The organism is Mesorhizobium sp. A556, from assembly GCF_054489545.1.
Map to the genome: position 1 here is coordinate 1 of NZ_JBTMXA010000001.1, position 57,671 is coordinate 57,671.

At 62.1% G+C, this 57,671-nt stretch carries 42 protein-coding genes, 1 tRNA gene and 2 pseudogenes (1 of these 45 running past the window's edge); 28 read left to right on the forward strand and 17 right to left on the reverse strand.

Annotation, left to right across the window (positions count from 1 at the left end; translation table 11 throughout):
• Positions 1 to 362: 362 nt before the first annotated feature.
• Positions 363 to 866, reverse strand: coding sequence for a LysR family transcriptional regulator (locus ACX3P0_RS00005; protein WP_459085805.1), 504 nt, complete (start codon positions 864 to 866; stop codon positions 363 to 365).
• 195 nt (positions 867 to 1,061) lie between these two features.
• On the opposite strand from ACX3P0_RS00005, the gene ACX3P0_RS00010 reads away from it, so the two are divergent.
• Positions 1,062 to 2,018, forward strand: coding sequence for a Rossmann-fold NAD(P)-binding domain-containing protein (locus tag ACX3P0_RS00010; RefSeq protein WP_459085806.1), 957 nt, complete (start codon positions 1,062 to 1,064; stop codon positions 2,016 to 2,018).
• Positions 2,019 to 2,259: 241 nt separating this feature from the next.
• Positions 2,260 to 2,892, forward strand: a complete 633-nt coding sequence (locus ACX3P0_RS00015) for a tyrosine-type recombinase/integrase (protein WP_459085807.1) — start codon at positions 2,260 to 2,262, stop codon at positions 2,890 to 2,892.
• A gap of 64 nt (positions 2,893 to 2,956) precedes the next feature.
• Here the strand turns inward: ACX3P0_RS00015 and ACX3P0_RS00020 are convergent, their stop codons facing one another.
• On the reverse strand, positions 2,957 to 3,964 hold the full coding sequence (locus ACX3P0_RS00020) for an AraC family transcriptional regulator (protein WP_459086831.1): 1,008 nt from the start codon (positions 3,962 to 3,964) through the stop codon (positions 2,957 to 2,959).
• Between the two features lie 51 nt (positions 3,965 to 4,015).
• Here ACX3P0_RS00020 and ACX3P0_RS00025 point away from each other — a divergent pair, with 51 nt between their 5' ends.
• The 7 genes from ACX3P0_RS00025 to ACX3P0_RS00055 all read left to right on the forward strand — a co-directional run bounded on the left by ACX3P0_RS00025 (position 4,016) and on the right by ACX3P0_RS00055 (position 9,890).
• Positions 4,016 to 4,750 (forward strand): SDR family oxidoreductase, encoded by a 735-nt coding sequence (locus tag ACX3P0_RS00025; RefSeq protein WP_459085808.1) that lies wholly within the window; start codon positions 4,016 to 4,018, stop codon positions 4,748 to 4,750.
• 1,004 nt (positions 4,751 to 5,754) lie between these two features.
• Complete coding sequence (locus ACX3P0_RS00030) at positions 5,755 to 6,087, forward strand: ArsR/SmtB family transcription factor (protein ID WP_459085809.1); 333 nt, start codon at positions 5,755 to 5,757, stop codon at positions 6,085 to 6,087.
• 13 nt (positions 6,088 to 6,100) lie between these two features.
• Complete coding sequence (locus tag ACX3P0_RS00035) at positions 6,101 to 6,610, forward strand: arsenate reductase ArsC (RefSeq protein ID WP_459085810.1); 510 nt, start codon at positions 6,101 to 6,103, stop codon at positions 6,608 to 6,610.
• Between the two features lie 13 nt (positions 6,611 to 6,623).
• Positions 6,624 to 7,733, forward strand: coding sequence for an ACR3 family arsenite efflux transporter (arsB, locus tag ACX3P0_RS00040; RefSeq protein WP_459085811.1), 1,110 nt, complete (start codon positions 6,624 to 6,626; stop codon positions 7,731 to 7,733).
• Positions 7,730 to 8,152: an arsenate reductase (glutaredoxin) gene (gene arsC / locus ACX3P0_RS00045; RefSeq protein WP_459085812.1), complete on the forward strand. Its 423-nt coding sequence runs from the start codon at positions 7,730 to 7,732 to the stop codon at positions 8,150 to 8,152. The genes arsB and arsC overlap by 4 nt, the downstream gene beginning before the upstream one ends.
• Entirely contained in the window at positions 8,145 to 8,879 is a 735-nt protein-coding gene (arsH, locus tag ACX3P0_RS00050) for an arsenical resistance protein ArsH (protein ID WP_459085813.1), read from the forward strand. The genes arsC and arsH overlap by 8 nt, the downstream gene beginning before the upstream one ends.
• Before the next feature lie 144 nt (positions 8,880 to 9,023).
• A complete protein-coding gene (locus ACX3P0_RS00055) occupies positions 9,024 to 9,890 on the forward strand; it encodes a DMT family transporter (RefSeq protein WP_459085814.1) in 867 nt (288 codons plus the stop codon).
• A 137-nt stretch (positions 9,891 to 10,027) separates the two neighbouring features.
• On the opposite strand, the pseudogene ACX3P0_RS00060 reads toward ACX3P0_RS00055, so the two are convergent.
• Positions 10,028 to 10,282, reverse strand: a pseudogene (locus ACX3P0_RS00060) (IS3 family transposase); the annotation flags it as partial.
• Positions 10,283 to 10,375: 93 nt separating this feature from the next.
• Here ACX3P0_RS00060 and ACX3P0_RS00065 point away from each other — a divergent pair.
• A complete protein-coding gene (locus ACX3P0_RS00065; protein ID WP_459085815.1) occupies positions 10,376 to 10,807 on the forward strand; it encodes a DUF4189 domain-containing protein in 432 nt (143 codons plus the stop codon).
• 391 nt (positions 10,808 to 11,198) lie between these two features.
• Here ACX3P0_RS00065 and cas2 read toward each other — a convergent pair whose 3' ends face one another.
• From cas2 to cas9, 4 genes are all read right to left on the reverse strand, one after another.
• Positions 11,199 to 11,540, reverse strand: coding sequence for a CRISPR-associated endonuclease Cas2 (gene cas2 / locus ACX3P0_RS00070; protein ID WP_459085816.1), 342 nt, complete (start codon positions 11,538 to 11,540; stop codon positions 11,199 to 11,201).
• A complete protein-coding gene (cas1, locus tag ACX3P0_RS00075) occupies positions 11,537 to 12,208 on the reverse strand; it encodes a type II CRISPR-associated endonuclease Cas1 (protein WP_459085817.1) in 672 nt (223 codons plus the stop codon). Before cas1 ends, cas2 begins: the two co-directional genes overlap by 4 nt.
• A 483-nt stretch (positions 12,209 to 12,691) precedes the next feature.
• Positions 12,692 to 12,800 (reverse strand) — tRNA-OTHER (locus tag ACX3P0_RS00080).
• A gap of 68 nt (positions 12,801 to 12,868) precedes the next feature.
• Entirely contained in the window at positions 12,869 to 16,213 is a 3,345-nt protein-coding gene (gene cas9, locus ACX3P0_RS00085; protein ID WP_459085818.1) for a type II CRISPR RNA-guided endonuclease Cas9, read from the reverse strand.
• Positions 16,214 to 16,769: 556 nt separating this feature from the next.
• Here cas9 and ACX3P0_RS00090 point away from each other — a divergent pair.
• From ACX3P0_RS00090 to ACX3P0_RS00100, 3 genes are all read left to right on the forward strand, one after another.
• Positions 16,770 to 17,999: an aromatic ring-hydroxylating oxygenase subunit alpha gene (locus ACX3P0_RS00090; RefSeq protein ID WP_459085819.1), complete on the forward strand. Its 1,230-nt coding sequence runs from the start codon at positions 16,770 to 16,772 to the stop codon at positions 17,997 to 17,999.
• Positions 18,000 to 18,231: 232 nt separating this feature from the next.
• Positions 18,232 to 18,957, forward strand: a complete 726-nt coding sequence (locus ACX3P0_RS00095) for a FadR/GntR family transcriptional regulator (RefSeq protein ID WP_459082327.1) — start codon at positions 18,232 to 18,234, stop codon at positions 18,955 to 18,957.
• A gap of 188 nt (positions 18,958 to 19,145) precedes the next feature.
• Complete coding sequence (locus ACX3P0_RS00100) at positions 19,146 to 20,324, forward strand: MFS transporter (RefSeq protein ID WP_459086833.1); 1,179 nt, start codon at positions 19,146 to 19,148, stop codon at positions 20,322 to 20,324.
• A gap of 10 nt (positions 20,325 to 20,334) precedes the next feature.
• Here ACX3P0_RS00100 and ACX3P0_RS00105 read toward each other — a convergent pair whose 3' ends face one another.
• From ACX3P0_RS00105 to ACX3P0_RS00135, 7 genes are all read right to left on the reverse strand, one after another.
• The gene (locus ACX3P0_RS00105) at positions 20,335 to 20,784 is read right to left on the reverse strand and encodes an RrF2 family transcriptional regulator (RefSeq protein ID WP_459085820.1); all 450 of its coding nucleotides are present in this window, start codon (positions 20,782 to 20,784) and stop codon (positions 20,335 to 20,337) included.
• A complete protein-coding gene (locus ACX3P0_RS00110; RefSeq protein WP_459085821.1) occupies positions 20,774 to 21,832 on the reverse strand; it encodes a sulfate/molybdate ABC transporter ATP-binding protein in 1,059 nt (352 codons plus the stop codon). Before ACX3P0_RS00110 ends, ACX3P0_RS00105 begins: the two co-directional genes overlap by 11 nt.
• Positions 21,833 to 21,844: 12 nt before the next feature.
• Positions 21,845 to 22,726 (reverse strand): sulfate ABC transporter permease subunit CysW, encoded by an 882-nt coding sequence (gene cysW, locus ACX3P0_RS00115; RefSeq protein ID WP_459085822.1) that lies wholly within the window; start codon positions 22,724 to 22,726, stop codon positions 21,845 to 21,847.
• Positions 22,719 to 23,570: a sulfate ABC transporter permease subunit CysT gene (gene cysT, locus ACX3P0_RS00120; protein ID WP_459085823.1), complete on the reverse strand. Its 852-nt coding sequence runs from the start codon at positions 23,568 to 23,570 to the stop codon at positions 22,719 to 22,721. Before cysT ends, cysW begins: the two co-directional genes overlap by 8 nt.
• A 38-nt stretch (positions 23,571 to 23,608) precedes the next feature.
• Positions 23,609 to 24,673 carry a sulfate ABC transporter substrate-binding protein gene (locus ACX3P0_RS00125; protein WP_459085824.1) on the reverse strand — a complete coding sequence of 355 codons (1,065 nt, stop codon included), beginning with the start codon at positions 24,671 to 24,673 and terminating at the stop codon, positions 23,609 to 23,611.
• A 275-nt stretch (positions 24,674 to 24,948) separates the two neighbouring features.
• Positions 24,949 to 27,024, reverse strand: a complete 2,076-nt coding sequence (pbpC, locus tag ACX3P0_RS00130; protein WP_459085825.1) for a penicillin-binding protein 1C — start codon at positions 27,022 to 27,024, stop codon at positions 24,949 to 24,951.
• Between the two features lie 67 nt (positions 27,025 to 27,091).
• Entirely contained in the window at positions 27,092 to 32,569 is a 5,478-nt protein-coding gene (locus ACX3P0_RS00135; protein ID WP_459085826.1) for an alpha-2-macroglobulin family protein, read from the reverse strand.
• Positions 32,570 to 32,858: 289 nt separating this feature from the next.
• Here ACX3P0_RS00135 and ACX3P0_RS00140 point away from each other — a divergent pair, with 289 nt between their 5' ends.
• The 6 genes and pseudogenes from ACX3P0_RS00140 to ACX3P0_RS00165 all read left to right on the forward strand — a co-directional run.
• Complete coding sequence (locus tag ACX3P0_RS00140; RefSeq protein WP_459085827.1) at positions 32,859 to 34,802, forward strand: autotransporter assembly complex protein TamA; 1,944 nt, start codon at positions 32,859 to 32,861, stop codon at positions 34,800 to 34,802.
• A 3-nt stretch (positions 34,803 to 34,805) separates the two neighbouring features.
• Entirely contained in the window at positions 34,806 to 38,984 is a 4,179-nt protein-coding gene (locus tag ACX3P0_RS00145) for a translocation/assembly module TamB domain-containing protein (protein ID WP_459085828.1), read from the forward strand.
• A gap of 246 nt (positions 38,985 to 39,230) precedes the next feature.
• Positions 39,231 to 40,889 (forward strand): ABC transporter substrate-binding protein, encoded by a 1,659-nt coding sequence (locus ACX3P0_RS00150; RefSeq protein WP_459082337.1) that lies wholly within the window; start codon positions 39,231 to 39,233, stop codon positions 40,887 to 40,889.
• Between the two features lie 189 nt (positions 40,890 to 41,078).
• Positions 41,079 to 42,113, forward strand: a complete 1,035-nt coding sequence (locus tag ACX3P0_RS00155) for an ABC transporter permease (RefSeq protein WP_459085829.1) — start codon at positions 41,079 to 41,081, stop codon at positions 42,111 to 42,113.
• Between the two features lie 12 nt (positions 42,114 to 42,125).
• Positions 42,126 to 43,283 (forward strand): ABC transporter permease, encoded by a 1,158-nt coding sequence (locus tag ACX3P0_RS00160; RefSeq protein WP_459085830.1) that lies wholly within the window; start codon positions 42,126 to 42,128, stop codon positions 43,281 to 43,283.
• Between the two features lie 10 nt (positions 43,284 to 43,293).
• Positions 43,294 to 45,489: pseudogene (locus ACX3P0_RS00165) on the forward strand (dipeptide ABC transporter ATP-binding protein); the annotation flags it as partial.
• A gap of 693 nt (positions 45,490 to 46,182) precedes the next feature.
• On the opposite strand, the gene ACX3P0_RS00170 reads toward ACX3P0_RS00165, so the two are convergent.
• Together ACX3P0_RS00170 and ACX3P0_RS00175 are read right to left on the reverse strand one after the other, a co-directional pair.
• On the reverse strand, positions 46,183 to 46,773 hold the full coding sequence (locus ACX3P0_RS00170) for a transglycosylase SLT domain-containing protein (protein WP_459085831.1): 591 nt from the start codon (positions 46,771 to 46,773) through the stop codon (positions 46,183 to 46,185).
• A gap of 111 nt (positions 46,774 to 46,884) precedes the next feature.
• A complete protein-coding gene (locus ACX3P0_RS00175; RefSeq protein WP_459085832.1) occupies positions 46,885 to 47,661 on the reverse strand; it encodes a VOC family protein in 777 nt (258 codons plus the stop codon).
• Between the two features lie 242 nt (positions 47,662 to 47,903).
• Between ACX3P0_RS00175 and ACX3P0_RS00180 the strand changes: the two genes are divergently transcribed.
• From ACX3P0_RS00180 to ACX3P0_RS00195, 4 genes are all read left to right on the forward strand, one after another.
• Positions 47,904 to 49,268, forward strand: a complete 1,365-nt coding sequence (locus ACX3P0_RS00180; RefSeq protein WP_459085833.1) for an NAD(P)-dependent oxidoreductase — start codon at positions 47,904 to 47,906, stop codon at positions 49,266 to 49,268.
• 2 nt (positions 49,269 to 49,270) lie between these two features.
• Positions 49,271 to 50,584, forward strand: a complete 1,314-nt coding sequence (gene preA, locus ACX3P0_RS00185) for an NAD-dependent dihydropyrimidine dehydrogenase subunit PreA (protein WP_459079460.1) — start codon at positions 49,271 to 49,273, stop codon at positions 50,582 to 50,584.
• A 215-nt stretch (positions 50,585 to 50,799) separates the two neighbouring features.
• Positions 50,800 to 51,315: an RrF2 family transcriptional regulator gene (locus tag ACX3P0_RS00190; protein ID WP_459085834.1), complete on the forward strand. Its 516-nt coding sequence runs from the start codon at positions 50,800 to 50,802 to the stop codon at positions 51,313 to 51,315.
• A 14-nt stretch (positions 51,316 to 51,329) separates the two neighbouring features.
• Entirely contained in the window at positions 51,330 to 51,791 is a 462-nt protein-coding gene (locus ACX3P0_RS00195; RefSeq protein WP_459085835.1) for a carboxymuconolactone decarboxylase family protein, read from the forward strand.
• A 48-nt stretch (positions 51,792 to 51,839) separates the two neighbouring features.
• On the opposite strand, the gene ACX3P0_RS00200 is transcribed toward ACX3P0_RS00195, so the two are convergent.
• Positions 51,840 to 52,469 (reverse strand): TetR family transcriptional regulator C-terminal domain-containing protein, encoded by a 630-nt coding sequence (locus ACX3P0_RS00200; protein ID WP_459085836.1) that lies wholly within the window; start codon positions 52,467 to 52,469, stop codon positions 51,840 to 51,842.
• Between the two features lie 239 nt (positions 52,470 to 52,708).
• Between ACX3P0_RS00200 and aptA the strand changes: the two genes are divergently transcribed.
• The 5 genes in view from aptA to ACX3P0_RS00225 are tightly spaced (at most 60 nt apart) and all read left to right on the forward strand, a layout consistent with a single transcriptional unit that may run on beyond the window.
• Positions 52,709 to 54,037 carry an omega-aminotransferase AptA gene (gene aptA / locus ACX3P0_RS00205; RefSeq protein ID WP_459085837.1) on the forward strand — a complete coding sequence of 443 codons (1,329 nt, stop codon included), beginning with the start codon at positions 52,709 to 52,711 and terminating at the stop codon, positions 54,035 to 54,037.
• Entirely contained in the window at positions 54,037 to 54,327 is a 291-nt protein-coding gene (locus ACX3P0_RS00210; RefSeq protein WP_459085838.1) for a cupin domain-containing protein, read from the forward strand. The genes aptA and ACX3P0_RS00210 overlap by 1 nt, the downstream gene beginning before the upstream one ends.
• A 14-nt stretch (positions 54,328 to 54,341) precedes the next feature.
• On the forward strand, positions 54,342 to 55,592 hold the full coding sequence (locus ACX3P0_RS00215; protein WP_459085839.1) for a Zn-dependent hydrolase: 1,251 nt from the start codon (positions 54,342 to 54,344) through the stop codon (positions 55,590 to 55,592).
• Between the two features lie 60 nt (positions 55,593 to 55,652).
• Positions 55,653 to 57,104, forward strand: a complete 1,452-nt coding sequence (gene hydA, locus ACX3P0_RS00220; RefSeq protein WP_459085840.1) for a dihydropyrimidinase — start codon at positions 55,653 to 55,655, stop codon at positions 57,102 to 57,104.
• A protein-coding gene (locus ACX3P0_RS00225) for an ABC transporter ATP-binding protein (RefSeq protein WP_459085841.1) crosses the window boundary here: on the forward strand, positions 57,104 to 57,671 show its 5' portion. Its footprint extends 263 nt past the window's final position; 568 of the gene's 831 nt are visible here — the first part of the coding sequence; its start codon is at positions 57,104 to 57,106; its stop codon lies beyond the right edge, outside the window. Before hydA ends, ACX3P0_RS00225 begins: the two co-directional genes overlap by 1 nt.

Consider the following 57,671-nt stretch of genomic DNA (forward strand, 5'->3'; position numbering starts at 1 on the left):
TCCATCGAACATATTTTCTCCTATCCCAACACGAACAGAACGCTCTGGCACCCAACCAGTTTCAATGGCCACTTTCAGGCGTGTGCACTGAGAGCTTTGATGTCGCCGTCGTCCCCGCCAAAAACGGCCCGTGGCGTCGCATTTCCCAAACTAGATATTCCCGCTACGTCAGCGAAGCTTTCCATTTTTGGAAGCCTTCCCGCTGGGCATCTTCGTACGCCTGGTCAGCCCGCCAGCCCATGCCGGAGTCCTTGTATTTCCTGAAAATTAATGTGGCACAATGTCAGGATGGATCACCCGCCAGATATTAGAATCTTCTAAAAGTCTTGTTTCGGCCCGAGCAATAGTTACTGCCGTCGGGGTCAAGGGTTGTCTTGCAAAGTGCCTGTTGGGCGAAGGTAGTCCGCGACACTCTGGTCGATCTCCGCGGAGGAAGTCGTGATCATCCTGAGTTTCACGTCCGGGAAGTCAGCGGAGAAACGCGTCAGGATGCCGACGATGGGCGACCGTCCGCTACTGATCAGAGTGTCGATACATCCGATGTGAAGGGTGCCGGAAGGGTTCTTCTGCAGCGCGCTCAGTTCGGTCCGGAAACCTTCAATGGCACCCAGCATCTTGGTGCTGGAATCGTAGACCAGACGGCCCTCCGGCGTTAGGGCGAAGCCCGAGCGCCCGCGATGGCAAAGCTGTACGCCCAGCCTGATCTCGAGGTCGGCGATCTGCTTGCTGATCGCCGACTTGGTCATGTTCAGTTCTATTTCGGCCAGCGAGAAGCCGCTGCAGTCGGCGACGGCGCGGAATGTCCGTATGAGCTTGAGGTCGAAATCGGAGATCTGACCCGAGAAAAGGCGAGCTGGAAGTGTCAACGGCGGTTCCCGTTCTGGAAAGCGATCGGCCGATTGTTATCTTCAAGGGAAACCTCGAGCAAGGCGCATCGGTAGCACTCACCCGGGCAGGCTTAGTTTCCCAGCTCGCAAGTCAGCTTTCCCAAATGGACGGCGAAGAACGCGGGGTCTTCCTATTGGGTCTTTCCAATTTGAAGCTTCGGGAGGTTGAGCGCAATGGTGAAGGTCTACACGCGAGCCGAGATCGACGCCGCACTACCGGGCGTCGACGCCGTTACGGCGGTGGCGGATGGTTTCGTCGCCTTCTCCCGAGGTGACGTGGACGTTCCACCGGTGGGTGAACTGTTGTTCCCCGGGGCGGCAGGCGAAATGCATATCAAGTATGGGGCGATCCGCGGCGATGACGTTTGCGTCGTCAAGCTGGCCACAGGATTCTTCAATAACCCGGAGATCGGCCTGCCTCCATTTAACGGATGCATGATCGTGGTGAGCCAGAAGACCGGAGTCGTAAAAGCCGTGCTGCTGGAAGAAGGCGAACTTACGAACCACCGTACGGCGGCAGCCGGCGCGGTGGCGGCCCAGGCTCTGGCTCCGAAGAGCCTGGGCCCGATCGGGATCGTGGGGACGGGAACCCAGGCGCGTCTGCAAGCGGACTATCTGAGACGAGTCACCGACTGCAGGGAGCTCGTGATCTGGGGTCGCGTACCCGAACACACCAAGGCTGCCGCGACGGATATCGGGCGCATGGGCTATAACGTGTCTATCGTCGAAGACCTGGACGAACTGTGCGAGCGCGCCCGGCTGATCGTCACCACCACGCCAGCGCAAGAGCCGCTCTTGACGCGCTCGATGATCAGGCCCGGCACGCATATCACCGCCATGGGATCGGATACGGCCGACAAGAACGAAGTCGCCCCCTGCGTACTGGAGGCCGCCGACCTGGTGGTCGCCGACAGCCTCGCACAGAGCCAACATCGCGGCGAAGTCTATCAGGCGCGGAAAGCCGGGTACCTGCGGGGAAGAAATGTAGTAGAGCTTGGGACGATCCTTTCTGGAGGCAGCCCGGGTCGGACGTCCGACAATCAGATCACCCTGGCGGACCTCACTGGCGTGGCCGTCCAGGATATCGCGATTGCCAAGGCCGTCCTGCAAGAGTTGTCCGACAAGGCTTGAGCGGCCATTCTACTGGCCTGCTCCTACCTTGACGATGCCGTCCAGCAGGTCGTTGACCTGGTCGCGGCCGTGAACCGTTGGGCGGCGGAAGCCGACCACGACGGTGCCGGGCCTGGCTTGGCTGCCGAATGGCAGCTACCCCTGAACACATCCGACAGTTGACAGTCCGCAAACGGCCCCTGAGCGGTAATGCCGAAATGCCGTTTTCTCCTATGGCCAATCAAAGCCAAGGAGAACTCACATGGGTCATTCTCATTTCGATGATGCAAGCCGTGAGCGCGCGGCTTGGAACGCTGGAAAAAAGGTCGGCACCAAGCGTCCGCTCACACAGAAACAGATCTGGACCGTTCGGTTCTTCCTGGACCGGGAAAGGCGCGTTCGGGACCGTGCCCTGTTCGATCTGGCAATCGACAGCAGGCTTCGCGGATGCGACCTGGTCAAAATAAGGATTCGTGATCTGGTCGCGGGGCCAGAAATTAGGACCCGCGCGATCGTCGTTCAGCAAAAGACGGGCCGCCCAGCCCAGTTCGAGATCACCAGCGACGTCAGAGCCAGCCTTCTGGCTTGGCTTGAAAGGCGTGGTGGCACGGTCGATAACTATGCATTCCCGAGCCGGATTAATCACGCCCACCACATGAGTACGAGGCAGTACGCCCGCCTGGTTGACGAATGGGTGACCGCGATCGGTCTGCGTCCGGAGGAGTATGGCACCCACTCGCTGCGTCGCACGAAGGCATCGATGATTTACAAGGCGACAGGGAATCTCCGAGCCATCCAAATCCTGCTGGGGCATTCCAAGATCGAGAACACCGTTCGGTACCTTGGCGTAGACGTCGAAGACGCACTGCTCTTAGCAGAGCGAACTGAAATTTGACATCGGGGCGGTCATCTGACGCACCCACGGATGACCGCTTCAGCCTTCGGATTACTTTGCTGTTCTAGCTGTTCTGGGTGGTTAAGAGACGGTCGGCTTCCAGGATCATAGGCTTGCAAGCTGCCGCTTCACACGATCGAGAATGAGCTTTTGGAGGTAAGCCGAAGGCGGACCTGAAGGCATTCCCGAATACACTCTGCGACGTATAGCCAACCTTGCGTGCGATGCTGGCGACAGTCTCATCACCCCGTGTCAGCGCCGCACGAGCGATTGTGAGACGCCACGCCCGCATGTAGGCGAGTGGTGGCTGTCCCACCCGGCGCGTGAACTCCGCAGAAAAGGCAGCCCGCGACATACCGGCCACATTAGCGAGTTGGGCCACCGTCCAAGGCTGCGCGACATCCCCATGAATGATGCGAAGTACTCGACCGAGTCGAGGATCCGACAGAGCGCCAAGCCATCCGATCTCGACCTGTCCGACACTCCCCGCATAAGCGCGGATCGCCTCCACCAACAACACATCAGCGAGCCGGGCACTTACGATTTCGCTACCGATGACATCCCGCTCGACCTCGTCATTCATCAACCCAAGGATCGTCGCCATCGCTCCGGATGCGGCCGAGGATCCGGGAACGAACAGGAAATCCGGCAGCATGTCGAGCAGGAAGTCCACATTTCCAGGTTCGAACGTGACGGTTCCCCCAATCGCAATTGTCTCGTCACCCCCCAGACACGCAACATCGCCGCCGGCACCGTAGAAGGCTTGGCCGTCGAGGGGCGGAACCTCCGGATTGCTGGCTACCGCATATGCGGTGCGCCCCAACAGACAGACATCTCCTGCGCTCATAAGCAGCGGCGCGCGCGCCGGTAGCATTATCCAGCTGGTTCCCTGCAGCAGCGCTACAAACTTGAGTCGGTCAAGCGCTGGAAATGTAAGAGCCCATCGTCCTGCAGCCTCCAGTCGGGTGCGGCGGGTCACCCTCGCGCCTAGAACGTAGAGGACATCCGATAGAGGGTCAGTCACAGCTTTAGACGATCGCGATAAATCCATGGACGCTCTGGCATAGATCATCTTGAGCCGAGTGCATACCTTCTTCGATGAAATCAATGAAGGAGAATTGCTTTGGGTATCGAAGGCAAGGTTGTCGCCATCACGGGCGCTAGCAGTGGGATTGGCCGCGCGACCGCGAAACTACTCGCAGAACGAGGGGCTTTTGTCGTGTTAGGGGCTCGCCGCGAGGAGGCGCTAGCAGCGATCGTGGACGAGATCACCGCGGGAGGTGGCAAGGCCGCGCACAAGGTGACCGATGTACGGCACCGGAGCGAACTTGAAGCTCTCGTCGCATTGGCAATCGAGCGTGACGGTAGGCTCGACGTCCTTGTGAACAATGCTGGGATTGGGCCGATATCCCGTTTCGATGCGCTCCGAGTCGAGGACTGGGACGCCATGATCGACGTCAATCTGCGTGGCACGCTCTACGGCATCGCTGCGGCATTGCCCGTCTTCCAGCGTCAACAGTCGGGCCACGTCATCAACATCGTCTCGACCGCGGGCATCAAAATCCTACCCACCATGGGTGTGTATGCCGCGACCAAGAACGCAGTGCGGACAATTAGCGAGGCCTTGAGGCAGGAAGCAGGGCCGCATCTGAGGGTCATCGAGATTTCGCCAGGGATGATCTCGACCGATTTTACAAGCTCGATAACCGATCCAGCCGTGAAGTCGGTAATTAGAGAACGCGCGTCCAATGTCGCCATCCCGCCGGCTTCGATCGCTCGGGGCATCGCCTACGCGATCGAGCAGCCGACCGATGTGGACGTCGGCAGTATTGTGATACGATCGACAGCCCAGGATTGAACGTCCGGTTTCGGGTGACTCCTCGGGCTTGGCCATGGCCGCAACGGGGTCGGTTGCCGAATGGCGGCTATCCGCCCACTTGGCTCCGGTAGCGGACTGACGGCAAACGGCCCCAAATCTGCCACGGGAAATCATTTCCCACGTGGTAATTTCTTGGGCGACATCCACAGCATCTATTGGTGGGAAACGGACTGACAGGTTTCGGGCGACTACGCTGCGAAAGCAGCCCTTCACCGGGCCAAGGAGATTCGACAGCAACGCGCCCAAAGGCAGATGTTCAACCTGTCCAGCGGCAATCGCAATCCCTGCTTTTCGTTGGTCGGAGCTCCGTACGCCTGAAATACCGCCAGCACGATGTCGGTCCCGCGAACTCTCTCGACTCGTCCCTAGGTCTGCCAGCGATTGCCTGCGACACGGCAGCAATCGGGGGCGAAAACCGTAGGTCCGTTAAACGCCCCAACCGGCCGCTCGCGACGCGAGATCACGTTGTCGGTTGCGGTAGATGTCCTCGCTCGATCTCCTGCGCGCCGAAACTGTCCTCAGGGGTCAAGAAGCCTGTGAAGTCGGATTTGCATGGAGGGCAGATCCTCGTTTTGTGGAATTTCAAGGGGTTGGTTGAGTCAGTTTAGATTTGGCTACTCAAAGTAATTGATATTTAATCGTTATTTCTGGGCAACTTTTCGGATGCCCAACTTGTTTGCCCAACATGCTATCGGCGCACCAATTTAGTCACCTTGCCCATTCCGTCGTAAGCGAGCTGTGCTTGTTCGGCAGACCGTGAATAAAGCTCGATCCACTCACTATCGAAGGCGACCACGATCAGCTTTCGGCTCGCTCCGAGCATGTGCTTTCGCTTGGTCGGTCGGTCATCAAAGGTCGAGAGATAATCTTTGAGGTACTCGGAGTTTCCTAATTCGATTGCCGCCCTCGGCCTAAAGCGTTGGTGGGTTTACATGTCGGACGCGGTTGGGTATATGTATCGTAATATCCAAGGATAACGATATATGGATAAGAAATCGGCATTGGCCGCACTTGCGGCCCTCGGCCAGGACACCCGGCTGGAGGTCTTCCGCCTGCTAGTCAAGGCAGGTAGCGAGGGTATTCCAGCGGGCGAGATCGCCGAGCGTATTGGCGCAGTCCAGAATACGTCGTCGGCGCATCTCAAGGTTCTGGATCATGCTGGTCTGGTCCGCGCCGAGCGCGACGGCCGTACGATCCGCTATATCGCCGACATGACCGGGTTTCGTGACCTTCTTGCCTACCTGATGGAGGACTGCTGCAACGGTGCGCCGGAGCTGTGCAGGCCTGTCATTCAGGCCGTCACTTGCAACTGCTAGAAGGGATCAGTCGATGACTGACCAGATCTACAACGTCCTGTTTTTGTGCACTGGAAATTCGGCAAGGTCGATTCTCGCCGAAGCCATTCTGAATCGCGTTGGCGCGAGCAGGTTCAAAGCCTTCTCTGCGGGATCGCAGCCGAAAGGCGAGGTTCATCCCTATGCCCTGCAGTTGCTGAAGAGCCTCAACTACGACACGTCGTTCGCGCGCTCGAAGAGCTGGGAGGAATTCGCGGCTCCGGATGCTCCCGAGATGAACTTCGTTTTCACCGTCTGTGACAACGCGGCCAACGAATCCTGTCCCGTATGGCCGGGACAACCGATGACGGCACATTGGGGCGTGCCGGACCCGGCTGCGTCGGAAGGCACGGACGCCGAGAAACACCTCGCTTTTGCCGATGCATACCGCATGCTCAGCAACCGCATTGGAGTTTTCGTCAGCCTGCCAATGAACATGGTGGACAAGCTCGCGTTGCAACGACGGCTCGACGAGATCGGCCGCAACTTGCCGAAGGCAGGCTGAGAGGGAAGTCGTCATGACGGATCATGTTCTGAACGCGGGCGAGGCAGCCCGCCCTGGCATCGGCTTTGTCGAAAAATACCTTACCGTCTGGGTGGCATTGTGCATCGTCGCAGGCATCGTGCTTGGCCACATGCTGCCCGGCGTGTTCGGAACGATAGCGGCGGCGGAGATTGCCAGGGTCAACATTCCCGTCGCTGTACTGATCTGGCTGATGATCGTTCCGATGCTGCTGCGGGTCGATTTCGGTTCGCTCGCCAAGATCGGCACCTATTGGCGCGGCATCGGCGTGACGTTGTTCATCAACTGGGCGGTGAAGCCGTTCTCCATGGCACTCCTGGGCTGGCTCTTCATCGGCTGGTTGTTCCGACCTTGGCTGCCCGAGGCGCAGGTCGATTCCTATATCGCGGGCCTGATCATCCTCGCGGCGGCACCTTGCACGGCGATGGTGTTCGTCTGGTCGAACCTGATGCGCGGCGAACCGAACTTCACGCTCTCACAGGTGGCGTTGAACGACGCGATCATGATCGTAGCGTTTGCTCCGATCGTCGGCCTGCTGTTGGGACTGTCGGCGATCACGGTGCCGTGGGGCACGCTCGTGCTGTCGGTCGCGCTCTACATCGTCCTTCCCGTGATCGTTGCCCAGTTCGTTCGAAGCAGACTGTTGGCTACAAGAGGGCAAGCTGCACTCGATGCGCTTCTCGCCAGGATGCAGCCGTTGTCGCTCTTCGCCCTGTTGGCGACGCTGGTCTTGCTGTTCGGGTTCCAGGGTGAACAGATCATCGCCCAACCGCTGGTTATTGCGCTGCTGGCGGTGCCGATCCTTATCCAGGTCTATTTCAACTCTGGACTTGCCTATCTGCTCAACCGGGTGTCGGGCGAGCGGCACTGTGTGGCTGGACCTTCCGCCCTGATCGGCGCGTCGAATTTCTTCGAACTCGCCGTCGCAGCGGCAATCGCGCTGTTCGGGCTGAATTCAGGTGCCGCACTCGCCACCGTCGTCGGTGTTCTCATCGAGGTGCCTGTCATGCTCTCGGTCGTATGGATCGTGAACCGCAGCAGGGGTTGGTACGAGCAGGGCACCGCCGTCAAAAATACGATGTCGACAGGAAAGGCAGCCGAATGACAGTCACCCTCTACCATAACCCCCAGTGCGGAACTTCCCGCAACACGCTGGCCATGATCCGGCAGTCGGGCGAAGAACCCGAGGTGATCGAGTACCTGAAGAACCCGCCTTCCCGGGAAAGATTGATGGAACTCATCGCGGCCATGGGTCTGTCCCCGCGCGGCCTGCTGCGCGAGAAGGAAACGCCCTATGGCGAACTCGGCCTTGCCGATCCGAAGTGGACCGACGATGAACTGATCGGCTTCATGCTCAAGCATCCTATCCTGATCAACCGCCCGATCGTCGTCACGCCGCTCGGCGTTGTTTTAGCGCGGCCATCGGAAGCTGTTCTCGACATGCTGCCTAATTCGGACATCGGCCCGTTCACGAAGGAAGACGGTGAAGTCGTCATCGACGCGGAAGGCAAGCGCATTGCCTGATATTCACGATTTTCTCGATGATCCGTTGCCGAGCATCGACGAAGACCAGTTCCTGCCGATCGACGGAAAGGTGCTGTTCGACGGGCCGCGCGCCATCCACAGGCCACGGGTACTGATGCTGTACGGTTCGCTGCGCGAACGGTCCTATTCCCGCCTCGCCACGGAGGAAGCCGCGCGCATCCTGCGTCGGCTCGGTGCCGAGGTCCGCATCTTCAATCCTTCGGGCCTGCCGCTTCCCGATTCGACGTCGGCCGATCATCCCAAGGTGCAGGAACTGCGGGAACTCTCGATCTGGTCGGAAGCCCAGGTCTGGTGTTCGCCGGAACGGCACGGCTCCATGACGGGGGTGATGAAGGCGCAGATCGACTGGCTGCCGCTGTCGATGGGCGGGGTTCGCCCGACGCAAGGGCGAACACTCGCCGTCATGCAGGTGTCGGGAGGCTCGCAAAGCTTCAATGCCGTCAACCAGCTTCGGATTCTCGGACGCTGGATGCGGATGTTCACGATTCCCAACCAGTCGTCGGTGGCCAAGGCCTTCGCCGAGTTCGACGAAGCCGGACGCATGAAACCGTCTTCCTATTACAACCGGATCGTTGACGTGATGGAGGAACTGATGAAGTTCACGCTGCTGCTGCGCGATCGGTCGGACTATCTGACCGACCGTTATTCCGAGCGGGTCGAAAGCGCGGAACAGGTCGCCAAGCGGGTGAACCAGCGGTCGATTTAGGGGGGTATCTGCCGCGAACAGGATTGCACGCGCGGCGCGGCCGGCAGATCATGTCCTGGGTCGTAACGGCGATCGACGCTTGTCATTTTCGGGGTATCTCATGGCAACCGGATCATCCGAGGATCTTGATGTGGGAGCGTCGGCATGAGGCCTCGCGACGTTGCCTTGGCCATCATGCCTCCCGCTTTGTGGGCGATCGCCTATACGATCGCCAAACCCACCATGCAGAGCTTCCCGCCTTTGTTCCTGATGAGCATCATCTACGGAATAACGGCGCTCGCATTGTATCGCCCGAACCCGAAGCGGCAGACTCCGTTTTGGGTCATTCTCGTTGGGTCGGTGCTGGGCGGAAGCGTTCAAAGCGGGTTGATATTCAGCGGTGTCGCGCTCGCTCCTGCGAGCACGGCGGTCATGACGGTTCAATCCCAGGTCCCCTTCGCCGTTCTGGCCGCTTGGGCCATCGGCCTGGAGCAGATCAATCGCCGCCGTCTCGCCGGGATCATCCTCTCGCTTGGCGGCGTTGCGCTTGTCGTGGGATTGCCAAATTCCGTTGGCGAAATCCGGGGCCTGTTGATGATCGTTGCCGGAACCCTCTGTTGGGGCGTCGCCCAGGCGATCATACGAGCCAAATCGACGGAGGCGGGCGGATATCTCATGGGAGCAATGTCTGCGCTCGCGGTGCCGCAAATGCTGGCGATGTCGTTGTTTTTGGAAACGGGGCAACGTCAGGCCGTGCTCAATGCAAGCTTTCTGGATTGGGGAGCGATCCTCGTCTTGGCGGTGGGCGGCTTCGTAATCGCGTACACGATTTGGTACGGATTGCTTCGTAGCTACCGCGTCGACCAGGTCGCTCCGTTCATCCTCCTTATGCCTGTCATTGGCGTGCTGCTGGCGTTTCTGTTCCTGAACGAACAGCCGTCGGCGTTGGTGCTTTGCGGAGGCGTGGTTATCCTGGCTGGCCTTAGGCTCGTTGTGCGTGCGCCAAGGGAAATAAGTCTCCAAGCCGTTTAAGTGTCTCCTTCTTCGACTAGGCGGAAAGGAAAAGACTGTCGCCGATGCGTAGAGCAGTCTGGTAGAGAAGCAGCTAATGCGAATCATCAGCATAGAGTTTGGGAGACTGGCCTGCTGCCGGTTTTTCGGACACGAGGTTAAGCTAACATAGCTTGTTCTTCGAACTCGACGGGGCTCAGATAGCCCAGTGTCGAGTGTCTCCGCCGAGGGTTGTAGAAGAGCTCGATATAATCGAACACGTCCGTCCTGGCGTCATCCCTCGTCCTGTAGACCTTGCGGGCTGTCCGCTCGGTTTTCAGCGACGAGAAGAAGCTCTCTATCGCAGCATTGTCCCAGACATTGCCCGACCGGCTCATCGAACAGGTGATGCCGTGATCGGCCATCTGGCGCTCTTGAATGGAACGGCGAACACGTAGGTAGCTGCGTCTGGCCTGTCGTGTAGCGAGGTTGTTCGTAAGGCGCTAATTGCTATCGCCCTATCTTTCATGCAGAACTCGCAGCCCGCCGATGGTGGGCGGGCGTCCGGCATAGTGTCGGCCGCAGACAAGGGGGCGTTCGTGTTACATAAAATCAAGATTGCTTTGGTCGTCGCAGTTATGTCCGGCCTGCATGTCGGTGCCGCATCCGCGTTTGGTGCATTCGCCGTCAATGACGCTCAAGGCGTTGCGGCGGAAGAAGCCGGGTATGGTGCCGGATGGGGTTCGACACAGAAGGAAGCCGAGAGAAACGCCGTGAAGAACTGCAAGGAGGCCGGAAACGACTCCTGCGAAGTAGCCGTATGGTTCGAGCAGTGTGGCGCCTATGCGGGTGATCGGGTCAACTATGGCATAGGGTATGGCGATAGCCAGAAAGTGGCCGAGGAAATGGCGCTGGAAGATTGCCCTAACTGCAAGATAATCGTCTCTGGCTGCCAGTAACACAAGAGAGGGCGGCGGCCCGCGCACGGTCGCCGCCACTCTTAGAATTTGAATTAACCGCGCTCGGCACGCTTCGGCCTGCGAGACCGTAGTGTAGATGAAAGGCGGCGTTCGGTTGGGCCGCGCGGCGAAGGCTGTTAGAAAGCTCTCCTACCGCTTGGGGCTGCGATTGGAGTTGCGGTTGGGCCGTGTCGCGAAGACTGCTAGAACCCGAAGTGCGTTGACGCCTCGACCGCATTCGTTGCGGTTGGGCCGTGTCGCGAAGACTGCTAGAACCAGCCCCCGGGGAACCCCTTGTTTCCCGGGGTTTTTTGGTGCGTTTAGGCGCGAAAAAATGCCGGCGAAAGCGAGGTTTTGCCGTTTCGCCACATCGTTTTGCGGCGAATCAGCGTCAAAACAGGGTCAGTTGATCCGGTTTGCCTGCCCGCGCGGGCGAAGTTCGGCCGCGAAAGCTCTGGATGCCTTCATATTGCTTGTCCGTGAACCAGATCACCTCGACGGTTCCGGGGTCCGGCACCGCGCGGCCGATGCGCCTGGTGAGCGCCTCTGCCTGCTCTTTGCCCGCCGTGAAGCGGATATAGCAGGAGAGTTGCATCATCGAAAATCCCTCGTCGAGCAGGAAAAGCCGGAACTTGTTGGCTCGTTTGCGTTCTGCCTTGGACAGCACGGGAAGGTCGAAAAGCGCCATGATCCACAAGATGCGATACCCCGACAGTAGAGAAACCTGGTTCATGGCAACGCTTTGGCTGCAAGCGAGGGAATGGCGGTGGCGGGAAAGACCAGTTTCTTCCGCTCTCCGGTGAAGACCTGCGCCAACGACACAGCAAGGCGGGCGAGCACGTTGGAGAGCGGGGTCGTTCCTTCCGGGGTAACGTAATCGGCGTGCAGCACCTCGGCCAACCGGCGCTTGGTCGCGGTGTCGAGCCGGTCGACGCCTTCCAGCGTCAGGGCGTGGACCACAAGATCGACGGCGGGGCGGAACGGTTCCATGACATCGTCGGCCAGGCGCAGCGCATCGCCCCTGCTGCGATGCTGCAGCGACAGGGAAGGATGCAACCCGGCGGCGACGATGGCGCGGGCCGTCGCCGCGCGCAGCACCGTGTAGCCGTAATTCAGCATGGCGTTGGGGCCGTCGCCGTCGCGGCGGCGGTAGAAACCTTTGCCGAACATCGCCGGAAAATACCGCTGCGCGGCCTGCGCCTCGAAATTGTCGGGATCGCCGGACCGAACGCGCCCGGCCAGCGCGCGCAGCGGAACCGGGTTCGCGCCGGTCCGCTCAAGTGCTGCCGTCTGCGCGAGAATCTTGGCGCGCACCAGTTCAGCCCACAGCCGCTTGCGCGTCGGCAGGGTGGACTGCGCCTGCGCCTCCATGCGGTCGCCCTGTGCGTGGTGGCCGTCCACCGGCAGCAGCCAGCAGCCGGGCGGAAATCGTTGCCGCAGACCACCAGCGGCGCGCCGCGCAACGCAAGTGCAGCGATGATCTGGCTGGTGAAACTGGCGGCGGGATTGGAGAGGATCACAGCCTCGATGTCGTCGAGCGGGACCTTTCCCAAAAATCCGTCCGGCCCGGTGACAGTCAGGAAGCCACGGTCGAGCGAAAGTCTTCTGCCTTCGCCTTCGATTTCGACGATCCGTCCCAACATGGCACAGCCTCCACGGGAGGCGCATCACGCCGGCACAGTTTTGCCGGCCGGCGTTGCCCCTTGGGAAGTAACCGGCAAGGAAAGTGCCAAGTGTGAAAAAAAGCCCGCTGGGCGGACCCGGCGGGGTGTTCTAGCGGGATCACGGTGTGGTCCGACCGCAACCCATCATCTACGCCACGAATACATTCGTTCTCGCTAAGATGGACCGGCGCTTATCTTCAGCCAACGGCGTCAGATTTAGGAGCAACGACAGGACTTGAACCCGCGACCTCCTCGCTATTAGATAAACGCGCCACCGCTTTTATCTAAATTTGTATGCGAGGTGCTCTGTCCGGCTGAGCTACGTCGCTATACGTGCGCGTAGATGATGGCCACAATTATCTTCCGGGTCAATACGCATCTATTTTCAAAACTTTAACTAGACGTTGGCTATTCGTGTGATTACCCGCCCGATCTCATCCACCTTCACCGCCACGCAGCCGCGTTCCTTGAGTTTGCCGATGTTGGCGAAGTCCCAGCGGAAAGGATCGTCGGCGTCTTGATGGCGCTTTTGCAAGTCGCCGCCCTCATAGTGTTCGGTAAGAAGGACGAGATTTGATTTCATCCATATCTGCTGGACGTATTTGACGATGCGCACGCCTGCACTTTCCAGTTCCACCGCGTCGCCCTTGTGCAGGCGCATTACCAACTTGCCGCCGATTTTCTCGCGCTCCCATTGCGGACGGAAATCCTTGGCGTTTACCTCGAACACGGTGGCGGCGAAGCCTTTCCATGAGCCGTCGCGAAGTGAAACCACATCAACGTGGTGGTTTTCTCCAGGTGCTACCGCCTTGTAGGGCACACCGGTGCGGCGGTCGTGGATCGCCACGGCGCTGACGTCGTCCTTGCCGACACGGATGCGGCGTATCTTGTGATCGTCGGCGAAAGCGGAGAGGGCAGTAGCAAATCCTTTGGCATCGGCAACCTTGCCCTTGGCGTCGCGGAAAGGCTCCACAGCCGCCTGAACCGCCTCACGCAGCGCGGCGTCGCGGATGCGGTCGACTTCGCCGGGCGTCAGGTCAGCGAGCGGCTTACGGCGCACGAGATTGCCGATCTGGGCCGCTTCCGCCTTGTCGGCAACAATGCCGTAGGCGGTGTCTTCGTGCAGCGCGCCCTGCTTGCCGTGCTCCGGCTTGTTGGAGATGACGATGCGCTCCACAACGGTGCGCACGGCGTCGCGGAAATTGTCGAAGGGCCACGGCACCTTGCCGACCACGTCGTCATATTGGCTCTGCTCGGCGCGGCCTGCCAACGTGTTGAGTTCAAGCAGCAGACGGCGCGTCATCGCGCCGATGGTGATGGCGTCGATGGCATGGTGGCGATGGTCGGTGCGGTCCTTGCGATTGTCGTCGGAGAGGATCGAGTTCAGCCCCCACTTGCCGCGCAGCAGGCCGGTCAGCGCGCCCGGCGTGACGTAGATATGGTCCGGGTTGCAAATCTTGCCGAGATAGGCTTTCGCCAGCCGCGACATGTGCTTGGTCTCGTTGAGATGGCGGGCCTGGAAGCCGTTGTTCAAACCCATGTCGTCCAGGGTCTTCTTGTCTATCTTGCCGGAGGCGCGGGCCTCGAATTGCTCCATCGCGTCCTGGCGGAAGCGCCAGCGCTTGTTGGGCGGCAGCTTTTCCGCGTTGGCGGCAATGTCGGCCCATTCCAGCTTGTCGTGGAAGGCTTCACATGGCGTCCTGCCGCGCTTCAGCCGGTTGACGGTACGGAAACACAGCACCTTGTTGGCGGCGCTGTCGTCCAGCGTGCGCGAGCGCGGCAAGATGTGCTCGATCTCGATTTCCGGGCTGAAAAGCTGATTGACGGCGATGGGCTTCAGCGTGAACGGACAAAGGGCGACACCACCGCTGGCCCGCTCCTGTTCCTCGTGAAGTTTCAACTTGGCGCGGTTCTCGCCATTGTTGTCCTGTCCGAGTTCGCCGAGTTTTTTCGCCCGCTTGTCGTTTGCATCCCTGTTCTCGCGGTTGCGGCGCTGCTCCTGTTCCTTTTCGCGCGCCGACATTTTCAGGTCGCGGGCCAGTTCGACGACGATCTGGTCCGGCGGGCTGAAGCGTTCGATCAGCGCGTTGACGAGGCGGCGTAGCTGGTTGAGGCTGATATGCACCGAAGGGTTCATGATGCGGCCGTAGAATTTTGCGTCGTCCTTTCTGTCGGCAGGCTCCATCGTGCCGGGCAGGATGTGGCGTTGCAGCACCTTGCCGTAATAGGGCAGGGCGTCGAAAAGCTCGCCGTCGCGCTCGTCGGAATGGTGCCAGTCCTTGCCAAGTTTCTCGCCGGCGCGGCGCACCGCCTTATCGTAGGTCACGACGAAGCCGTTCTCGTCGCGCTCCTCGATCAGCGCCTCGAGTATCCCGGCATTGGCGGTCGGACCGAGCCGCGAATAGCCGTCGGGCAGCGGGATCGAGGCGGCGTTGCGCGCCTGCTGTTCGCTCAAACCGTCCTCGCTCACCAGCTGCGCGACCAGTTTGTCGTCGTCGGTCGCCTCGATCAGCTTTTGCACGAAGGCGTCCTTTTCCGCCCATGCCAGCGCGCGCCAGCGCGGACTGTAATGGTCGTCCTGGGTGAGCAGCCGGTTGGTGCGTAGGTCGGCAAGACCTTTTTCGCCCATCTCCTCGAAGTTGATGCGCACCTCGCCGCCGAGCCTGAGGGCCTTGCGCATCTCGGTGAAGGTCAGGCCGGTCGTCTTGCCGACCTTGATCCTCGTCAGGCCGGAATAGAGCAGCGCGGTGGCGAGGTCGTCGCGCTCGGACGGCTTCAGCGGCCGCTCAGTGCCCTCACCGGTCGACAGGCGAATGTGCCCGAGCCGTTCGTAGATCTCGCGTGCCTGAACGGAAGGCAGCGCCTTGGGCAGGCGGTGCTCGCCGGCCGCGTATTCGAAGGTGCAGAGGCCGATCTTCGGCGGCTTCAATTCGCGCTGGCGAAACAGGATCGTTTCGATCTTTTCTTTCGCCTCCTGCGTCAACAAGGCCGGATGGTGTCGGGCCTGCGCTTGCCAGAGCGCGTCGAATTCGTGACGCAGCATTTCGCGGGTCGGATAGAATTCGTAGAGCGCGGTCGCGCCCTGGCCGTCGAGGCGGATGCGGGTCGGCCGGCGCAGGCTCGCTGTGCGCAGGTCGGGTTTACCCTTTGCCGGGTCATGCGCTTTCAACACGGCCTGACGTTTCAGTTCCGGATCGCGGTGACGATGCCACAGGAATTCGCCGAAGGTGCGGGCGTTTTCATCTTCGAGCTTTTTTGCAAGCGCAGCGGAAGCCGCCGCGATCTTGCCCTGGTCCTTGTCGTCTCCCTTGCGGTCGGTCTTGCGGTTGGACTTGAAGCCGCGCCGCTGGTGCAGGTGAAACAGCGCGCGCCCGAATTCGTGCGGCGCGAGTTTTGCGTCGAGGCCGGCGGCGCGAAGCCGGTAGGGGTCGAGTTCGGCCAGCGCCTTGCGCTGCGTTGCGTCGACGGGCATCAGCGCGATCTCGACCAGCGCGGCGGTCAGCGCCTCGCGGCGCAGCACGAAACGGTCGCGGCGCTTGCGCGCCTGCCGTGGAATGCGCCGCATCACCGCGAGGGATTCCTTGTCTTTCGGGTTGCGGCCGTCCTTGAACAGGCGAACGCCGGCACCGAGCAGTTCGAGCGGCGCGTCCGGTCCGAAAATGCCCTTCGGATCGACGCCCGTTCGCCAGACCGCCCAGCCTATGGAGTTCGTGCCGATGTCGAAAGAATAACGCGTGCCCATCGCGTGCCCCCTGTCCTCGCTTTTCCCCACCCGAATAGACCCCCTCGTCTGCGGGATGACAATACTTGCGGTTTGAAGACTTGCGGCATGAAGAGACATTGGCTATCGTGAAGCTGTTCTAGCAAGGATCGCGGCGTGGCCCCTCCGTTAACAAGGCTTCATGCCACCGAATAAAGGCGGGCTCCGGTCCGCCTTTTTGCTTTCTGACGTGACCTAGGCGAATTTTCATATTCGTTTGCTTGAGCCATGGGTCATCGTTTTCCGCATCTCTTACCTCCGAAACCGGTTTCCTCTTTCGTTTAGCGGCGCCAATGCTTGTGCCAGCTTGCCGGCGAAAGTCATGTGCTGCCGCGTTTGCGCCGGAAACGCGTCGCTTTCGCGAGAGCGCGCCGAAAAGGCGGCGATAATCTGTCAGGCAGTGCCGCAGTCCTCAGCCGGCGCTGGCTCATTCACAGGCTGGCATTTGCGGGTCTATTGGGCGAGACGGCCATGCGGGCGCTGCAGCCGGAAAATTGGCGAAATGCCAGGTGCTATCAAGTGTGACAAGGACGTTGCCATGAGTGTAGTTCCTCTCCAGCAAGCCGCCACTGAAGCCGATGCCATCGACCGTCTGGTGGCCGAGCGCCGGCCAGGCTACGGCCTTGTGCGGGCATTCTATCACGACCCCGCCATCTTCGAATGCGACATGGAGCGAGTGTTCCGCCGCCATTGGCACTGTCTGGCGCATGAAAGCGTCATACCCAATTCCGGCGACTTCGAACTGTTCAATCTCGGCGATGAGGCGGTGATCCTGACGCGCGCCCAGGACGGCGCGGTGCATGCCATGCTGAACGTGTGCCGCCATCGAGGCGCGGAAGTCTGCACCAAGCAGAAGGGCAACGCGAAGATGTTCGTGTGCCCTTACCATGCCTGGAGCTATTCGAACGACGGTTCCTTGCGCGCCGCGCGGCTGATGCCGAAGGATTTCGACCGCTCCGAGCACGGCTTGAAGAAGCTGCATGTGCGTGTCGCATCCGGCCTGGTGTTCATCTCGTTTGCCGAAACACCGCTCGATTTCGATCCGATTGAGCAATCCTTGCGCACCAGCGCCGGCCAATATGGCTGGGGCGAAGCCAAGGTCGCGCATCGGGAGATGTATGCCTTCGACGCCAACTGGAAGCTGGCCGTCGAGAATTATGTCGAATGCTATCATTGCGGTCCGGCGCACCCCGAATATTCGCAGACGCATGCGCTGGAAAAGCCGAAGGAGATGATCGAGCAGCTCAACGCGGCGATGGAAGAGCGCACCTGCGCGCTCGGCGTCAGCATCGCCAGCGGCAATCGCTGGCAGAATTCCGCCGGGGGCCAGGAGGCCATCGATACGTTCCGCTATGCGCTTTATGACGGCGTCGAAAGCGGCAGCGAGGACGGTACGCTGCTGGCGCCGCTGATGGGCCGCTTCACGCAATCGGACGGCGGCGTCACCTCCATCCATCTGGGCGGGACGACGTTCCTCGTCTGCTACCCCGATCATGGCATGATCTACCGCTTCATCCCCAAGGGGGCGAACAGTTGCGAAATGGAACTGATCTGGCTGGTCAAGGGCGATGCCGTCGAAGGCCAGGACTACGATCTCGAGAAGCTCACCTGGCTCTGGAAGGTCACCACGGCGGAAGACAAAAAGATCATCGAGCATACGGCGCGTGGCGTGCGCTCGCATTATTTCGTGCCCGGTCCGATCGCGCCGATGGAGTATAACGAACTGCGCTATATCGATTGGTATCTTGAAGAGATAACCCGGGCCTGAGAGACCGTTTGGAAATTCTACCCTGCCGGTGATCTGGCGCGGTTTACTGCGCTTCCGGTGCTCACGTACTGATGTACGCTCCGCTCGTCGCCGATGGCGACCCCGAAAGCCACGCCATATGCCTCGGCAGGGCGAATTATCGAACGGTCTCTGAGTGTGCGCAACGGCCCTTTGGGGTCGCTTTCGACGACGCGGGCATGTAGCGTCGCCGACGTGCAGACGAAGGGGCAGCATGTCAGACGGAAAACCCAGAAAAGTCAGATCGCGCGATGTCGGGTCGAGCGTGCATGCCTCGGTCGCCAACGAGATCGGCTTGCGCATCGTGCGCGGCGACTATCCGCCCGGCAGCGTCCTGCCGAACGAGGCGCAATGGTCGCAGATCTTCAATGTCAGCCGCTCGGCGGTGCGCGAGGCGATCAAGATGCTGATGGCCAAAAGCCTTTTGGTGTCGCGCCCCAAGATCGGCAGCCGGGTGGAACCCAGGGAGCGCTGGAACCTGCTCGATCGCGACGTGCTCGCCTGGTACGCGACCTCTCCCGACCGCGAGGCCTTTTTGCGGACGGTGCAGGAATTCCGCCACCTCATCGAACCGGAGGCGACCGCTTTCGCGGCGCTGCGCCGTACCGACGAGCAGATGGAAGAGATCAGCCGGGCCTGCCGGGAAATGGGGGCGGCTGTCACGCTGGAGGACCGCACCCGCGCCGACACGCGCTTTCACCTTGCCATCCTGCGCGCTGCCGGCAACGATCTTCTGGTGCCGCTCGGCGTGCTGATCGAATCGGCGTTCGATCATCTGTTCCGCTACGTGACGCGTGAAGGCGACGATCTCCAACATGCGCAGGTACTGCACGAGACGATCGAGAAAAGCATCCGCACGAAAAAGCCGGAGGCCGCACGCCGCGCGGTGCGTAAGCTTCTGGCCAATACGGACGCGATCATAGGCCGCTCGCCCGGCTGAGCTAGACTGGCGTCTTTTCGAGGCCGTGCGCTTCCTGTGGTTCCATAGGCGACGGGCACTGGCGCTGACCAAGCCGCGGCGAGCTTGTAAGGTTGCACCTTGCGAGGGATGGGATCGCGAGGAGTACGCCCTTGAGGCTGAGCACGCCAATTGGCACCTACGCCGATATTGACGGCGCCTATGCCTGGATGCGCCTCGCCATCAGCGTGCTGCTCGGCACGCTGGGCGGCGTCGGCATGTGGGCGGTGGTGGTGGTGATGCCCACCGTGCAGGCCGAATTCGGTATCGACCGCGCGGACGCGTCGTTGCCATACACCGCAACCATGCTCGGCTTCGCCGCCGGCAATGTCGTCATCGGACGCGCCATCGACCGGATGGGCTATTGGGTGCCGGCACTGGCCACTTCATTGGTGCTTGGCATCGGGTTCATCCTTGCCTCGTTCACGACGTCGATCCTGCAGTTTTCCCTGGTTCAGGGTCTTCTCATCGGCGTTGGAACGGCTGCGACTTTCGGCCCGTTGATTGCCGATCTCTCGCACTGGTTCGACCGCCGGCGGGGCGTCGCCGTATCCTGCGCCGCCGTTGGCAGCTACATTGCCGGCGCGCTGTGGCCGGCAATCATGCCCGGCGTGATGGCCGCCGAGGGCTGGCGCTTTACCTATGCGGCCATTGGCGTTGTCTGCATCGTGACGATGGTGCCGCTGACGCTGATGCTGCGCCGCCAGCCGCCGCGCGAAGCGCTTGCAGACAGGCAGGGCGGCCGGAAAATTCAGCCGATTTCATTGTCGCCGGCGGCGCTGCAGATCCTGCTCGTGATAGCGGGTCTTGGCTGCTGCGTGGCGATGTCGATGCCGCAGGTGCATATCGTCGCCTATTGCATGGACCTCGGTTATGGCGTGGCGCGCGGCGCGGACATGCTTTCGATCATGATGGCTGCGGGCATCGTCAGCCGTATCGGGTCCGGCTTTCTCGCCGACCGCATCGGCGGTATCAAGACGCTGCTGATCGGCTCGGTGCTGCAAGGGCTGGCGCTGCTTTTCTACATTCCGTTCGACGGACTTGCCTCGCTCTACGTCGTATCTGCGATTTTCGGATTGTCGCAGGGCGGCATCGTGCCCTGCTATGCGGTGATCGTACGTGAATACATGCCCGCCGCGGAGGCCGGGCAGCGCGTCGGCATCGTCATCATGGCGACCATCCTGGGCATGGCGATCGGCGGCTGGATGTCGGGCTGGATATACGATTTGACCGGCTCCTACGCCGCCGCGTTCCTCAACGGCATCGGCTGGAACCTCTTGAATGTCTCGGTCATGGTGTTCGTGCTTTGGTCGGCACGGCGCGCCGCCATCGCCACCGCCACTCCGTGAACGGCCCGACCTACAAATGTGAGGTTGTCTCGAGCGGGTAATCGTCGTTGTCGGCGTCGCGCAGGGCGGCGAGGCTGCGGTTGTCGAGCACTTCGGCAATCGCATGGCGAACCTCCAGCATCATGTGCCGGACCCGGCATGTGGCCTCGTCGCAATCCTCGCAGCGCTGGTATTGCGTCTGGCTGGCGCAGGGGATGGGCGCAAGCGGGCCGTCGAGAACGCGGATGACATGGCCGATCCTGATCTCCGTGGCCGGGCGCGCAAGCCGGTAGCCGCCGCCCTTGCCCTTGCGGCTTTGCACGAAGCCGGCATTGCGCAATTCGCCCAGAATGGCGTCGAGGAATTTTTTCGGAATGTGGTTGGCAACGGCAATGTCGTTGACGAACGCCAACTGACCGCCGGGAAGGCCCGAAAGGTGCACCAGGGCCTTCAGGCCGTATTTGCCTTTTTTAGTGAGCATGTGGAGCAGAACTGTCCGGGAAAACCTTCCATTTGCGCGGGCGGAACGCCACGCGGCTCTTCTGCGCGGCCGGATGGTCGACCGGCAGTTCGATTTCCACGCGCTGCCTGTGGCCGCCAACTTCCAGTTCCACGCGTCTCGTGCCTGCGACCCGGCGGCTGGCGGCGACCGTGCCGGCGATGCAGCCCGAGCAGCCGTCCAGCAATTCGACGTCGTGCGGGCGGAAGTAGAGCGTCGCCGGGCCAGAAGGTGCGCCTTGGGCCGGCAGGCCGATGGGGCGGTCCGCGACCCAGAGCTGGTCGTCCTCGACCTTGACCGGAAGCGAACTGGATTCGCCGATGAAGCCGTAGACGAAGGGCGAGTTCGGCGTGTCGTAGACTTCGTCGGCCGTGCCGACCTGCTCGATGCTGCCCTGGCTCATGACGACGACACGGTCGGCGAGTTCCAGCGCCTCCTCCTGGTCGTGCGTGACGAAGACGGTGGTGTGGCCGGTGGCGTCGTGGATTTCGCGCAGCCAGCGGCGAAGTTCGCGCCGCACCTGCGCATCGAGCGCGCCGAACGGCTCGTCGAGCAGCAGCACTTTCGGTTCGATCGCCATGGCGCGGGCCAGCGCCACGCGCTGCCGCTGCCCGCCGGAAAGCTGCGCCGGATAGCGTTTTTCGAGACCGGAGAGTTGCACCAGGTCGAGCAGTTCGGAGGAGCGGCGGCGAATTTCCTCCTTCGTTGGCCGTGTCGCGCCGGGCCTGACCTTGAGGCCGAAGCCGACATTGTCGGCGACCGTCATGTGCCGGAACAGCGCGTAATGCTGGAAGACGAAACCGACGTTGCGCTCGCGGATCGTGCGCTCCGAGGCATCATCGTCACCGAAAAAGATCTTGCCGACGGTGGGTTGCTCCAGGCCGGCGATCAGACGCAGCAGCGTGGTCTTGCCCGACCCGGACGGCCCCAGCAGCGCGATCAGTTCGCCGGACTTGATGTCGAGCGAAACGTCATGCAGGGCCGCGAACGTATCGAATTCCTTGCGCACATTGGCAACGCGGACATCCATTAAAATGACCTTTCAATGACCGCGCGTTGCGGCGATTTCGGCGCCGTAGCGCATTTCAAGCACGGTTTTCAGCGCCAGCGTCACCAGCGCCAGCCCGGCCAGCAGGGAGGCGACGGCAAAAGCGCCGGCGGCGTTGTAGTCGTTGTAGAGAATTTCGACATGCAGCGGCATGGTGTTGGTCTGGCCGCGAATGTGGCCCGAGACGACCGACACCGCGCCGAATTCGCCCATGGCGCGCGCGTTGCATAGAAGCACGCCGTAGAGCAGGCCCCATTTGATGTTGGGCAGCGTGACGTACCAGAAGGTCTGCCAGCCGTTTGCGCCGAGCGAGATCGCGGCTTCTTCGTCCTTGGTTCCCTGCTCCTGCATCAGCGGGATCAGTTCGCGCGCGACGAAGGGGAAGGTGACGAAGACGGTGGCCAAAACGATGCCGGGCACGGCGAACAGGATGGTGATGCCATGGGCCTTCAGCCACGGCCCGAGCAGGCTTTGCGCCCCGAACAGCAGCACATAGACAAGGCCGGAAATGACCGGCGAGACGGAAAAGGGCAGGTCGACCAGCGTGGTCAGGAACGCCTTGCCCTTGAATTCGAACTTGGCGATGGCCCAGGCCATGGCGACGCCGAAGACGAGGTTCAGCGGCACGGCAATGGCTGCCACGATGAGGGTGAGCCTGATGGCCGAAATCGTGTCTGGTTCGCCCAGCACGGACAAGAAGAACGCGCCGCCCTTGGCAAAGGCTTGGACGAAGACCAGCACCAGCGGCAGCATCAGGAAGATGCCGAGGAAGACGAAGGCGATGGCCATCAGCCCGTAGCGCGAAAGCCGCGTTTCGGTGATGCCGGAGGAGGTTTCCGGTTGTGGGTTGGCGGCAAAGAGAACGGGATCAGCCATAGCGCTTGCGGCTCCACGCCTGCAGGAGGTTGACGACGAGCAGCATGGCGAAAGAGATGAGCAGCATGATCGCGGCGATGGCGGTGGCGGCGGGATAGTTGAATTCTTCCAGCCGAATGACGATGAGCAGCGGCGTGATCTCCGATACGTTGGGCAGATTGCCGGCGATGAAGATGACCGAGCCGTATTCGCCGACGCCGCGCGCGAAGGCGAGCGCGAAACCGGTGAGGATGGCCGGCGCCAGGCCCGGAAACAGAACCCGCGTGATGGTCTGGAAGCGGCTGGCGCCAAGCGTCGCGGCGGCTTCCTCGACCTCCTTGTCGATCTCTTCCATGATCGGCTGCACCGTGCGAACGACAAAGGGCAGGCCGATGAAGACGAGTGCTATGACGATGCCGAGCGGCGTATAGGCGACCTTGATGCCAAGCGGGGTGAGCAGCGAACCAAGCCAGCCGTTCGGGGCATAGAGCGTGGTGAGCGCGATACCGGCCACCGCCGTCGGCAGGGCGAAGGGCAGGTCGACCATGGCGTCGATGATGCGGCGGCCGGGAAAGCTGTAGCGCACCAGCACCCAGGCGACGACGGTGCCGAAGATGACGTTGACGATGGCCGCGATCAGCGCCGTGCCGAAGCTGATCTTCAGCGAGTTCAAGGTGCGCGCGTTGGTGGCGATGGCCCAGAAATCCGCCCAGCCAAGAGCGGCCGAACGCCATACCAGCCCCGACAGGGGGATGAGGATGATGAGGGTGAGGTAGGCAAGCGAGAGGCCGAGCGTCAATCCAAAACCTGGAATGACGCTCGGCTTCCTGAACCGCCACCCCGCTGGTGCGGGAACTGTGGTCATATCGTCCCTGTTTTTATGTTGGTCCGCCTGTTTCCTGCCTATTGGGCAGGCTTGTAGACCTGGTCGAATATGCCGCCATCGCCGAAGTGATAAGGCTGGGCCTTCTTCCATCCGCCAAAAAGCGGATCGTCGATGGTGATGAGCTTGAGGTCTTTCCGCCAGGTGAGGTCGGCCGGGTCGACGAGATCGGGCTCAAAAGGCCGGTAGTGGTTCTTGGCGATGATCGTCTGGGCTTCCTTGGAGTAGAGGTAGCCCAGATAGGCCTCGGCGGCCTTGCGCGTTCCCCTGGCGTCGACATTGGCGTCGACCACCGCCACCGGCGGCTCGGCCAGGATCGACAAGGAGGGATAGACGATGTCGAAATTGTCCTGGCCGAATTCGTCCAGGGCAAGGAAGGCTTCGTTTTCCCAGGCGAGCAGCACGTCGCCCAGGCCCTTTTGCGCGAAGGTGACGGTCGAGCCGCGCGCGCCGGTGTCCAGCACCGGCACGTTGGCATAGAGCTTGCCGATGAATTCCTTGTTCTTGGCCTCGTCGCCGCCGTCATGCGCATTGGCGTAGGCCCAGGCGGCGAGATAATTCCAGCGTGCGCCGCCGGAGGTCTTCGGATTGGGCGTGATGATCTGGAGGCCGTCCTTGGTCAGGTCGTTCCAGTCGTGGATGCCCTTGGGGTTGCCCTTGCGGACAAGGAAGATGATGGTCGAGGTGTAGGGTGCTGAATTGTTTGCGAATTTCTGGCGCCAGTCGGGGGCGATCTTCTTCGATTTGTCGGCAATCGCGTTGATGTCGCTTTCGAGCGCCAGCGTCACGACATCGGCATCCAGTCCGTCGATCACGGCGCGGGCCTGCGCGCCGGAACCGCCATGCGATTGCTGGATCGTGACCGTCTCGCCGGTTTCGGCCTTCCAGTGGGCGGCGAATGCCGCGTCATAGGCCTTGTAGAGTTCGCGTGTCGGATCGTAGGACACGTTCAGGATGGTGGTGTCGGCGAACGCAAAACCGAGCGTGCCGAACTGGACGGAAGAGGCAACCAGAGCGGCAAGTAGCGTGTTGAAGCCGGGCAGAGTGTTGAACCGGGGCAGCGTCTTGAAATGAGGGTTGGTCATTTTCGGACTCCGTTGAAGACGGCATAACTCTACTGATTTGATAGAGATTAGATGCGTGCAGCCGTTGCGTTTTCACCGTCCTTTCGGCAATTTTTCCAGTGCTTCGAGGCCTTGTCGGGGAAAAATGTGCTCATGCGGAGCAGCGCGCACCCGATTTGCAGCGTAGCCGAAGCGGCGCAGCGAACCCGAGAAAGCCTTTCAAGGATATGGGAGCGTTGCCGCCGATTTCGAAGTGAAATCGCAAAAGGCCAACGGGTGGAATCGCCTACAGCGGTTTATTCAACGAACACCTTGACGCTGGCCGCGCGCCCGGCGGCATCGATGACGGTAAGCGTGGAATAGCCGGCGCCGTCCGGTTGCCAGATGGCGGTGCGGCGGCGGTCGATGCCGGCCAGCGGCTTGCCGTTGGCGAGCCAGCGGAACGGCGCGCGCCCGCCTTGCAGCTTAAGCACCAGCGGGGTCGCGCCGGCGGTCGCGGTGCCGAGATCGACATGCGCGCCTTCCGGCGGAAAGACGATGCGGGGTGCTGGTTCGGTCGGGCCGGCAGCGGTCTGCCGGTCGGTTCCAAATCGCACCTGCGTCACGGGCAGTTCATCGCGCTTCGGGTTGAACACGCCGGCGGGGCGTGACGGCAGCGCAACCGCCGCAAGGCCCGAGCGCACGAAGCCTTCGAACAGGATGGGCGCTGCCGACACATAGCCGGAAAGGCCCGGCACCGCGCCGGCATCCGGCCGTCCGACCCATACGCCCAGCACGTAGCGGCCGTCGAAGCCGACCGACCATGCGTCGCGGTAGCCGTAGGAGGTGCCGGTCTTGAAAGCGATGGTGCGCGGCAACGCGCCTTCCGGCGGCCGGACGCCCGATAAAATATTGCCAATCTGCCAATTGGCCGAAGCGTCGAGGATGGTGGCGGCGGAGGCGGTGACGGGTGTTGCCTCGGTGCCGTCGCGCAAGCCGTGCGCCTTGCCGCCATTGGCCAGCCCCGTATAGAGCTGGACCAGATCGCGCAGCGTGATGCCGACGCCGCCGAGGCCGATCGCCAGCCCCGGCGCTTCGTTGACCGGCAGGGTCGGGGTGACGCCCGATTGCCGGAACCGCGCCATCAGCCGGGCCGGGCCGACCGCGTCGAGCACCCGGATGGCCGGCACGTTGAGCGACAATTGCAGCGCCTGGCGTATCGACACGTCGCCCTGATAGGCCATGTCGAAATTCTTTGGCCGATAGCCGGAAAAATCGACCGGGCTGTCGCTGATCAGGGTTTCCTGGGCGATCAGCCCCTGCTCGAAGGCCAGCCCGTAGATGAACGGTTTCAGCGTCGAGCCGGGCGAACGCAGAATCTTTGTCATGTCTATCCAGCCGGAGCGGCTGGCGTCGAAAAAGTCGGCGGAACCCACTTCACCCAAAATGTCGCCGGTGCGGGCATCGGCCATCACCATGGCGATGGAGAGTTTGGGCCCGAGCCTTCTGGCGGCCTGCCTTGCCACCGTCTCCAGACCCTGCTGCACGCTCTTTTTGATCGTGAGCTTTGACGGCGCGCCATTGCCTACGTTGCGCAAGGCGGCATAAGCAGCATGCGGTGCCAGCGCGGGCAGGGCGCGACGCGTCTTTGGGACGACGTCGAGGGCGGCGCGCGCGGCTTCGCGCTCGCCAAGCTGGCCGCTTGAAACCATGCGCGCAAGCACCCGGTCGCGCGCGGCGTGGGCGCCTTCTCGGTTGCGGTCGGGCCGCCGTCTTTCCGGCAGTTGCGGCAGCGCCACGAGAAGGGCCGATTCCGAAACGGTCAGCCGCTTCGGCTCCTCGCCGAAATAGGCGAGCGAGGCGGCGCGCACGCCTTCCAGATTGCCGCCATAGGGCGCGAGCGTCAGGTAGCGTTCGAGGATTTCGCGCTTGGAAAGCCGTCGCTCGATCTGGAGCGCGCGCAGCATCTGCTTGATCTTGGAGGCGACGCTGCGGCTGGCGCGTGGCTCGATCAGCCGAGCCAGTTGCATCGACAGCGTCGAGCCGCCGGAAACGATGCGGAAGCTGGTGGCGAGCTGGATGGCCGCGCGGCCAAGCGCCAGCACGTCGATGCCGCGATGGTCCCAGAAGCGCTTGTCTTCATAGGCGACGAGCATGTCGATGAAGCCCTTGTCGACCTGATCGAGGCCGGTCTTCAGCCGCCAGTAGCCGTCCGGCGTGGTGAAGGCGCGCAGGAGTTCGCCGTCGCGGTCGAGCACTTCAGCGGAGACGAGGGGTTTATCGGGTAAAGGAGGCGGGAAGGCGCGGTCGAGTTGGAGGAGAGCGAGGATTGCGAGCGCGAAGCAGGCGGCGGTTGCTGCGATGCCCATGGCGAATTTGCGAAGGTGGGTCATCGACCTGCCTTACAATTAGGGAGAGGTAGGCGCTTGGCCTGGGTAATGAAGCGCATGGTCCTTGCCCCTACGGCTCCTTCACCTCCATCATGCCAGTAGAAGTGCGGGCCGAAAATTGCGGACGGTACATGTCCTCGACCACCGCTGCCGGATGCGCGTAGACGCCGGGCGTCACCGCGCGCACGACATAGGCCAGCATGATCGAACGGTTGCTGCCGCTGCCATTTGGATCGAAGGCCGCCACGAAACGGTCGTTGCGGAATTCGAGATGCGCCGTCTCGGTTTGCGCCAGCCATGAGAAATTCGACAGTTGCGCGCTGGAAACCAGGCTTGGATTGTCGATCTCGAAGCCGGCCGGCAACAGGTCGGTGACCAGCAGGCGCGACGGCCAACTATTCAATTCATCGACCTTGAGCACGACCACGTAGCGCTCGTTCTGGGTGGCTTCGGTGACGTTGGCCTCGTTGCCGTCGAGCGTGTAGTAGGTGCGCGCGATGGTAAAGCCGTCGCCGCCGGCCGGTAGCGGCTGCGCGGGTGCGGCAATCGTGGTGACGACCGCCTGCAGGGCGGTCTTGCCGGTATTGGCGATGGTCAGCGGGCTTTCGACCAGATCGCTGCCGGCGATCTCGCTCGAATAGGCGCCGCTATGCGGCGCGCCGTTGACGGTCAGCGCGATCGAATCATTGCCCGATTTCAACGCGCGCGCCGCCAGAAGCATCCAGGCTTCGTCCTGCGTGCTGGTCCAGCGCTTTTGCGCGCGCTCCTTGGTGACCAGCTTGACCAGTTGGGGAACGATGGCCGGCACCGGCCTGGTTTCGGCGGCCAGCGACAGCATGGCTGCGCCATCGCGCAATGCCGAGCCGTAGTCGGAGCGATACCAGTCATAGTCGGTCGATGCCTGCGCCAGCCGCAGCGCTGCATTGAAAGTCGATTCCGAGCGCTGGGTGTCGCCGTAAAGCGCAAGCGCCGCGCCCAGTTGCGCCACCGCCATCGGGCTCGAAAAATCTTCAAGCTTGGTATCGGCATAGTAGCGCAGATCGCCGATGGAGGCTTTCTTGTTGCGGGCCAGCACATAGAGCGCGTAGGCGATGGCGCTGCCGCGGCTCTTGACGTCCTGATCGTAGCCGAGTGCGTTCTGGAGATTGGCGAGCGACCGGTTCATGGCGCTTTCGGGCACGTCGTATTTCTGTTCGCGTGCCCGCGTCATGAAGTCGGCGACGTAGGAGTCCAGCCACAGATCGCCTTCGCCCGGTCCCCACATGCCAAAACTGCCGCTGGAGCCCTGGTTGTTCAGCACCTTGTAGATGGCGTCCTGAATGCGCTTGGCGACGTCGGCATCCTCGGCCATGCCTACGCCGGCCGCCATTTCGTTGAGGTAAAGCAGCGGCAAGGCGCGGCTGGTCGTCTGCTCCGAGCAGCCATAGGGATAACGGTCGAGCGTCATCAAGAGCGAAGGCACGTCGAAGGCGGCGGCCTGCGAAACACCGACGCTGACGGAAGCGCCGTCGAGCAGGCTTGCCGCCAGCAGTTCCCTGTCGATGCGCAGCGCGCCGCCATTGGGCTTCAGGTCGACGATCATGCGCGTGGTGACCGGCAGTTGCGCCGGCCGGATCGGCAGAACTAGCGTCTGCTCGACGCTGGTGCCGCTATCGTTGGCGAGCCTGACGGTGATCGAGGCGTCGCCCGCCGTGACCGCGATCAGCGGCACGGTGATGGATTGGCGCTTGCCGCCGGCCAGCGACAGCTTTGCCGGGACGCCGTCGTCGCCGATGGAAAGGCCGCCGGTCGAGTCGATTGCGAGCGCGTAGTCGCCGTCCGGTCCATCCGTATTGGCGACATCGAGCCGCATGGTGGCGGCATCGCCGGGAGCCAGGAAGCGCGGCAAGCCGGTGGTGATGACGACGGGATCGCGCACGATCACGTCGGACACGGCGTGACCGACCGCATCCCTGGTCCAGGCGACGGCCATTAAGCGAACTGTGCCGTTGAATTGCGGGATGTCGAAATCGACAATCGCCTTGCCCTCGGCGTCGAGTTCCACCACGCCGGAGAAGAAGGCGACCAGCTTTTCGGTCGGCGGCTCGCCCTGCGCCTGCATGTTGGCGCCGTCGCCGCCGGTGCGCAGCTTGCCGGTGGTGCCGAGCGATCCGTCGATCAAAAGGCCGTAGAGGTCGCGCAATTCAAGCCCCAGCATGCGCTGGCCGAAGAACCAGTTTTCCGGGTCGGGAGCCTTGTAGTTGGTGAGGTTGAGGATGCCGACATCGACGGCCGCGACCGTCACATAGGCCTGCGTGCCCGGCTGGACGCCGGCGACCGCGACCGGAACGGACAGGGTCTGCCTCGGCACTGTCTTTTCCGGCGGCGAAAGCGTTACCGCCAGTTTCTTGTCGGCCGGATCGACCTTCAGCCATTTGACGCCGATGGCGCGCGTCGGCATGCGCGATTCCTGCGCGTCGCCCGGCCGGTAGAGCGTGGCGGTGACATAAGCGCCGGCACCCCAGTCCTCGCCCACCGGCACGTCGATGGTCGCGCCGCCTTCGGGGACGGTGGCGGTTATGGTCTTCAGCAGCTTGTCGGCGCCGATGGCGACCAGCAGTTCGCCGGAAAAATGCGGCGATATTTTCAGCTTGGCGACGTCGCCGGCCGTGTAGCTGTCCTTGTCGAGTGCGATTTCCAGTCCGTCCGGCGTTTCGGTCGAGGAGGCGCTGACATACCAGCCGGCGTCGAACTCATAGCTGGTGGCGGGACCTTCGGGGTCGGCCGTTTCGACTTCCAGCCGGTAGCGGCCCCAGTCGACCGGCAGCGACACCGTTGCATCGCCATCAGCGCCGATATCTATCGCGCCGTTGGCCGCGGCCTTGGTGAACTCCACCGCCTCGTAGCGCCAGGAACCGCCGCTGCGATACCATTGATAATTGCGCTCGACCTTGACCAGCGACCAGTTCGTGCCCTTCAGCGCCTCGCGGTCGCCATTCTGGTCGACGGCGATCAGGCTGAATTTGGCGGTGCCGCCCTGCGGGACTTCATCGCCGGAAAAATCCGGGCGGATACCGATCATCTGGCCTTGCGGGCGGATGCCGATGTCGAGCGAGCGTTCGACGGCGCGACCACCGCTCTCGCGCATGCGCACCGTCACTTTGGCGTTGACCAGCTTGGTCGTTGCCGGAAGCTGGTCGACGGAAACCGGGAAGTTCGCCTTGCCGTCGTCGCCGACCACCGGCAGGTCGGCAAAGGGCGTCACCGTTGCTTCCGCCGCCTGTTCGTCGGCGAGGCCGAAGGCAAAGCCCTTGTAGCGGGCCCAGTCGCGCGTGGTGGACAGCGTCAGTTCGCCTTCCAGCGCCAGCCCGGCAGCGGGCGCGCCATAGAGAAAGCGGCCGTCGACGGTGACGTTGGCCGTCTCGCCCTGCGCCATTTCCTTTTTATCCGAGGTGAGGTCGAACTCGATGCGGTCCGGCACGAAATCGTCCACCAGGAACATCTGGCTGGCGACGGCAGGCTGCTTGGGATCGGTATAGAGCGCTACTGTCCAGGTGCCGCGCATGGCGTTGGCGGCGAGCGGCAGGTCGACGGCGTGGCCGCCGGCGGAGACGCCGTCGCTGACGATGCGGCGGTCCTCGACCCCGTCGGGCCGGGTGAAGATGAAGGTCAGCGGCAATTTTTCGACGGCCGTTGCCGATGCGTCGCGGGCAAGGGCTGCGACATGCACGGTCTCGCCGACGCGGTAGATGCCGCGCTCGGTCCACGCATAGACGTCGAGCGCGCCGGGTGCGGCGCGGCCTTCGACGCCACGGTCGGACAGGTCGAAGCCGGCACGGCTCATGTCGAGGAAGACGAAATCCTGATCGCCCTGCTTGGCCATCAGCACAGCCGGAACCTGCCCGCCTTCGCCCCGCGTCAGGCCGGGATTGAAGGTGACGCGGCCGTCAGCGTCGGTCGTCGCGGTGCCGAGGATTTCATTGTTCTTGGCCAGCAGCGTCAGTTCCGCGCCGGTAATCGGCTTGGCTGTGGAAAGCGAGCGGGCGAAGACATTGAGGCCGTCCTGGCCGGTATAGGTGGTGAGGCCGATATCGGAGACGACGAACCATTGCGTGGCGCGCGAATCGTAGTTCTCGCTGCGGTCGTTCAGCGGCTGCGCGGTCAGCACGTAGACGCCGGGCTTGCGCTGCGGCAGCGCTTCGTCCACGGGAAACGAGGTGGTGACTTCCTTGTTGAGTTCGCCGGCAATGTCCAGCTGGCCTTCCCAGACCGGCGCGCCCATCTGGCTGGAAATCGAGTCCATATCGTAGCCGTCGAGCTGGCGCAGGAACTGGTAGCCGGACAGAAGCTGGGCGAGGGCGCGGTCGCCGATGCGGAACAGCTTCATCCGGGCGGCGTTCATGTTGACGCTGACGAGCGGGATGCCACGGCGCGCGCCGGCCGGCAAAACGAAACTGTCGCCAGTGAAGCGAGCGGAAGGAGCGCGGTCCTGCACGTAGATCGACAGCACCGTGGGCGCGGCGATGACCTCGCCGATGGCCGCCGGCAGGCCGGCGCGGAAGGCGACGTCGTAGTGGTGCCCATGTTCGAGGCCCTCGACACAGATCTGCTTGTCCTTGGCTTCGATGCCCTTGGGGGCCGCGCCGTCGACGGTGACGAACTGAGCATAGTCGATGCCGGTCTTGACCAGCTCCTCGGAGAATTGCGCGCAGATGCGCGGCGCGCTGGTGTCGGCATCGACCGAATGATCGACGATGCGGAAGCCTTTGCGCGCCTTGAGGTCGTTATAGGCGGCGAGCACGGCCTGCGAACCGACGAGCGACAGGCTTGCTTCATAGGCTTGCAGCGCCGGCCGGTAGAGGTCGCGCCTGTCCAGTCCTTGCGCCAGAACCGCAAGCGCATCGGCGCGGGTGGCGGTGGTGCGCAGCAGTCCGTAGGCGTTGAAGGCGGCCGAGGTGGCGTTCGCGGCGAGCGTGGAGGAATCGGAACTGTTCGCGGGCGCAACGGCCAGCGTTTCGCGCGCCAGTTCCAGCCAGACCATGCCGTCTGCCGGCATGACGGAGGCTGCCGCCTCGTATTTCTGCATGGCGGTGCGGTGATCGCCGGTAAGCGCTGCCTGCTCGGCGGCGTCACGCAAGGCGCTCAGGCCGTCCAGGGGCTTGTCGTAGCCGGGGCCGGTCAGGGTGTTGCGGTATTGCCCCGCCTGGTCGGCCATCCAGGCGGGGAAGAAGGAAAGCGCCGGCGGCGCGCCGATGTCGGGGTCCGTGTCCAGCGAAACCACCTTGCCGGCGGTAGCGCCGTTGAAGGGTTTAAGGCCGTTGAAATCGGACTTGAGGAAGCACCATTTCGCCTTGTTGTTATAGGTGAAGGCGCGGCAGGAAGTGTCGCCGAGGCACTCGGTCTTGCACTGGTCGAGGGTAACGTTTTGCGAGGATCGGAGATCAAAACCGAAATAGTCGGAGTTTTCCGTGGTGACGACGCGCCGGACTTCGGCGGCCTGGGCGATCCCCGCAAAGCCTACCAGCAGCAGGGCAAGAACCGAGAACCAACGAGCCGCACGCATTGCCATGATACCCCTCCAGTCGTTGCCGATCCATGTTCAGGCTTCAGCCGCGCTTGTCAATATAACCGCGCTTGTCAACACAGGCGGGCTGGCGCAGCCGGCATGCCCGCACTTTCCTTTACGGCCGTTGGCCGCTACGGCTACCCTGCCTCAAGGGATGGGTCACGTTTTCTTGCAGGCCTGCAAGAATGTGTGAGTTTCAACCCCCGGCACTTTAGGACAATTGGAATGCGGCTCCTTTACGGGCAGTTCAGACTTTCATTTCAATTTTAGGTTTTGCCGTTAGGGTCTGGCAATGCAAACGAGAAGCAGACGGGCAAAGCGAGGCGCGGTGCACCACCGCCCGCTTTCGCGTGCTCTGTTTTGCGCGCTGCTGGGCTCTACTTTCATCCTGGCCGATAGCCGGCCAAGCGCGGCCTTCGAACTGTTTGGCTTAAAACTGTGGGATTCGGCCTCCGACAAGGAAGATGCCGAAATCGTCGATCCGCTGCGCTATTCGGTTACCGTCGATGCGCCGGGCGCGGACAAGGATCTGCAAAAGGCGCTTGAAAACGCCTCTGCCTTGAAGAACGACGAGGAACGCCCGGTCGCCGGATCGCTCGGATTGATGACCAAGGCGAGAGGCGACCGCGAACAACTGGTCGCCGCCCTTTATGCCAATGCGTATTACGAAGGCGTCGTCGATATCGCCATCGCCGGCAGGAAGCTGGAGGATTTGCCGCCGGACGCCGAATTTTCCGGGTCCCAGCCTGTTCCAGTCAGCATCACCGTCCAGCCGGGGCCGAAATTCACGCTGGGCAATATCCACCTCGAGGGCGATGCCGCCGGGCTTATGGGAGCCGATTACGGCCTGATTTCCGGTGGCGATGCGAGTTCGGGCGCCGTGCTCAAGGCCGAGGCCAGGATCGTGCGGGCGTTGAAGGAAGAGGGCAGGCCGCTTGCCCAGGTGACGGGCCGCGAGATTGTCGCCGACCACGCGACCTCGACGCTGGACGTAACCATGGCGGTTTCAGCCGGGCCGGTCGCCGGTTATGGCGAAACCACGGTGGAGGGGACGGAAGCCGTCGACCGCGACTTCACCGCCTACATGACCGGCTTGAAGCCCGGCCGCCAATATTCGCCCAAGGAGATCGACGAGGCGCGCGACCGCCTGCTCGGACTGGAGGTTTTCAACAGCGTCACGCTGAAGGAAGCCGATAGACTGGACGCGGCCGGCAACATCCCGATCGGCGTGCAGGTAAGCGAACGCAAATTCCGCTATCTCGGCATCGGGGGTACGGTGTCCAACACCGAAGGGCTCGGCGTCGAAGGCTATTGGGGCCATCGCAATTTGTTCGGCCACGCCGAAAAGCTGCGCATCGACGGTTCGATCAGCGGTATCGGCTCCAACGACATCGGCCAGCTCAACTACAATGCCGGCATCATGTTCGAGAAGCCGGGCGTGATCGGTCCGGCCTCGAAATTCTTCGCCGATCTCAAGACCGTCTATGAGCACCCGGATGCCTATGACCGGTTTTCGACCAAGGGCGGCTTTGGCGTTTCCTACGAGCTTACGTCCAAGCAGCAAGTGTCGGCGGAACTGTCGCTGGACTATTCGAAAATCACCGACAGTTTCGGCAAGCACACCTATCTGATCGCTTCTATCCCGCTGCAATATGTCTTCGACAACCGCGACAACAAGCTGAATCCGACCAAGGGGTTCAGGGCATTGGCTTATGTGGAGCCGAGCTATGATTTGCTCAACGGCGCGACCTTCGTAAAACTGAAGGCTGAAGGCTCGGCCTATCAGGCGCTCGACAGTGCCGGCACCTTCATCGCGGCCGGACGCGTGGCGCTTGGCTCGATCGTTGGCGCGGACTTGCAGGACGTGCCGGCCGACCGGCGCTTTTATGCAGGCGGCGGCGGTTCGGTGCGCGGCTATTCCTACCAGGGCATCGGCCCGAAGGTCCACGGCGGACCAAGTGACGGCCAGCCCATTGGCGGGCTTTCCTGGTTCGAAACCTCGGTCGAGATGCGCTATCAGGTCACCGACACGATCGGCATCGTACCCTTCGTGGACGCAGGATCCGTGTCGGTGGAACAGTTCCCGGATTTCAAGGATGTGAAGGTCGGCGCCGGCATCGGCCTGCGCTACATAACGCCGTTCGGGCCGTTGCGCGTGGATGCGGCGGTGCCGCTCAACCGCGATGAAAGCGACCCGCGCTTCGGCATCTATGCCGGCATCGGCCAGGCCTTCTGATTGATGAAGTTGTTCAAACGTATCCTGCGCATTGCCGTCTATACGCTGCTTGTCATAGTGGCCGCTGGCATCGGCGCGCTCGTCGTCTTGACCAAGACGGAACGCGGGCGCGACAATCTGGCCAGCCTGATCTCGACCATGGCGTCTTCGGACACCAGCAAGCTTACGGTCGGCGGCATCGACGGCCTGTGGTCGGGCAATTTGACCATCGATCATGTCGTGCTGGAAGACAGCCAGGGGCCGTGGCTGGTGCTGCGCAAGGTCGCCGTCGACTGGTCGCCGCTGGCGCTGCTGTCAAAGCGGTTCAGCGCCGAGCGCGTGGCCGCCGGACGCATCGAACTGGCGCGGCTGCCGGTGTCCGATCCGAGCGCGGAACCGAAAAACAGCAGCAGCGGTGCGACGCTGCCGGTATCCATCGACATCGACAAGATCGATCTGCCGGAAATAGCGCTCGGGCAAGCGCTTGCCGGCACGGGGATTGCCGAACTCGCGGCCAAGGGCTCGCTCCACGCGGAAGCCTCGCCGCTGGACATCAATGCCGTTTTGAACATCGCCCGCGGCGACGGCAAGCAAGGCGTGGTCGACGCCTCCGTGCATTTTTCGCCGACCGACAACAAGCTCGATCTCGACGTGAAAGCGTCGGAACCGGCGGGCGGCATCATCGCAAACCTTTTGAAGTTGCCGGACGCGCCGCCAGTCGATATCGCCATTTCCGGCAATGGGCCGCTGGCCGACTGGAACGGCAAAGGCAGTTTTTCCGTGGACGGTCAGGTCGTCACGCAGCTTTCGGGGCGTCACCAGTTGACCGACAAGGGCAACCGCATCGAGGCAAGCGGCGACGGCGATTTTTCACGCTTTGTACCGGCGCGGCTGAAACCGCTGCTGGCCGGCAAGGTCATGTTCGACGTTGCCGGAACCGCGACGACGACGGGCGGCATCGAAATCGAGCATGGGCAAGTGAACAGCGACGCCTTGCGCGCAACCGCAAAGGGCACGATCAATCCGGCTGGAGCCAGCGACTTCGCGCTCGAGTTCAAGTCGGCAGGTCCGACCTTGCCGCTGTCGCTCGGCAGTGAGGAAAGCCCGATCGACCTCGAACTGAAATCGGCGACGCTTCGGGCTTTCGGTGAAGGACGCGCGCCGACGATCGACGTTTCCGCGTCGCTCGCCAAGGTCAGCACGAATATCACCAAGGTCGACAATATCCAGCTTGCGCTGCATTCCGATGTCTTTGACGTGGAAAGCCGCACCGGGCCGATCTCGGGCACGGTCAGCGCCGACAGGCTGGGGCTGGACAATCCAACGGTTGCGCCGCTGATCGCGGGCAAGATCGTTGCCAAGGTCGCAGGCTCGCTCTCGAAGGACACGATTACCGTGGACAGCGGCTCGATCATCAGCGATGCGCTGAAGGGCGTTTTCGATGGGCATGTGTCGCTTGCGGACGGTTCCATTGAAATCAACGTCAAGGCCGATGCGGCGTCGGCTGCGCTGCCTGCCGCCGCGCGGCCGGTGCTTGGCGAGCGCACCGTACTGTCGGTATCCCTGAAGCGTGACACCAACGGCAATGTCACCGCCAATTCTCTCGATCTGGCGTCCGGTGCGGTATCGGCGAAGGGTAATGCCAGCCTGGTCGATGGCGAAATTACCGCCGACCTGAAGGGCGGGCTTGCCGATATTTCGCTGCTGTCGCCGCAGGCCAAAGGCGCGGTCGGCTTCGCGCTTGCCGCCAAGGGCACACTGGCGATGCCGGACGTTTCGCTGAGCGTTTCCAGCGACCGGCTCGTCGTCGCGGATCGCGAGATCACCGGGCTGAAGTTTTCCGCTGGCGGCAAGGCCGATATGGAAAATCCGGCCGCCAACGTTTCGCTGGCCGGCAATGTGGCGGGGCAGGTGCTGGCAGGCAGCGCCGCATTGACGACGGCGAACGGCCAGCGTTCGATCAACGGGCTTTCGCTGTCGCTCGGGCCGAACAAGATTTCGGGCGATTTGGCGCTGGACGAAGCGTTTGTACCCGAGGGCACCGTCTCGCTCGACCTGCCGGATATCGGGCCGCTGGCTGCGCTGGCGCTGGAAAAGGCCGAGGGCGACGTCAAGGGTACCATCCGCTTCTCGAAGGAAGGCGGCACGCCGCAAGTCATGATTGACGCCAATACGGCCAAGATCACGCGCGGCGATCTTTCGGCAAAAAATGTTTCCATCAACGCGCTGGTTGCCGACTATCTCAAGGCGCCGGCGATTTCGGGCAAGATACGTGCAGATGGCGTGAATTCCGGCGGCACCGTCATCAGCGGCATCGCCGTCGACCTGAAGCGCGACGGAGAATGGACCGGGTTTTCCGGCAGAGCGACGGTCAAGGACATTCCGGCCAAGGCCGCCGGCCGCGTGAAAGTCGCGGACGGCAAGACGGTGATCGAGCTTGCCTCGGGTGAGGCAGCGATGCGTGGCATCAAGGCGGCGATAGCAGGGCCGTCGAGCATCGCCATCGCCAATGGTATCACGACCATCGAAAAGCTGGCGCTCAGCCTCGGAGGCGGCACGGCTACGGTTTCGGGCACGGTCGGGCAGGCGCTCGACCTCAATGTCGCATTGGCGAAAGTGCCGCTGTCGCTGGCCAATGGGTTCTCGCCCGGCCTCGATGCCGCCGGTTTGGCTTCCGGCAGCGTCAAGGTGACCGGCGCGCCCGCCGATCCGGCCGTTGCCTTCGACCTCGACGCTTCCAGCGTGCAGACCTCGCAAACGCGCGGCGCCGGATTCGGCGGCATCGGCGTCGTTGCCACCGGCAATTTCGCGGCAAAGAAACTGACCTTCAATTCCACCATCAGCGAAGGGTCCGGCCTGGCGCTGAAGGGCGGCGGTACGGTCGGGCTTGCCGGCACGCCCCAACTCGCCCTGGATTTTGCCGGTCCGGTTCCGTTTGCCTTCCTGGCGAAGACGCTGGCCCAGCAAGGGCTGTCGCTGACAGGAACCGCCAACGTCAATGTGCAGGTTCGCGGCCCGGCGACCAAGCCGGTGATTGGCGGCACGGTGACGTCTTCGGGTGCGCGCTTCATAGATGCCGGTTCCGGTCTTGCCGTCAACGACATCGCACTCGATGTCGCCATCGTCGACGGCGTCGCCCGCATCAACCGGTTGACGGGCACCCTGTCGACGCGCGGCAGCCTGGCCGTCAGCGGCACCGTCGGGACGGATGCGGCGCAGGGTTTCCCGGCCGACCTTTCCATCAAGCTGACCGATGGACGCTATACGGACGGACGCGTCGTTACCGCCAATCTCGGCGGCGACCTGACCGTGAAAGGGCCGCTCGCTTCGGCTCCGGTGATTGCCGGCACCGTCAATCTCGCCAAGACGGTGATTACCGTGCCGGAGAAATTGCCGGGCTCGCTGGCGGCGCTTGACGTCAAGCACAAGAACGCGCCGGTCGCCGTGCGCGAACAGGAGCAGGCGCTGCATCCGCCAAGTGCCGGCAGCGGCGGCGGCGGCAAGCTGATGCTCGACATCACGGTCAATGCGCCGAGCCAGATCTTTATCCAGGGCAGGGGGGTCGATGCCGAACTGGGCGGCTCGCTTCGGCTGACCGGCCCGACCTCGTCGCCGCAGGCGGTGGGAGCCTTCACCTTGCGGCGCGGCCGGCTTGAAATTCTAGGCAAGCGCCTGACTTTCACGGAGGGCACGCTCACCTTCTCCGGATCGCTGGTGCCGTATATCAATCTCACCGCGCAATCGACCACCAGCGATGCGACGGTGACGATCACGGTGTCCGGCGAGGCGACCAATCCGAAATTCACCTTCTCCTCCGTGCCGGCACTGCCTGAGGACGAGGTGCTGGCGCAACTCATATTCGGCCGCTCCATGTCCAACCTGTCGCCGTTGCAGATTGCCCAGCTGGCCGAAGCCGCGGGCCAATTGGCGGGCGTCGGCGGCTCGACCTCGCTGTTGCAGAACTTGCGCAACGCACTCGGCGTCGACGATCTCGACGTGATCACCGACGAAAAGGGCGGCACCGCCGTTACCGCCGGCAAATACCTGAACGACCGCACCTATCTGTCGCTTCAGAAGGGCGAGAAGCCGGGTTCCGGAAAAGCGCGTATCGACCTCGATGTCGGCAAGGGCATCAAGCTGCGCGGCGAGGCTTCCGATGCCGGCGAAGCCAAGGGCGGAATTTTCTACGAGCACGAATACTGACAGCGTTCGTGGCTCTCATTGGCCGTTGCTAGGACGGAACACGCGATTGTCTCACTTTAATTGTGCAGGCGATTCGTAAGGAAACCGTCGGCAATAGCAATTTTACGTCAAGTTTGTCGCAATCACGCAAACCGCGTGGGCTATGGCGTTGCACATTTTCGTACCTTCTCAAGTTCGGCGGTTTTTGACATCGGCTGCCGGATGCGGAATGCTAAAAGGCGGAAAGCCAAACAACGGGAGAGTTTGATGACATCGTATACGAGTAACGGCGATCGTGTTCCGGACGTGGTCGAAAAGCTGGCCGAGAGTGCCAAGGCGGGTGAGATGGACCGTCGCGAATTCCTGGCCATCGCCAGCGTCATGGGGGCCTCGACCGCGATGGCCTATGGCATGATCGGCCTTGCCGCGCCGACGCCTGCCCATGCCGAGGAAACGCCGGTCAAGGGCGGCGTGCTGCGCTGCTCGATGCCGGTCAAGGCGCAGAAGGACCCGCGCAGCTACGACTGGTCGGAACTGGCCAACTGCACGCGCACCTTCCTGGAGCCGCTGGTCAAGTACACGCCGCAATTCACCTTCGAGCCGATGCTGCTCGAAAGCTGGGACGTGAACGACGACGCCACCGAATACACGCTGCATGTGCGCAAGGACGTGAAGTGGAACAATGGCGACGACTTCAACGCCGACGACGTCATGTTCAACCTCATCCGCTGGTGCGACAAGGCGGCGGAAGGCAATTCCATGGCGGCCCGCATGGGCGGCATGGTCGATGCCAAGACCGGCAAGGCGGCCGAGGGCGCCATCACCAAGGTCGACGATCACACCGTCAAGCTGAAGCTGCCGACCTCCGACATTTCGATCATCCCCAATTTCGCCGACTATCCGGGCCTCGTCCTGCATCGGAATTACGAGAAAGACGGCTCCGATATCGTTAAAAACCCGATCGGGACGGGGGCGTTCGAGCTTGTGTCCTACGATGTCGGCTCGAGGGTCGTCGTCAAGCGGCGCGAGAACGGCAAATGGTGGGGTGGCGAGGCCCATCTCGACGGCGTCGAATTCATCGACTACGGCACCGACCCGTCGGCGACGGTCAGCGCCTTTGAATCGCGTGAGATCGACACTGTCCACCAGACCATGGCGGATTATGTGACGATCCTCGACGACATGGGGCTGGTGAAGTCGGAATCCAAGACAGCCACCACCATCACCTGCCGCACCAATATCGGCCACAAGCCTTACGACGACCAGAAGGTACGCAACGCCCTGCAGATGGCTGTCGACAACGCCACCGTGCTGCAACTCGGCTACAACAATTACGGCTCCGTCGGCGAGAACCACCACGTCTGCCCGATCCATCCCGAATATTACGAGCTTCCTAAGAAGAGCCGCGATATCGAAGGCGCCAAGAAACTGATGACCGAAGCCGGCCAGATGGACTTCGAGCACGAACTGATCACGGTCGACGAGGACTGGCACAAGAACACCGGCGATGCGATCGCGGCCCAGCTTCGAGAGGCCGGTTTCAAGGTCAAGCGTACCGTGCTGCCAGGCGCGACGTTCTGGAATGACTGGACGAAATATCCTTATTCGACCACCAACTGGAACATGCGCCCGCTCGGCGTTCAGGTGCTGTCACTTGGCTACACGACGGGCTCGTCCTGGAATGAATCGGCTTACGCGAATCCCGAATTCGACAAGAAGCTGAACGAAGCGCTCGCCATTGCCGACCCGGAAAAGCGTAAGGAAAACATGAAGGAAATCGAGCAAATCCTTCAGGATTCGGGTGTCATCATCCAGCCGTTCTGGCTGTCGCTCTTCAACCACTCGACGAAGCAGGTGAAGAACAACCCGATGCATCCCACGATGGAAGACAATTACGAACGGACCTGGATCGATCCGAACGCCTGATATTATCAGGCCAAGAAAATAGGGGGAGCCTTTGCGGCTTCCCCCATAACGGGAACATTTTGCAGAGCATCGAGCCGAACACCGGCATTCGGCCTTCAGTTCGATGGTCATCAAGTTTAGAGCGTATATGCGGCCCAACCGGACCCGGCGTTCAAACGACTCAACCCCAAGCCTCGAGGAGGGGCCTAGGTGATATCGTTCATAGCCCGGCGGATGGCGACCATGGTCTTCACCATGATTTGCTTGACGCTCGTCGTCTTCTATCTCGTCAATCTCGAACCCAACCTGAAGAAGCTTGCCCTGGCGCAGACCAACAGTCGCGCCACCCAAGTCGAGGTCGACAGTTGGCTGGTTCGCAATGGCTACCGCGAGCCGTTCCTGAAGCAATATGCCCAGTGGATCGGGGTGTGGCCGAAACAGCCCGGCCGAAGCGAGACGGGCGAGGCGCAGCCGCGTTTCAATTATTGCGACGAATCGCTCACGCCCAAGCTGTCTGGCGTGCTGGAGGGCGATTTCGGTTGCTCGACCAAGTTCAGGACCACGGTTTCCGCCAAGCTGTTTCCGGCGCTCGAGGCCACCGGCATCCTGATGTTCTTCGTGCTTCTGGTTATGGTGCCGGTATCGCTCTTGATCGGCATATTGGCCGGAATGCGCGAGGGCTCGCGAACCGACCGGGTGTTGTCGGTGGCCTCCATCGCCTCGACGGCGACGCCCGAATATGTTTCCGGCGTCATCTTCACCGTCATCTTCGCGACATGGCTCGGCTGGTTCAACGGTTCCGCCGCTAGCGCTACCTTCGACGGCATCACCTTCTACAATTTCACGCTGCCGGTCCTCACGCTGGCGATCTACGGCATCGGCTATATCGCGCGCATGACGCGCGCCTCGATGGTCGAGGTGATGACGCAGCAATATATCCGCACCGCGCGCCTCAAGGGCCTGAGTTTCAGAAGCGTGGTCATGAAGCACGCGCTGCGCAACGCGCTGATTGCGCCTTTCACCGTCATCATGCTGCAATTTCCCTGGCTGCTCACCGGCGTCGTCATCGTCGAGGTCATGTTCCGCTATCAGGGGTTCGGCTACATTCTGGTCGAGGCGGCTGGCAATAACGACATCGAGCTTCTGCTCGGCTGTTCGCTGGTCTCTGTGTTCATCGTCTTGATCACGCAGCTCATTTCAGACGTCGGTTATGCATATCTCAATCCGCGTATCCGGGTTCAGTAGGGGGAACGGCCGATGCAGGTGACCTACATCGATGCCTTTCAGGTAATCCTTGGCGTGCTGGAGCGCTTCTGGCCGGTATGGCTGGCGCTCGCCATCGTCATGGGTGCGAGCATTATTTTCAAACACAAGCTCGGCCTTTACGGCCAGTTGTTCGACAGCGCCGTCGGCGTCGTCGGCGTCGGCATCTGTCTGTTCTGGCTGTTCACGGCGCTCTTTTCTTCGACCATTGCGCCGTTTAATCCGCTGGCACAGGTTCCGGCCATGAAGGATGTTCTGCCGGGTGCAATCGAACCGAAATCGGGTCTTGTCTATCTGTTCGGCGGTGACAAGCTCGCCCGAGACATCTTCTCGCGCATGGTCTATGGTAGCCAGATCGTGCTGATCATCGCACCGGCGGCGACCGGTTTCGCGCTGATGGTGGGCATCACGCTCGGCCTGCCTGCGGGCTATTTCGGCGGCAAGATCGACACGGTGCTGTCGTTCCTCGCCAACCTCGTGCTGGCTTTCCCGGTCATCCTGCTTTTCTACCTGCTGGTCACACCGGGCATCATGGATACGCCAATTCCCTACGGCATGGCCGGCGTGTTCTTCCTGTTCCCGATCATCTTCTTTAGCGTGCTGTTCTGGACGCGCTTCAAGAACCGGCCGGACCGCATCTATACCCTCATGGGCCTGACGCTGGTGATAGGCGGTTGGGTCTATGCCGGCCTCGTGTTCAACGCCGATCCGCTGGGGCTCATCAAGATGGCGCCGAACCAGCTCAACATCTTCGTGGCGGTGGTGTTTGCCTCGTCGCCCGGTGTGTTCCGCATCGTGCGGGGGCTGGTCATGGACATCAAGACGCGCGACTATGTGGCGGCGGCGCAGACGCGCGGTGAATCCCCATGGTACATCATGCTGTGGGAAATCCTGCCCAATGCGCGGGGGCCGCTGATCGTGGATGCCTGCCTGCGCATCGGCTACACCACGATCCTGCTTGGCACGTTGGGTTATTTCGGCCTCGGCCTTGCACCCGAGAGCCCGGACTGGGGCACGGCGATCAAGGATGCCAGCCGGCTGTTGCGGCAGTTCATCCATCCGGCATTGCCGCCGACAATCGCGCTGATGTCGTTCGTGCTCGGCCTGAACCTGCTTGCCGACGCGCTGCGTGAGCAATCGATGAAAGATTGAGGTCGATCCGATGAACGAAGCCGTCAAAGCCACGCACATCGAAAAAGACGCCGAACCGATCATCGAGATCGAGAATCTGTCGATCTCGTTTTTCACCCGCGCCGGCGAAATTCCGGCGGTGATGGACTTTTCCTGCACGGTCATGCCCGGCGAGGCCATGGGCATCGTCGGCGAGAGCGGCTGCGGCAAGTCGACCGTGTCGCTCGGCATCATGCGCGACCTGTCCAACATCGGAAAGATCGTCGGCGGGCGCATCAAGTTCCAGGGCAAGGACATGGGCGAACTGACCGAGGAGGAGCTGCGCTCCATCCGCGGCAACAAGATCGCCATGATCTACCAGGAGCCGATGGCGTCGCTCAACCCGGCCATGAAGGTCGGCCAGCAATTGATGGAAGTGCCGCTGATCCACGACAAGGTTTCGAAAGACGAGGCCTATAAACGGGCACTGGAGATGGTGCGGTCGGTGCGGTTGCCGGATGCCGAACGCATGATGCGCTCCTATCCGCACCAGCTTTCCGGTGGCCAGCAGCAGCGCATCGTCATTGCGATGGCGCTGCTTTCCAAGCCGGCGCTGCTGCTTCTTGACGAGCCGACCACCGCGCTCGACGTCACGGTCGAAGCCGGCATCGTCGAACTGGTGAAGGGGCTCGGCGAAAAATTCGGCACGTCGATGATCTTCGTGTCGCATAATCTCGGCCTCATCTTGGAGACCTGCGACCGCATCACCGTGATGTATTCGGGCGAAGCGGTGGAAACCGGCAAGATCAAGGACGTGTTCGACCGCATGCGCCACCCCTATACGCAGGGGTTGTTCCGTTCGATCCCGCTGCCCGGCGCCGACAAGAATTCACGACCGCTGATCGCCATTCCCGGCCAGTTGCCGCTGCCGCATGAGCGCCCGAAAGGCTGCAATTTCGGGCCGCGCTGCCACCATTTCGTGGAAGGGCTGTGCAACGCCGCCGAAATTCCGATGATTCCGGTCGAAGGGCATGAGGGGCATTTTTCGCGCTGCGTGCGTTTCAACGAGATCGACTGGGATGAACTGCCGCCCGGCGCGCAGAAGGTCACGGAAAAGATCGTGCCCGGCGCGCCGGTGCTGAAGATCGAAGATCTGCGCAAATACTACAAGGTCGGCGGCAACGAGGTGTTCGGCGGCAGCGACGGCCGCGTCGTCAAGGCCAATGAGACGATCTCGTTCACGGCGCGCGAGTCCGAAACCGTCGCTATCGTCGGCGAGTCCGGCTGCGGAAAATCGACGCTGGCCAAGGTGTTGCTCGGTCTTGAAACGGCCAGTTCCGGCAGCGTGACGCTGGACGGCAAGGAAATCCAGTCCACGGGCGTCGAGAACCGCAGCGTCGATACGGTGTCGTCCATCCAGATGGTATTCCAGAACCCGTTCGATACGCTGAACCCCAGCCATTCGGTCGGCTCGCAGATCATCCGCACGCTGGAAAAATTCCACGTCGGCAACAATCCGGCCGAGCGGCGCCAGCGCATGCTGGAACTGATGGACCTGGTGAAACTGCCGCGTGCGTTCGAGACCCGAAAGCCGCGCCAGCTTTCGGGCGGCCAGAAGCAGCGCATCGGCGTGGCGCGCGCCTTTGCCGGCGACGCCAAGGTGGTGGTGGCGGACGAGCCGGTTTCGGCGCTGGACGTATCCGTGCAGGCGGCCGTCACCGAATTGCTGATGGACATCCAGCGCAAGAACAAGACGACGATGCTGTTCATCAGCCACGATCTGTCGGTGGTGCGCTACATCGCCGACCGCGTCGTCGTCATGTATCTCGGCTATATCGTCGAGCAGGGCACGACCGACCAGATTTTCGCGCCGCCCTATCACCCCTATACCGAGGCGCTGCTATCGGCGATCCCGATCGCCGACACGTCGGTGGTGAAGAAGCACATCGTGCTGGAGGGCGATATTCCGTCGGCCATGAACCCGCCGAGCGGCTGCCCGTTCCAGACGCGCTGCGGCTACAAGCATCTGGTGCCCGGCAACAAATGCGAAACGCAGGTGCCGCCGGTCAAGGAACTGGGCGACGGCCACCAGAGCCTGTGCTGGCTGTCCGACGATGTGCTGGCGACGATGGAGCCGGTAATCAGTTTCGCAGCGGATCACGCCGCAAACGAGGGCGTACCCGAAGATGCGCCACATGGGACAGGTCCTGGTTTTGCGGGCGCTGCGCCGCGTCGCCCTCGCGGCAAGACGGCCAAGCCCGAGGCTGGTAAGCTCGGCGGTGCGGCAGAAGAAGCAGAGGCTTCCGGCAGTGCTCGCCGCCAGGAGGTCAGAAGCGACCGGGGTGGCCAGGGTGCCGGCGCGGCGCGGCGGTCGGCTTCTACGGTTGCGCCTTTCGAGGAAAAGCACGTAGGCAGCGGGCGTCAAGCCCTGGACGAAAGGGCGCCGTCCGCGTTCGCCGCCGGAAAGAAGGTCGCTTCTGCCGGGACCGGGCGTCCGAAGGCTGCCGCAAAACGGCCTGCCGGTGCCAAACAGGCGGTGCGCGCGAAAGTTTCGCCGCGCGAGCAGGAAGCGGCGGCGCTGACAGCGCGCAAGCCGGCGGCTGGCTCTTCGACGCCAGTCGACCGCAACCGTCCGTCCGGCATCGCAAAGCCGAAGTCGCCGGACGACCTGAAATTGATCGCCGGCGTCGGCCCGAAAATCGAGACGATCCTGAATGGGCTCGGCATTTATCGCTTCGAACAGGTCGCGGCATGGAAGAAGGCCGAACGCGAATGGATCGATGCGCATCTGCGCTTCGGCGGGCGGATCGAGAGGGACGATTGGGTGCGTCAGGCCAAGGCGCTCGCCAAGGGGGGCGAGGCGGAATATGTCCGTGTGTTCGGGAAGAAGCCGAGGTAGCGCGCCAGTTTTAGCGGACCCGCGTGCGTGCCGATATGCCGGTCAGTTGCAGCCCCGCAATTGATCGGCATAGTTGCGGGCCATCTGCTCGGTGTCGCGGGCGTAGCGTTGCAGGCTGGCGTTGCTTTTCCAACTGCCGCGCTTGTAGGCGGTCCAGCCGGAATAATAGGCCAGATAAAGATTGAAGGTGTCGTTCTTGGCGACGCCGAGATTGTCGGCCGTTTTTTCGTGATACCAGCCGACGAAGTCGACGGCGTCCGCGAAATTGGTGCGTCGGGCGGCAAAATTGCCGCTCTCGCGGACATATTGCGCCCAGGTGCCGTCCAGCGCCTGCGAAAAGCCTGTCGCGCTGGATTGGCGTTTCCACGGGATGAAGCCGAGCAGTTTGGTGCGTGGCGGCTTGGCGTTCGCCTTGAAGCCGGACTCCTTGCGCACCGTCGCCATCAGCACGGGAACCGGCACGCCATATTTGCGCTCGGCGCGCTGGGCGGCGGATTGCCAGTTGTTGAACCAGCCGTCGCGCTGGTCGAATACCGCGCAGATGTTGTTGATGTGACGCGGCGCCGTGGCGCAGGCAGAAAGCGCTAGCAACGCGACAACCGGAACAATTATACTAAAACGCAACGCAACCATGCGCCGAGCTTTAGGCGAAAAACATAAAGGGTTCCTTTCGAGGTTTGTTAACGATTGACCGGCGTCGCCCGTGCTGCCGGTCAATCGTTGGAAAATAGCGCCCCGTTCCCGCTATCGCATCGGTGCGACCAGCGCGAAATGTGCGCCCTGCGGGTCGGTGCAATTGATGACCCAACTGCCGCCGGGGACTTCCATCGGGTCCATCAGCACCTTGCCTCCGCCGTCGTTAACCCGCGTCACGGCGGCGTCGATGGCGGGCACGTTGAAATAGAACTGCCACGCCGGCGTCGGCATCTTCTCGGGCTTGTTCATGATGCCGCCGGTGGGTTCACCGCCGACCTTGAATATCCGGTAGAGGCCCATTTCGCCCATATCGAAGGGTTGGTCCTTTTCCCAGCCGAATTGGCTCGTGTAGAAATCAAGCGCCGCCTGCGAGTCGGTGGTGTACAGTTCGTGCCAGCCGATATGGCCGGGCGTCGTCATCGGCACGGGCGGCTGGTCCGGGCCGTTGGGCTGCAGGAACATGAAGATCGCGCCCTGCGGGTCGGCGACCACGGAAAAGCGGCCAACGCCAGGAATATCATCCGGAGCGCGGTGGACCTTGCCGCCGGCTTTCTTGACGGCCTCGGTGGAGGCGTCGGCGTCATTTGTGTGGATATAGCCGAGCCAGGCCGGCGGCATGCCCATCTGGCGTGCATCCTCGGGCAGGGTCATCAGCCCGCCGATACCGCGATCTCCGGCATTCATGATCGTGTAGCGCGGCATGCCGGCCGATGTCTCGAAGGGCTGCGCCGTCCAGCCGACCACATCGGTATAGAACGCTTCGGCGGCATCGATATCGGTGGTCATCAGTTCATACCAGAAGAAGGATTGCGCAGTTTTTGGCATCGAAGGCTCCTCTCTGTTTTTCCGTTCGTAACGGGCTACCCATCATAAGACGCAAAAGGTGACGGCAACCCGACAGGCGCGGTAAAAATATGTTTCGGGGGAGGTGCAAAAATCTGAAAACATGACAAAAGTTATCATGTTATTTTAAAGCGATTTCAGGCACTTGCGCAAAAAATTGACCAATTGATAAAAAAATAAAACGTGCTAGCCTTCCCGAAATTATAACAAATGGGGAATGCGGAATGGCGACTGGTCATTTCAAGGCAGGCATAGAGGCGGGCCGGCTCTCGCCGGAAACCTATGCCGACAATTTTTCGGACCTGCATCCGCCGCTGGATCATCACGAGGCGTTGGTCGAGTCCGACCGCTGCTATTTCTGTTACGATGCGCCGTGCATGCATGCGTGCCCGACCTCGATCGACATTCCGCTGTTCATTCGCCAGATTTCGACCGGTAACCCGATCGGTTCGGCCAAGACCATTTTCGACCAGAATATTCTGGGCGGCATGTGCGCCCGCGTCTGCCCCACGGAAACGTTGTGCGAAGAGGTCTGCGTGCGTGAGATCGCTGAGGGCAAGCCGGTGCAGATCGGCCGGCTGCAGCGCTATGCCACCGACATCGCGATGGCCGAGGACAAGCAGTTCTATGAACGCGCGGCCCCGTCCGGCAGGAAAATCGCCGTGGTCGGCGCCGGCCCGGCCGGGTTGGCGGCGGCGCATCGGCTGGCCCGTCACGGCCATGAAGTGACGGTGCTGGAGGCCAAACCCAAGTCGGGCGGGCTGAACGAATACGGCATTGCCGCCTACAAGAGCACCGACGATTTCGCCCAGTTCGAAGTCGATTATGTGACCGCCATCGGCGGCATCGATATCCAGAATGACAAGTTGCTCGGCCGCGATTTTCAGCTTTCCGACCTGACCGGAGATTATGACGCGGTGTTCCTGGGCATGGGGCTTGGCGGCATCAATGCGCTCACGGCCGATGGCGAAGATGCGTCGGGCGTGGAAAATGCCGTCGAATTTATCGCCGTCCTTCGACAGGCTCAGGATTTGGCGACGCTTCCGGTCGGGCGGCGCGTCGTCGTCATCGGCGGCGGCATGACGGCCATCGACGCGGCGGTGCAGTCGAAGCTGCTCGGCGCGGAGGAAGTGACGATCTGCTACCGGCGTGGGCAGGAGCATATGAACGCTTCCGGCTTCGAGCAGGATCTGGCCTCGGCCAACGGCGTGAGCATCCGCCACTGGATGCAGCCCAAGCGCGTGATTTCAGAGGGCGGCAAGGTCAGCGGCATCGAACTGGAATATACGCTGCTGGAGGGTGACCGGCTGATCGGCACCGGCGAGACGCTGACGCTCAACGCCGACCAGGTGTTCAAGGCCATCGGCCAGACCTTCGCGCCGGCGGCGCTCAACGGCAGCGGCGCTTCAATCGAACTGGAAGGCGGGCGCATCAAGGTCGATGCGGAAGGCCGCACTTCGCTGGCCAAAGTCTGGGCCGGCGGCGACTGTGTGCGTGCCGGCGAGGATTTGACGGTGACGTCCGTGGCGCAAGGGCGTGACGCTGCCGAAAGTATTCATCGGGCACTCACCTCTAACGGGAGGGCATGAGCATGGCAGACATTCGCAACAACTTCGTCGGCATCAAGTCGCCCAATCCGTTCTGGCTGGCCTCCGCGCCGCCGACCGACAAGGCCTACAACGTGGTGCGCGCCTATAAGGCCGGCTGGGGTGGCGTCGTGTGGAAAACGCTTGGCGAGGAAGGCCCGCCGGTCGTCAACGTCAACGGCCCGCGCTATGGCGCGATCTGGGGGGCGGACCGCCGCCTGCTCGGCCTCAACAACATCGAACTCATCACCGATCGCGCCTTGCAGCTCAATTTGCAGGAAATCAAGCAGGTCAAGCGCGATTGGCCGGACAGGGCGCTCGTCGTTTCGCTGATGGTGCCTTGCGAGGAAGAAAGCTGGAAGGCGATCCTGCCCGCGGTCGAGGAAACCGGGGCGGACGGCATCGAACTCAACCTCGGCTGTCCGCATGGCATGTCGGAGCGTGGCATGGGCTCTGCCGTGGGCCAGGTGCCCGAATATATCGAGATGCTGTCGCGCTGGTGCAAGCAATATACGCGCATGCCCGTCATCATCAAGCTGACGCCCAACATCACCGATATCCGCCATCCCGCCCGCGCCGCCAAGCGCGGCGGCGCCGACGCCGTGTCGCTGATCAACACGATCTCGTCGATCACCTCGGTCAATCTCGATACGTTTTCGCCCGAACCGTCGATTGACGGAAAGGGCAGTCATGGCGGCTATTGCGGCCCGGCGGTCAAGCCGATCGCGCTGCACATGGTGGCCGACATCGCGCGCGACCCCGAGACCCGTGGCCTGCCGATTTCGGGCATCGGTGGCATCACGACGTGGCGTGACGCGGCCGAGTTCCTGGCGCTGGGGGCTGGCAATCTGCAGGTCTGCACGGCGGCCATGACCTACGGCTTCAAGGTCGTGGAGGAAATGATCGAGGGCCTGAAGAACTGGATGGACGAGAATGGCCATGCCACGCTGGACGACGTCATCGGGCGCGCCACGCCCAACGTCACCGATTGGCGGTATCTTAACCTGAATTATGTCGCCAAGGCGCATATCGACCAGGATGCCTGCATCAAATGCGGCCGCTGCCACATCGCCTGCGAGGACACGTCGCACCAGGCGATCACCTCGATGCTCGATGGCGAACGGCACTTCGAGGTGATGGACGACGAATGCGTCGGCTGTAATCTTTGCGTCAACGTTTGCCCGGTCGAAGGCTGCATCACCATGGTGCCGCTGGCGGCAGGCGAACTGGACGAGCGCACCGGCAAGCCGGTTTCGCCGATCTACGCCAACTGGACGACGCACCCGAACAATCCGGCGGCCAAAGTCGCCGCCGAATAGTTCCTCCCAGGCCAGGCGGGATCGCTTCGAGGAGAAGCGGTTCCGCCTGCGCTTGAGGCGTGGCGGCCGTGCCATCTATCCAGCCTTTTCCTGAACTGCATCCATGTTCCGACTCCCTGAATTTCAGGAAGTGTCAGGAGGGTTTTTTTGTTCGCTCTTATTGAAGATAAAAAGTATCCACGATATATTTGATCCATGATTAGGGAAGCAAACCGATGAAACTGGGCGAAGGCGTGGAAGCGGCCATCCATTGTGCCGCGACGCTGGCGGGCGTCGAGGGCGATGCGACGATGCCGGGGGCCGCACTTGCGATGCAGTTCGGCCTGTCGCCGAGTTATCTGCTCAAGCACCTCAATGCGCTGACGGCGGCGGGCGTGCTGGAATCGGTGCCGGGACCGGCAGGCGGCTACCGGCTGGCGCGGGCGGCGGAGCGCATATCGCTGCTCGATATCGTGCTGGCGGTGGAGGGGCCGCAACCGGCATTCCGCTGCGGCGAAATCCGGCGCGACGGCCCGGTGAAATTGCCGGCATCGGCTTATGTCAAGCCGTGCGGCATCAATGCCGCGATGCTGCGGGCCGAAAAGGCCTATCGCGCAGCCCTCGCAAACGAAAAGCTTTCCGACATCGTGGCGCAGTTCATGGTCGAGGCCGATCCCCGTTCGGTCGCGGCCGGCTGCGCCTTCGTGGAGCGCCATCAGCGCCGACAGAAATCCAGCTCTCCCAAGCAGTAAAGAAAGGAAAGACGATGAAACAGAGATTGCAGTTTTACGCCAAGGCGCCGGAACTCATTAAGCAGGTGCAGGCGCTTAACAAGGCCGTCGACGAGTGCGGATTGGAACGTTCGTTGCTGCATCTGGTCAAGCTGCGCGCCTCGCAGATCAACGGCTGTTCGTTCTGCGTCGACATGCACAGCAAGGAAGCGTTGCAGGACGGTGAAACGCAGCAGCGGGTTTTCCTGGTTTCCGCCTGGAAGGAATCGCCGCTGTTTTCCGAGCGCGAGCGCGCCGCCTTTGCCTATACCGAAGCGGTAACGCTGATCTCCGACGCCGGCGTGCCCGATGCGCTTTATGAAGCGACGCTGAAGCACTTTTCGGAAGAGGAAGTGGTCAAGCTCAGCGTGGCCATCGGCATGATCAACGTGTGGAACAGGCTGTGCGTGCCCTTCCACGCGCTGCATCCGATGCCGGCGGCAAAGGCTGCCGCATAAGGAAACGGTGGGCGTGGCCTGCAAGAAAGCGGGCCGCGCCTTTCCGCATCAGCCCTTCGGCTTCAAGCCTTCGATGAACAGCCTTTCCAGAAACCGGGCGGCGTCATCGAAGCGGGTTTCCCCGCCGCGATCATGGCCCAGCACAGCGCGCACCTGCACGTCGAAATCGGCATAGTGCTGGGTGGTCGCCCAGATCGAGAAGATCAGGTGGTAGGGATCGGTGTGGGCGATGCGGCCTGAGCGCATCCAGCCTTCGACCACGGCTGCCTTTTCATCGACCAGCGCTTTCAGTTCGCCTTCCAGCAGCGGCATGATGCGCGGCGCGCCTTGCAGGATTTCGTTGGCGAAAAGCCGGCTTTCGCGGGGAAAATCGCGCGCCATTTCCAGCTTTCGGCGGATATAGGCGCGTAATTCGGTCAGCGGATCGCCGACATCGTCTAGTTCGCGCAGCGGTTGCAGCCAGGTATCGAGCAGGCGCTGCATCAGCGCTTCGTGAATGTCTTCCTTGCGGCGGAAATAATAGAGCAGGTTCGGCTTCGACATCGATGCCGCCTCGGCGATCTGGTCGATGGTGGCGCCGCGAAAGCCATGCGCGGCGAATACTTCCAGCGCCGCTTCCAGAATGATCTCGCGCTTTTCCTGCTGAATGCGTGTACGGTGAGGGGCGGGCGCTTCCATGCGGGTTCTACCCCTTTTGCGGCAAGGCGTCGGGCAATAACTGGACCAATATGCTGGACCAGTTTTTGTTGGCCTGTGGAGCGCGCTTTCGATACCGCATTTCGGCTACTTAGTCCCTTGACCGCCGCCAAGGCGGTGCTAACGTTTGTCCAAACGGTCAAAAATTGCGTAGCATGAAAATGCGCCCAAGACCAAGCGTTGGCCACACGAAACAAGTTTTTTGAAAGGATAGCTTGGTCATGTCGAACCGGCTCAAGGTAACGCCGAACGATCTTAGTGCATTCTGGATGCCGTTTACGGCCAATCGCCAGTTCAAGCAGACGCCGCGCATGCTGGTCGCTGCCAAGGACATGCATTACACCTCCAGTGATGGCCGCCAGATCATGGACGGCACCGCCGGCCTGTGGTGCGTCAATGCCGGCCATTGCCGTCCCAAGATCACCGAGGCGATCTCCCAGCAGGCCGCCGAACTCGATTACGCGCCCGCCTTCCAGATGGGTCACCCGATCGTGTTCGAACTGGCCAACCGCCTGGTCGACCTCGCGCCCGAAGGTATGGACCATGTGTTCTTCACCAATTCCGGTTCGGAATCAGTCGAAACCGCGCTGAAAATCGCGCTGGCCTATCATCGCGTCAAAGGCGAAGGCTCGCGCACCCGCCTGATCGGCCGCGAGCGCGGCTATCACGGCGTCAATTTCGGCGGCATCTCGGTCGGCGGCATCGTTTCCAACCGCAAGATGTTCGGCACGCTTTTGACCGGCGTCGACCACATGCCGCACACGCATTTCCCCGGCAAGAACGCGTTTTCGCGCGGCGTGCCGGAGCATGGCGGCGATGTCGCCAGCGAGTTGGAGCGGATCGTCGCGCTGCATGACGCCTCGACCATCGCGGCCGTCATCGTCGAGCCGGTTGCCGGTTCCACCGGCGTCATCCTGCCGCCGAAGGGCTATTTGCAGAAGCTGCGCGAAATCTGCACCAAGCACGGCATCCTGTTGATCTTCGATGAAGTCATCACCGGCTTCGGCCGTCTCGGCACGCCGTTCGCGGCCGATTATTTCGGCGTCATCCCCGACATCATGACCACGGCCAAGGGCGTTTCCAACGGCGTCATCCCGATGGGCGCGGTGTTCGTGAAGAAGGAAATCCACGACGCCTTCATGACCGGGCCGGAACACATGATCGAGTTCATGCACGGCTACACCTATTCGGGCAACCCGATCGCCTGCGCGGCGGCTTTGGCGACGCTCGACACCTACAAGGAAGAGGGCCTTCTGACGCGTGGCGCGGAACTGGCGCCCTATTGGGAAGATGCGCTGCATTCGCTGAAAGATGCGCCGAACGTCATCGATATCCGCAATATCGGCCTTGTCGGTGCGATTGAATTGTCGCCGATTGCCGGCGAGCCGACCAAGCGGGCGTTTTCGGCCTTCCTCAAGGCGTTCGAGCGTGGCCTTTTGATCCGTACGACCGGCGACATCATCGCGCTGTCGCCGCCGCTGATCATTACCAAGGGCCAGATCGACGAACTGGTCGATACCGTTCGCGACGTGCTGAGAGCCGTCGACTGATGGATCGTCCCCAGGCGACACATGAGGTGCTCATCGACGACGACAAGGTGCGCGTGACGCGCTGGGATTTTGTGCCCGGCGCGGAAACCGGCTGGCATCGGCACGGGATGGACTATGTGATCACCACGGTAACGCCCTGCAGCATGCTTCTGGAAGAGCCCGGCGGAGGAAGCCGCCGGGTCGATATGGAGGCTGGCATAGCTTACCGCCGGGGGGAAGGTGTCGAGCACAATGTCGTCAATGCGGCGAGTGCGCCGATGTCGTTTGTGGAAGTTGAATTGAAGAACTGAGGATCTGAGAAAACATGGCCGCACCCGGCGAGAATCTGCGAATCAATTCAGACCGTTTGTGGGATTCGCTGATGGAAATGGCGAAGATCGGCCCCGGCGTCGCCGGCGGCAATAACCGCCAGACGGTAACCGACGAGGACGGCGAAGGCCGCCGCCTGTTCAAGCGCTGGTGCGAGGAGGCCGGGCTTGAAATGGGTCTCGACCAGATGGGCACGATGTTTGCCCGCCGCGAAGGCACCGACCCGGACGCGCTGCCCGTCTATGTCGGCAGCCATCTCGATACGCAGCCGACTGGCGGTAAGTTCGATGGCGTGCTTGGCGTTTTAGGAGGGCTTGAAATCATCCGCTCGCTCAACGACCTCGGCATCAAGACCAAGCATCCGATCGTCGTCACCAACTGGACGAACGAGGAGGGCGCGCGCTTTGCCCCGGCGATGATGGCGTCCGGCGTTTTCGCCGGCGTGCTCGACCAGGCCGAAATCTATGCCCACACCGACAAGCAGGGCAAGAAGTTCGGCGAGGAACTGGAGCGCATCGGCTGGAAGGGCGACGAGAAAGTCGGCGACCGCAAGATCCACGCTTTCTTTGAACTGCACATCGAGCAGGGGCCGATCCTCGAAGACGAACTCATCGACATTGGCGTGGTCACGCATGGCCAGGGCCTGAAATGGCTGCAAGTGACGCTGACCGGCAAGGAAGCGCATACCGGCTCGACGCCGATGCCCAAGCGCCGTAATGCGGGCCTAGGCATGGCGCGGGTGATCGAACTCGTGCACGAAGTGGCGATGGACTACCAGCCGGACGCCGTCGGTGCTGTCGGCCACATGGAAGTCTTTCCGAATTCGCGCAACATCATTGCAGGCAAGACGGTGTTCACCGTCGATATCCGCTCGCCGGAAAAGGAAGTGCTCGACGCCATGGACGCGCGCGTCCGCGAGGGCGTGGCGACGATCTGCGAGGCGCTCGACATCCAGTTCGAGATCGAACAGGTCGGCCATTTCGATCCGGTCACCTTCGATGAAGGTTGCGTCAAGGCGATCCGCGACGCCGCCGACCGGCTCGGCTATTCGCACCGGAACATCGTTTCGGGTGCGGGCCACGACGCCTGCTGGATCAACCGCGTCGCCCCCACCGCCATGGTGATGTGCCCGTGCGTCGACGGGCTGAGCCACAACGAGGCCGAGGATATCTACCAGGATTGGGCTTCGGCGGGTGCCGACGTACTGTTCCACGCGGTGGTCGAGACGGCGGTGATTGTGGAGTGAGTTGAATCGCTTGCCGAACGCAGCTCACAAGAAGCGCGAACAAATTAGGGAACTGAGATAATGACCAGGGTAATCAAGAACGGCACCGTCGTCACGGCCGACCGCAGCTTCAAGGCCGATGTGCTGTTTCAGCACGGCACCATCGTCGCCATCGGCGCGGATCTGCACGCCGACCACGAGTTCGACGCCACCGGCTGCTATGTGATGCCGGGCGGCATCGACCCGCACACGCATCTCGAAATGCCGTTCATGGGCACTTATTCGGCCGACGATTTCGAGAGTGGCACGCGCGCCGCCCTTGCCGGCGGCACCACGACGGTGGTGGATTTCTGCCTGCCCGCGCCGCAGCAATCGCTGCTCGAAGCCCTGCAGATGTGGGACAACAAGACCTCGAAGGCGTCCTGCGATTATTCGTTCCACATGGCGATCACCTGGTGGGGCAAGCAGGTGTTCGACGAGATGGCGACCGTCGTCGACAAGGGCATCAACTCGTTCAAGCACTTCATGGCCTACAAGGGCGCGCTGATGGTGGACGACGACGAGATGTTCGCGTCGTTCCAGCGCTGCGCGGCTCTTGGCGCGCTGCCGCTGGTGCATGCCGAGAATGGCGACGTGGTGGCGGCGCTCAGCCAGAAGCTACTGGCCGAGGGCAATAACGGCCCCGAGGGCCATGCGTTCTCGCGGCCGCCGGAAGTGGAAGGCGAGGCGACCAACCGCGCCATCATGATCGCCGACATGGCCGGCGTCCCGCTCTATGTCGTGCATGTGTCGTGCGAGCAGAGCCACGAGGCCATCCGCCGCGCGCGCCAGAAGGGCATGCGCGTGTTCGGCGAGCCGCTGATCCAGCACCTGACGCTGGACGAGAGCGAGTATTTCGACAAGGACTGGGACCATGCGGCGCGCCGCGTGATGAGCCCGCCCTTCCGCAACAAGATGCATCAGGATTCGCTGTGGGCCGGCCTGCAGGCGGGTTCGCTGCAAGTGGTGGCGACTGACCATTGCGCCTTCACCACAGCGCAGAAACGCACCGGCGTCGGTGATTTCACCAAGATCCCCAATGGCACCGGCGGGCTTCAGGACCGCATGCCGGTGCTGTGGACCAGGGGCGTCAACACCGGCCGACTGACGATGAACGAATTCGTCGCGGTCACCTCTACCAACAGCGCAAAAATCCTCAACATGTACCCGAAGAAGGGCGCCATCGTCGAAGGCGCGGACGCCGACATCGTCGTGTGGGACCCGAAGCGCAAGAAGACGGTCTCGGCCAAGGACCAGCAGTCGGTGATCGACTACAACGTGTTCGAGGGTTTCGAACTGACCGGCCTGCCGCGCTTCGTGTTCACGCGCGGCGAACTGGCGATCGAGGAAAACAAGGTCGAGACCCGGCCCGGCCACGGCCAGTTCGTGGCGCGCGATCCCAACCCGGCTGTGAACAGGGCGCTTTCGACATGGAAGGAAATTTCCGCGCCGCGTAAGGTGGAGCGCACCGGCATTCCGGCCACCGGCGTTTGATGCCGGGCCTGCATTCGGCAAGTGAAGAAAGAGCCAGCTTGAAGCCAGCACACAACACCGTTGTCGAGGCGAAGGCGCTCGGCCTTACCTTTCATACGGCGGACGGCCCGGTAGAGGCGCTTTCCAGCATCGACCTCGGCATCCAAAAGGGCGAGTTCGTTTCCTTCATCGGCCCTTCCGGCTGCGGCAAGACCACGCTGCTGCGGGTCATCGCCGACCTCGAAAAGCCGACATCGGGCACGATTTCGATCAACGGCATGAGCGCCGAGCAGGCACGCCAAAAACGCGCCTATGGCTATGTCTTCCAGGCGTCGGCGCTGTATCCGTGGCGCACCATCGAGCGCAATGTCGCGCTGCCGCTGGAAATCATGGGCTTGCCCAAGGCCGAGCAGGCGGCGCGCATCCAGCGTACGCTAGATCTGGTCAACCTTTCCGGCTTCGAGAAAAAGTATCCGTGGCAACTGTCCGGCGGCATGCAGCAGCGCGCCTCGATTGCGCGGGCGCTGGCCTTCGATGCCGATCTTCTGCTGATGGACGAACCGTTCGGCGCGCTGGACGAGATCGTGC

Coding starts and splice junctions, on each gene's coding strand:
- ACX3P0_RS00190 (WP_459085834.1), top strand. CDS start 50,800: ATGAAACTGGGCGAAGGCGTGGAAGCGGCCATCCATTGTGCCGCGACG.
- ACX3P0_RS00105 (WP_459085820.1), bottom strand. CDS start 20,784: ATGCTCACTAAAAAAGGCAAATACGGCCTGAAGGCCCTGGTGCACCTT.
- ACX3P0_RS00015 (WP_459085807.1), top strand. CDS start 2,260: ATGGGTCATTCTCATTTCGATGATGCAAGCCGTGAGCGCGCGGCTTGG.
- ACX3P0_RS00200 (WP_459085836.1), bottom strand. CDS start 52,469: ATGGAAGCGCCCGCCCCTCACCGTACACGCATTCAGCAGGAAAAGCGC.
- ACX3P0_RS00170 (WP_459085831.1), bottom strand. CDS start 46,773: ATGGTTGCGTTGCGTTTTAGTATAATTGTTCCGGTTGTCGCGTTGCTA.
- pbpC (WP_459085825.1), bottom strand. CDS start 27,024: ATGACCCACCTTCGCAAATTCGCCATGGGCATCGCAGCAACCGCCGCC.
- ACX3P0_RS00125 (WP_459085824.1), bottom strand. CDS start 24,673: ATGACCAACCCTCATTTCAAGACGCTGCCCCGGTTCAACACTCTGCCC.
- ACX3P0_RS00135 (WP_459085826.1), bottom strand. CDS start 32,569: ATGGCAATGCGTGCGGCTCGTTGGTTCTCGGTTCTTGCCCTGCTGCTG.
- ACX3P0_RS00030 (WP_459085809.1), top strand. CDS start 5,755: ATGGATAAGAAATCGGCATTGGCCGCACTTGCGGCCCTCGGCCAGGAC.
- ACX3P0_RS00010 (WP_459085806.1), top strand. CDS start 1,062: ATGGTGAAGGTCTACACGCGAGCCGAGATCGACGCCGCACTACCGGGC.
- preA (WP_459079460.1), top strand. CDS start 49,271: ATGGCAGACATTCGCAACAACTTCGTCGGCATCAAGTCGCCCAATCCG.
- ACX3P0_RS00140 (WP_459085827.1), top strand. CDS start 32,859: ATGCAAACGAGAAGCAGACGGGCAAAGCGAGGCGCGGTGCACCACCGC.
- ACX3P0_RS00150 (WP_459082337.1), top strand. CDS start 39,231: ATGACATCGTATACGAGTAACGGCGATCGTGTTCCGGACGTGGTCGAA.
- ACX3P0_RS00035 (WP_459085810.1), top strand. CDS start 6,101: ATGACTGACCAGATCTACAACGTCCTGTTTTTGTGCACTGGAAATTCG.
- ACX3P0_RS00110 (WP_459085821.1), bottom strand. CDS start 21,832: ATGGATGTCCGCGTTGCCAATGTGCGCAAGGAATTCGATACGTTCGCG.
- ACX3P0_RS00145 (WP_459085828.1), top strand. CDS start 34,806: ATGAAGTTGTTCAAACGTATCCTGCGCATTGCCGTCTATACGCTGCTT.
- ACX3P0_RS00195 (WP_459085835.1), top strand. CDS start 51,330: ATGAAACAGAGATTGCAGTTTTACGCCAAGGCGCCGGAACTCATTAAG.
- ACX3P0_RS00090 (WP_459085819.1), top strand. CDS start 16,770: ATGAGTGTAGTTCCTCTCCAGCAAGCCGCCACTGAAGCCGATGCCATC.
- ACX3P0_RS00215 (WP_459085839.1), top strand. CDS start 54,342: ATGGCCGCACCCGGCGAGAATCTGCGAATCAATTCAGACCGTTTGTGG.
- ACX3P0_RS00210 (WP_459085838.1), top strand. CDS start 54,037: ATGGATCGTCCCCAGGCGACACATGAGGTGCTCATCGACGACGACAAG.
- ACX3P0_RS00055 (WP_459085814.1), top strand. CDS start 9,024: ATGAGGCCTCGCGACGTTGCCTTGGCCATCATGCCTCCCGCTTTGTGG.
- ACX3P0_RS00180 (WP_459085833.1), top strand. CDS start 47,904: ATGGCGACTGGTCATTTCAAGGCAGGCATAGAGGCGGGCCGGCTCTCG.
- ACX3P0_RS00020 (WP_459086831.1), bottom strand. CDS start 3,964: ATGATCTATGCCAGAGCGTCCATGGATTTATCGCGATCGTCTAAAGCT.
- cysW (WP_459085822.1), bottom strand. CDS start 22,726: ATGGCTGATCCCGTTCTCTTTGCCGCCAACCCACAACCGGAAACCTCC.
- ACX3P0_RS00095 (WP_459082327.1), top strand. CDS start 18,232: ATGTCAGACGGAAAACCCAGAAAAGTCAGATCGCGCGATGTCGGGTCG.
- cas2 (WP_459085816.1), bottom strand. CDS start 11,540: ATGAACCAGGTTTCTCTACTGTCGGGGTATCGCATCTTGTGGATCATG.
- cas9 (WP_459085818.1), bottom strand. CDS start 16,213: ATGGGCACGCGTTATTCTTTCGACATCGGCACGAACTCCATAGGCTGG.
- ACX3P0_RS00175 (WP_459085832.1), bottom strand. CDS start 47,661: ATGCCAAAAACTGCGCAATCCTTCTTCTGGTATGAACTGATGACCACC.
- ACX3P0_RS00160 (WP_459085830.1), top strand. CDS start 42,126: ATGCAGGTGACCTACATCGATGCCTTTCAGGTAATCCTTGGCGTGCTG.
- ACX3P0_RS00100 (WP_459086833.1), top strand. CDS start 19,146: ATGCGCCTCGCCATCAGCGTGCTGCTCGGCACGCTGGGCGGCGTCGGC.
- aptA (WP_459085837.1), top strand. CDS start 52,709: ATGTCGAACCGGCTCAAGGTAACGCCGAACGATCTTAGTGCATTCTGG.
- arsB (WP_459085811.1), top strand. CDS start 6,624: ATGACGGATCATGTTCTGAACGCGGGCGAGGCAGCCCGCCCTGGCATC.
- arsC (WP_459085812.1), top strand. CDS start 7,730: ATGACAGTCACCCTCTACCATAACCCCCAGTGCGGAACTTCCCGCAAC.
- ACX3P0_RS00065 (WP_459085815.1), top strand. CDS start 10,376: ATGCAGAACTCGCAGCCCGCCGATGGTGGGCGGGCGTCCGGCATAGTG.
- cysT (WP_459085823.1), bottom strand. CDS start 23,570: ATGACCACAGTTCCCGCACCAGCGGGGTGGCGGTTCAGGAAGCCGAGC.
- hydA (WP_459085840.1), top strand. CDS start 55,653: ATGACCAGGGTAATCAAGAACGGCACCGTCGTCACGGCCGACCGCAGC.